65 protein-coding genes are annotated in these 40,523 nt (G+C 63.4%); 46 read left to right on the top strand and 19 right to left on the bottom strand.

Going from position 1 to position 40,523, the window contains the following annotated elements; all coding sequences use genetic code 11:
- Positions 1–30: 30 nt before the first annotated feature.
- The 17 genes from ACSFBL_RS33645 to ACSFBL_RS33565 all read right to left on the bottom strand — a co-directional run bounded on the left by ACSFBL_RS33645 (position 31) and on the right by ACSFBL_RS33565 (position 8,764).
- The gene (locus tag ACSFBL_RS33645) at positions 31–249 is read right to left on the bottom strand and encodes a hypothetical protein (protein ID WP_435520158.1); all 219 of its coding nucleotides are present in this window, start codon (positions 247–249) and stop codon (positions 31–33) included.
- The gene (locus ACSFBL_RS33640; protein WP_435520157.1) at positions 246–902 is read right to left on the bottom strand and encodes a GIY-YIG nuclease family protein; all 657 of its coding nucleotides are present in this window, start codon (positions 900–902) and stop codon (positions 246–248) included. The genes ACSFBL_RS33645 and ACSFBL_RS33640 overlap by 4 nt, the downstream gene beginning before the upstream one ends.
- Before the next feature lie 28 nt (positions 903–930).
- Entirely contained in the window at positions 931–2,262 is a 1,332-nt protein-coding gene (locus ACSFBL_RS33635; RefSeq protein ID WP_435520156.1) for a DNA cytosine methyltransferase, read from the bottom strand.
- Complete coding sequence (locus ACSFBL_RS33630; protein ID WP_435520155.1) at positions 2,259–2,687, bottom strand: DUF551 domain-containing protein; 429 nt, start codon at positions 2,685–2,687, stop codon at positions 2,259–2,261. The genes ACSFBL_RS33635 and ACSFBL_RS33630 overlap by 4 nt, the downstream gene beginning before the upstream one ends.
- Entirely contained in the window at positions 2,684–2,830 is a 147-nt protein-coding gene (locus ACSFBL_RS33625) for a hypothetical protein (RefSeq protein WP_435516549.1), read from the bottom strand. The genes ACSFBL_RS33630 and ACSFBL_RS33625 overlap by 4 nt, the downstream gene beginning before the upstream one ends.
- 53 nt (positions 2,831–2,883) lie before the next feature.
- A complete protein-coding gene (locus ACSFBL_RS33620; protein WP_435520154.1) occupies positions 2,884–3,906 on the bottom strand; it encodes a hypothetical protein in 1,023 nt (340 codons plus the stop codon).
- A 10-nt stretch (positions 3,907–3,916) separates the two neighbouring features.
- Positions 3,917–4,144, bottom strand: a complete 228-nt coding sequence (locus ACSFBL_RS33615; RefSeq protein ID WP_435520153.1) for a hypothetical protein — start codon at positions 4,142–4,144, stop codon at positions 3,917–3,919.
- A gap of 43 nt (positions 4,145–4,187) precedes the next feature.
- On the bottom strand, positions 4,188–4,691 hold the full coding sequence (locus tag ACSFBL_RS33610; RefSeq protein ID WP_435520152.1) for a siphovirus Gp157 family protein: 504 nt from the start codon (positions 4,689–4,691) through the stop codon (positions 4,188–4,190).
- The gene (locus ACSFBL_RS33605; RefSeq protein ID WP_435520151.1) at positions 4,688–5,365 is read right to left on the bottom strand and encodes a hypothetical protein; all 678 of its coding nucleotides are present in this window, start codon (positions 5,363–5,365) and stop codon (positions 4,688–4,690) included. The genes ACSFBL_RS33610 and ACSFBL_RS33605 overlap by 4 nt, the downstream gene beginning before the upstream one ends.
- Positions 5,362–5,565 (bottom strand): hypothetical protein, encoded by a 204-nt coding sequence (locus ACSFBL_RS33600; protein WP_435520150.1) that lies wholly within the window; start codon positions 5,563–5,565, stop codon positions 5,362–5,364. Before ACSFBL_RS33600 ends, ACSFBL_RS33605 begins: the two co-directional genes overlap by 4 nt.
- Before the next feature lie 9 nt (positions 5,566–5,574).
- Positions 5,575–5,874, bottom strand: a complete 300-nt coding sequence (locus tag ACSFBL_RS33595; protein WP_435520149.1) for a hypothetical protein — start codon at positions 5,872–5,874, stop codon at positions 5,575–5,577.
- A 397-nt stretch (positions 5,875–6,271) separates the two neighbouring features.
- Positions 6,272–6,472 (bottom strand): hypothetical protein, encoded by a 201-nt coding sequence (locus ACSFBL_RS33590; protein ID WP_435520148.1) that lies wholly within the window; start codon positions 6,470–6,472, stop codon positions 6,272–6,274.
- The gene (locus ACSFBL_RS33585; protein ID WP_435520147.1) at positions 6,472–6,675 is read right to left on the bottom strand and encodes a hypothetical protein; all 204 of its coding nucleotides are present in this window, start codon (positions 6,673–6,675) and stop codon (positions 6,472–6,474) included. Before ACSFBL_RS33585 ends, ACSFBL_RS33590 begins: the two co-directional genes overlap by 1 nt.
- A 147-nt stretch (positions 6,676–6,822) precedes the next feature.
- Positions 6,823–7,125 (bottom strand): hypothetical protein, encoded by a 303-nt coding sequence (locus ACSFBL_RS33580; RefSeq protein WP_435520146.1) that lies wholly within the window; start codon positions 7,123–7,125, stop codon positions 6,823–6,825.
- Positions 7,126–7,185: 60 nt separating this feature from the next.
- Positions 7,186–7,683, bottom strand: coding sequence for a pilin (locus ACSFBL_RS33575; protein ID WP_435520145.1), 498 nt, complete (start codon positions 7,681–7,683; stop codon positions 7,186–7,188).
- A 170-nt stretch (positions 7,684–7,853) separates the two neighbouring features.
- A complete protein-coding gene (locus tag ACSFBL_RS33570) occupies positions 7,854–8,057 on the bottom strand; it encodes a helix-turn-helix transcriptional regulator (protein WP_435520144.1) in 204 nt (67 codons plus the stop codon).
- Complete coding sequence (locus ACSFBL_RS33565) at positions 8,054–8,764, bottom strand: S24 family peptidase (RefSeq protein WP_435520143.1); 711 nt, start codon at positions 8,762–8,764, stop codon at positions 8,054–8,056. Before ACSFBL_RS33565 ends, ACSFBL_RS33570 begins: the two co-directional genes overlap by 4 nt.
- Before the next feature lie 100 nt (positions 8,765–8,864).
- Between ACSFBL_RS33565 and ACSFBL_RS33560 the strand changes: the two genes are divergently transcribed.
- From ACSFBL_RS33560 to ACSFBL_RS33335, 46 genes are all read left to right on the top strand, one after another.
- Positions 8,865–9,125 (top strand): transcriptional regulator, encoded by a 261-nt coding sequence (locus ACSFBL_RS33560; protein WP_435520142.1) that lies wholly within the window; start codon positions 8,865–8,867, stop codon positions 9,123–9,125.
- A gap of 43 nt (positions 9,126–9,168) precedes the next feature.
- Positions 9,169–9,387: a hypothetical protein gene (locus ACSFBL_RS33555; protein ID WP_435520141.1), complete on the top strand. Its 219-nt coding sequence runs from the start codon at positions 9,169–9,171 to the stop codon at positions 9,385–9,387.
- A 29-nt stretch (positions 9,388–9,416) separates the two neighbouring features.
- Entirely contained in the window at positions 9,417–9,608 is a 192-nt protein-coding gene (locus ACSFBL_RS33550) for a hypothetical protein (RefSeq protein ID WP_435520140.1), read from the top strand.
- Positions 9,608–9,907: a hypothetical protein gene (locus ACSFBL_RS33545; RefSeq protein ID WP_435520139.1), complete on the top strand. Its 300-nt coding sequence runs from the start codon at positions 9,608–9,610 to the stop codon at positions 9,905–9,907. Before ACSFBL_RS33550 ends, ACSFBL_RS33545 begins: the two co-directional genes overlap by 1 nt.
- Positions 9,904–10,797, top strand: coding sequence for a hypothetical protein (locus ACSFBL_RS33540; RefSeq protein WP_435520138.1), 894 nt, complete (start codon positions 9,904–9,906; stop codon positions 10,795–10,797). Before ACSFBL_RS33545 ends, ACSFBL_RS33540 begins: the two co-directional genes overlap by 4 nt.
- On the top strand, positions 10,794–12,149 hold the full coding sequence (locus ACSFBL_RS33535) for a replicative DNA helicase (protein WP_435520137.1): 1,356 nt from the start codon (positions 10,794–10,796) through the stop codon (positions 12,147–12,149). Before ACSFBL_RS33540 ends, ACSFBL_RS33535 begins: the two co-directional genes overlap by 4 nt.
- Entirely contained in the window at positions 12,146–12,469 is a 324-nt protein-coding gene (locus tag ACSFBL_RS33530) for a hypothetical protein (RefSeq protein WP_435520136.1), read from the top strand. The genes ACSFBL_RS33535 and ACSFBL_RS33530 overlap by 4 nt, the downstream gene beginning before the upstream one ends.
- A 3-nt stretch (positions 12,470–12,472) precedes the next feature.
- Entirely contained in the window at positions 12,473–12,904 is a 432-nt protein-coding gene (gene ssb / locus ACSFBL_RS33525) for a single-stranded DNA-binding protein (RefSeq protein WP_435520135.1), read from the top strand.
- Between the two features lie 3 nt (positions 12,905–12,907).
- On the top strand, positions 12,908–13,132 hold the full coding sequence (locus ACSFBL_RS33520; RefSeq protein WP_435520134.1) for a LexA family protein: 225 nt from the start codon (positions 12,908–12,910) through the stop codon (positions 13,130–13,132).
- Positions 13,129–13,317 (top strand): hypothetical protein, encoded by a 189-nt coding sequence (locus ACSFBL_RS33515; RefSeq protein ID WP_435520133.1) that lies wholly within the window; start codon positions 13,129–13,131, stop codon positions 13,315–13,317. The genes ACSFBL_RS33520 and ACSFBL_RS33515 overlap by 4 nt, the downstream gene beginning before the upstream one ends.
- Entirely contained in the window at positions 13,314–13,457 is a 144-nt protein-coding gene (locus ACSFBL_RS33510) for a hypothetical protein (protein WP_435520132.1), read from the top strand. Before ACSFBL_RS33515 ends, ACSFBL_RS33510 begins: the two co-directional genes overlap by 4 nt.
- Positions 13,454–13,870: a recombination protein NinB gene (locus ACSFBL_RS33505; RefSeq protein WP_435520131.1), complete on the top strand. Its 417-nt coding sequence runs from the start codon at positions 13,454–13,456 to the stop codon at positions 13,868–13,870. The genes ACSFBL_RS33510 and ACSFBL_RS33505 overlap by 4 nt, the downstream gene beginning before the upstream one ends.
- Positions 13,857–14,576, top strand: a complete 720-nt coding sequence (locus tag ACSFBL_RS33500) for a recombination protein NinG (RefSeq protein ID WP_435520130.1) — start codon at positions 13,857–13,859, stop codon at positions 14,574–14,576. Before ACSFBL_RS33505 ends, ACSFBL_RS33500 begins: the two co-directional genes overlap by 14 nt.
- Entirely contained in the window at positions 14,573–14,893 is a 321-nt protein-coding gene (locus ACSFBL_RS33495; protein ID WP_435520129.1) for a hypothetical protein, read from the top strand. The genes ACSFBL_RS33500 and ACSFBL_RS33495 overlap by 4 nt, the downstream gene beginning before the upstream one ends.
- Positions 14,890–15,213: a hypothetical protein gene (locus ACSFBL_RS33490; RefSeq protein WP_435520128.1), complete on the top strand. Its 324-nt coding sequence runs from the start codon at positions 14,890–14,892 to the stop codon at positions 15,211–15,213. The genes ACSFBL_RS33495 and ACSFBL_RS33490 overlap by 4 nt, the downstream gene beginning before the upstream one ends.
- Complete coding sequence (locus tag ACSFBL_RS33485; protein ID WP_435520127.1) at positions 15,210–15,467, top strand: hypothetical protein; 258 nt, start codon at positions 15,210–15,212, stop codon at positions 15,465–15,467. The genes ACSFBL_RS33490 and ACSFBL_RS33485 overlap by 4 nt, the downstream gene beginning before the upstream one ends.
- Positions 15,464–15,865 carry a hypothetical protein gene (locus ACSFBL_RS33480; protein ID WP_435520126.1) on the top strand — a complete coding sequence of 134 codons (402 nt, stop codon included), beginning with the start codon at positions 15,464–15,466 and terminating at the stop codon, positions 15,863–15,865. The genes ACSFBL_RS33485 and ACSFBL_RS33480 overlap by 4 nt, the downstream gene beginning before the upstream one ends.
- Positions 15,849–16,172: a hypothetical protein gene (locus ACSFBL_RS33475; RefSeq protein WP_435520125.1), complete on the top strand. Its 324-nt coding sequence runs from the start codon at positions 15,849–15,851 to the stop codon at positions 16,170–16,172. The genes ACSFBL_RS33480 and ACSFBL_RS33475 overlap by 17 nt, the downstream gene beginning before the upstream one ends.
- A gap of 242 nt (positions 16,173–16,414) precedes the next feature.
- Positions 16,415–16,603 (top strand): hypothetical protein, encoded by a 189-nt coding sequence (locus ACSFBL_RS33470; protein ID WP_435520124.1) that lies wholly within the window; start codon positions 16,415–16,417, stop codon positions 16,601–16,603.
- 110 nt (positions 16,604–16,713) lie between these two features.
- The gene (locus ACSFBL_RS33465; RefSeq protein WP_435520123.1) at positions 16,714–16,917 is read left to right on the top strand and encodes an HNH endonuclease; all 204 of its coding nucleotides are present in this window, start codon (positions 16,714–16,716) and stop codon (positions 16,915–16,917) included.
- 92 nt (positions 16,918–17,009) lie between these two features.
- Positions 17,010–17,465: a TerS protein gene (locus ACSFBL_RS33460; protein WP_435520122.1), complete on the top strand. Its 456-nt coding sequence runs from the start codon at positions 17,010–17,012 to the stop codon at positions 17,463–17,465.
- Positions 17,462–18,979: a terminase large subunit gene (locus ACSFBL_RS33455; RefSeq protein WP_435520121.1), complete on the top strand. Its 1,518-nt coding sequence runs from the start codon at positions 17,462–17,464 to the stop codon at positions 18,977–18,979. The genes ACSFBL_RS33460 and ACSFBL_RS33455 overlap by 4 nt, the downstream gene beginning before the upstream one ends.
- Entirely contained in the window at positions 18,976–20,298 is a 1,323-nt protein-coding gene (locus ACSFBL_RS33450) for a phage portal protein (protein WP_435520120.1), read from the top strand. Before ACSFBL_RS33455 ends, ACSFBL_RS33450 begins: the two co-directional genes overlap by 4 nt.
- The gene (locus ACSFBL_RS33445) at positions 20,295–21,038 is read left to right on the top strand and encodes a head maturation protease, ClpP-related (protein WP_435520119.1); all 744 of its coding nucleotides are present in this window, start codon (positions 20,295–20,297) and stop codon (positions 21,036–21,038) included. The genes ACSFBL_RS33450 and ACSFBL_RS33445 overlap by 4 nt, the downstream gene beginning before the upstream one ends.
- A gap of 78 nt (positions 21,039–21,116) precedes the next feature.
- A complete protein-coding gene (locus ACSFBL_RS33440) occupies positions 21,117–22,352 on the top strand; it encodes a phage major capsid protein (protein ID WP_435520118.1) in 1,236 nt (411 codons plus the stop codon).
- A gap of 49 nt (positions 22,353–22,401) precedes the next feature.
- Positions 22,402–22,602, top strand: coding sequence for a hypothetical protein (locus ACSFBL_RS33435; RefSeq protein WP_435520117.1), 201 nt, complete (start codon positions 22,402–22,404; stop codon positions 22,600–22,602).
- Positions 22,603–22,605: 3 nt separating this feature from the next.
- Entirely contained in the window at positions 22,606–23,199 is a 594-nt protein-coding gene (locus ACSFBL_RS33430) for a head-tail connector protein (protein WP_435520116.1), read from the top strand.
- Positions 23,196–23,522: a phage head closure protein gene (locus ACSFBL_RS33425; RefSeq protein ID WP_435520115.1), complete on the top strand. Its 327-nt coding sequence runs from the start codon at positions 23,196–23,198 to the stop codon at positions 23,520–23,522. The genes ACSFBL_RS33430 and ACSFBL_RS33425 overlap by 4 nt, the downstream gene beginning before the upstream one ends.
- Before the next feature lie 10 nt (positions 23,523–23,532).
- A complete protein-coding gene (locus ACSFBL_RS33420) occupies positions 23,533–23,982 on the top strand; it encodes an HK97-gp10 family putative phage morphogenesis protein (RefSeq protein WP_435520114.1) in 450 nt (149 codons plus the stop codon).
- Positions 23,979–24,353 carry a DUF3168 domain-containing protein gene (locus tag ACSFBL_RS33415; protein WP_435520113.1) on the top strand — a complete coding sequence of 125 codons (375 nt, stop codon included), beginning with the start codon at positions 23,979–23,981 and terminating at the stop codon, positions 24,351–24,353. The genes ACSFBL_RS33420 and ACSFBL_RS33415 overlap by 4 nt, the downstream gene beginning before the upstream one ends.
- 109 nt (positions 24,354–24,462) lie before the next feature.
- Complete coding sequence (locus ACSFBL_RS33410) at positions 24,463–25,104, top strand: phage tail protein (RefSeq protein ID WP_435520112.1); 642 nt, start codon at positions 24,463–24,465, stop codon at positions 25,102–25,104.
- Position 25,105: 1 nt separating this feature from the next.
- Positions 25,106–25,414 carry a phage tail assembly chaperone gene (locus ACSFBL_RS33405; protein WP_435520111.1) on the top strand — a complete coding sequence of 103 codons (309 nt, stop codon included), beginning with the start codon at positions 25,106–25,108 and terminating at the stop codon, positions 25,412–25,414.
- A gap of 8 nt (positions 25,415–25,422) precedes the next feature.
- Positions 25,423–25,761, top strand: a complete 339-nt coding sequence (locus ACSFBL_RS33400; RefSeq protein ID WP_435520110.1) for a DUF1799 domain-containing protein — start codon at positions 25,423–25,425, stop codon at positions 25,759–25,761.
- A gap of 57 nt (positions 25,762–25,818) precedes the next feature.
- Complete coding sequence (locus ACSFBL_RS33395; RefSeq protein WP_435520109.1) at positions 25,819–29,007, top strand: phage tail tape measure protein; 3,189 nt, start codon at positions 25,819–25,821, stop codon at positions 29,005–29,007.
- Positions 29,004–29,597, top strand: a complete 594-nt coding sequence (locus tag ACSFBL_RS33390) for a DUF2460 domain-containing protein (RefSeq protein ID WP_435520108.1) — start codon at positions 29,004–29,006, stop codon at positions 29,595–29,597. The genes ACSFBL_RS33395 and ACSFBL_RS33390 overlap by 4 nt, the downstream gene beginning before the upstream one ends.
- Positions 29,594–30,574, top strand: coding sequence for a baseplate hub domain-containing protein (locus ACSFBL_RS33385; RefSeq protein ID WP_435520107.1), 981 nt, complete (start codon positions 29,594–29,596; stop codon positions 30,572–30,574). The genes ACSFBL_RS33390 and ACSFBL_RS33385 overlap by 4 nt, the downstream gene beginning before the upstream one ends.
- Entirely contained in the window at positions 30,571–31,011 is a 441-nt protein-coding gene (locus ACSFBL_RS33380) for a C40 family peptidase (protein ID WP_435520106.1), read from the top strand. The genes ACSFBL_RS33385 and ACSFBL_RS33380 overlap by 4 nt, the downstream gene beginning before the upstream one ends.
- On the top strand, positions 31,008–33,812 hold the full coding sequence (locus ACSFBL_RS33375) for a GTA baseplate fiber-binding domain-containing protein (protein ID WP_435520105.1): 2,805 nt from the start codon (positions 31,008–31,010) through the stop codon (positions 33,810–33,812). The genes ACSFBL_RS33380 and ACSFBL_RS33375 overlap by 4 nt, the downstream gene beginning before the upstream one ends.
- Positions 33,812–34,807, top strand: coding sequence for a DUF2793 domain-containing protein (locus ACSFBL_RS33370; RefSeq protein ID WP_435520104.1), 996 nt, complete (start codon positions 33,812–33,814; stop codon positions 34,805–34,807). Before ACSFBL_RS33375 ends, ACSFBL_RS33370 begins: the two co-directional genes overlap by 1 nt.
- Entirely contained in the window at positions 34,804–35,712 is a 909-nt protein-coding gene (locus ACSFBL_RS33365; protein ID WP_435520103.1) for an arabinofuranosidase catalytic domain-containing protein, read from the top strand. Before ACSFBL_RS33370 ends, ACSFBL_RS33365 begins: the two co-directional genes overlap by 4 nt.
- Before the next feature lie 32 nt (positions 35,713–35,744).
- Positions 35,745–35,963: a hypothetical protein gene (locus tag ACSFBL_RS33360; RefSeq protein WP_435520102.1), complete on the top strand. Its 219-nt coding sequence runs from the start codon at positions 35,745–35,747 to the stop codon at positions 35,961–35,963.
- Positions 35,960–36,181 carry a hypothetical protein gene (locus ACSFBL_RS33355; protein ID WP_435520101.1) on the top strand — a complete coding sequence of 74 codons (222 nt, stop codon included), beginning with the start codon at positions 35,960–35,962 and terminating at the stop codon, positions 36,179–36,181. Before ACSFBL_RS33360 ends, ACSFBL_RS33355 begins: the two co-directional genes overlap by 4 nt.
- Entirely contained in the window at positions 36,178–36,660 is a 483-nt protein-coding gene (locus tag ACSFBL_RS33350; protein WP_435520100.1) for a glycoside hydrolase family 108 protein, read from the top strand. The genes ACSFBL_RS33355 and ACSFBL_RS33350 overlap by 4 nt, the downstream gene beginning before the upstream one ends.
- Positions 36,661–36,662: 2 nt before the next feature.
- Entirely contained in the window at positions 36,663–37,052 is a 390-nt protein-coding gene (locus ACSFBL_RS33345; protein WP_435520099.1) for a holin family protein, read from the top strand.
- On the top strand, positions 37,049–37,474 hold the full coding sequence (locus tag ACSFBL_RS33340; protein ID WP_435520098.1) for a GNAT family N-acetyltransferase: 426 nt from the start codon (positions 37,049–37,051) through the stop codon (positions 37,472–37,474). The genes ACSFBL_RS33345 and ACSFBL_RS33340 overlap by 4 nt, the downstream gene beginning before the upstream one ends.
- The gene (locus tag ACSFBL_RS33335) at positions 37,471–38,628 is read left to right on the top strand and encodes a hypothetical protein (RefSeq protein WP_435520097.1); all 1,158 of its coding nucleotides are present in this window, start codon (positions 37,471–37,473) and stop codon (positions 38,626–38,628) included. Before ACSFBL_RS33340 ends, ACSFBL_RS33335 begins: the two co-directional genes overlap by 4 nt.
- Positions 38,629–39,171: 543 nt before the next feature.
- Here the strand turns inward: ACSFBL_RS33335 and ACSFBL_RS33330 are convergent.
- Both ACSFBL_RS33330 and ACSFBL_RS33325 read right to left on the bottom strand, forming a co-directional pair.
- Positions 39,172–39,429, bottom strand: a complete 258-nt coding sequence (locus ACSFBL_RS33330) for a hypothetical protein (protein ID WP_435520096.1) — start codon at positions 39,427–39,429, stop codon at positions 39,172–39,174.
- Between the two features lie 17 nt (positions 39,430–39,446).
- The gene (locus tag ACSFBL_RS33325; protein ID WP_435520095.1) at positions 39,447–40,391 is read right to left on the bottom strand and encodes a hypothetical protein; all 945 of its coding nucleotides are present in this window, start codon (positions 40,389–40,391) and stop codon (positions 39,447–39,449) included.
- Positions 40,392–40,523 lie beyond the last annotated feature (132 nt).

Genomic DNA, 40,523 nt, shown 5'->3' with positions numbered 1-40,523 from the left:
GTGCCCCACCACGGAAGCAGTTTCTAGCATTCATGCGGCTCGCAGCCCGATGTGCGGGATTCGTGCGAGTTTCGCCGGCTTACGGTGGATGTACGCCCGCACCTCCGCACGCAGCCAAAGCCGGTTCCGCGGGGTGCTGGTGGGGGCTTCCTGCGGGAACCCCGACAGCTTAACCAGAACGTCGCGCGCGTGGCGCATCGAGCAGTGGTGCATCTGGGCAATCTCGTCTAGGGTCATCAGGTCGTTCATGCTTCGGCCCTCATATGTTCCAAGCCTCTTACGTTGTCTCTCGGAGCGAACGCCTGAATCCAACGGTCTTCCAGCGGCGAAAGCGCGTTCATATCGGGTTCGTGGATCATCTTCACGGCGTCGAACCTTTTCCCGCGGTGTCCGGACATGCGAGCCAGCACGTTTTGCGACTGGCCTACATAGGTGACGACGCCCTCGGAAATCAGGAAGTAGACGCCCGGGAGCGGCTTCGCCTCTGTCGTTGTCAGCATGGACGTCAGCATGGGGATCGCGTTCGGGTTGCGAACCAAGCGCACTTCGGGCGGCCGGCTTTCCGCGGCGATCAACCGGCGCTGCAAGTCTGCGACTCGATTTTCAAGCTCAAGAATCCGCTCTCGATCCTCGCGAAATGGCGCTGCCGGCTTGATGGTGAGTCCGTGCGCCCTTGCGAACGCCCAAACCTGCTTTACCAGGTAGTACCGAGCCATGCTCTTCCCGTTCGTGGATTCCTTGCTCACGCAGCGAAGGCGAGGCTGGATCTCGTTCATCCAAGCTGAGAACGGTCGCCCTTCGACGATGAAGAGCGCGCCCAGCCCGATCCGGCTGCGCCACTCGTTCTTGTGGGGCGCAAGCCAGTCAGGGATTCGTCGTTCAAGAATTGCTGTGTCGCTCATCTCATACTCCGTAGTGCGATGGGGGTGGTCATGCGGCCTCCAGTTCTTTTGGTGCCGTGATCTGCTCCACGGCATTGATGCGCTCGCCGATCCACTTGGCGCACGGAACCGCCCACGAATTGCCAAGAGCCTTGTAGCGCGGGCCATCGGCTGCCATGCGGCGAATCTCGTCGTCCGTCACCGCTTGGCCGGTGCGCAGGTAGTAAGCGCGCATTTCTTCATGCTCTGCCGCGGCGTTTCTTTTGCTGGTAGGGATCGCTGTGTATCCGTCAGGAAATCCTTGAAGGCGCTCGCACTCCATGGGCGTGAGGCGTCGGACTTGCGAGCCTGCGATTGCCTGCGTCTGGTCCTTGACCAGCGTTCCCGCAACTCGAGAATCCGGGTCGTAGCCGAGCGTGGTCTGTGTCCCGCCGCCTTGCCAACTAAAGGCGATGGCCGGCGCATGAGCTCCAGCGGCCAGCGGATGGCACGGATCGCCGGCTTTGGGCTGGCTCCGATTCGCCGCGCTAGTCATCTGCGTAGTATCGAATGGCAGGACTGGCACCAGCGGCGTACCGCGCCCCGTGCCGTCCTCGCTGGCGTCGAAGCCCTCGCCGGTCAGTGCGTGAGCGACGCCAAAGTGACCCCCGTTGATAGGAATCAGCGTCTCCGATTCCGCATCCAGGCGTCCTGCCCCCCCCTTGGCGTTCAGGCACATGCTGACCAGGTTCACGTCATCTTCGCGGCGTCTGCCGGCGTAGCCTCCTTTGCCACTGCTTTCAGCGCCTCGCGTAAGGGTGGCGGCAATTCTTTGCCCCGCTTCGCGGCTCGGCGCAGGATGTCCCGACAGGCTGTGGCGCTCAAGAAGTACCGCTGCGGCAGCTCGCCAGTCTCCAAGACATCCGACAACGAACACGCGGCGGCGTCGCTGTGGAACTCCGAAGTGCTGAGCGTCAAGAACCCGGTAAGCGAACCCATACCCGAGTTGCCCCAGGAGCCCGAGGAAGGAGCCAAAATCCCGTCCTCCGTTTGATGACAGAACTCCGGGGACGTTCTCCCAAACCAGCCACCTGGGCCGATGCTTTGCAGCAATGGCACCGTAGGTAAGCATGAGGTTGCCACGAGGGTCATCCAATCCCTTTCGGAGTCCGGCGACGCTGAAAGATTGGCAGGGGGTTCCTCCGCAAAGAAGGTCAACTGAGTCATCGGGCCAGTCCTCGAACTTGGTCATGTCGCCCCGGTTCGGGACGGTGGGATAGTGGTGGGCGAGCACGGAGCAGGGGAAAGGCTCGATCTCGCTGAACATGGCTGCTTTCCAGCCGAGCGGGTTCCAGGCGACGGATGCGGCCTCAATGCCCGAGCAAACGGAGATGAACCTCACTTCGTCTCCCCCCTGCTACCAGCGTCCCCTGCGGGAGGCTTGGGGAGCGGTCGCCAGTGGGTGATTTCGTAGTCGTCGTCCCATTCAAGGCCGTCAGGATCGGCAAGGTTCCAGCACCATTTCTGCTGCGCCCATGCCCATCCGTCGCCGTCGTTTTGGAAGGCATAGACGCCGATGGTTCGCCCGTTCGTGGCGAGCACTGGAACATCTGGCTCTGGGAAGCGATCACCGCCAACCGTGATCCACGCATCCTCTGCCTCGCTGGCTCGCGCCTGGGCGGAGAGAGCAGCACCGGCTTCCAACTTGCGAACGTACTCAAACAAGCGACGGCGATGACCGCCATAGTCGGCACGCGCGGGCTCTTCCGCGTGGGCGGCAAACTCCATGCTGTTAAGCAGGTAGTCAAACTCTGTTGGTTGGTTCACGCTGCCCCCGATGCTGGAGACTGAGCCTCGACGTTTGGCTCGTCGGTTGGCACCTTGTCAATGAAGTACTGGCGCAGGCCGTCCTGTGCGTTCAGTATGTCCAGCATCTTCTTTGCGCCTTCCTCACTGTAGTGGACGCTCACGGCTCCGCCTCCGCTGCCGTCGCCATAGCGCCAGCAAACTACGTGTGCAACTCTCACGATGCATCCTCCTGCCCTGCTGCCGGGGACTGAGCGGCAAAAGCGACGATGGTCCTGATTCGCGAGAGAGGCGAGCCCGGCATTTCAACCTCGGGCCACTCGTCCACGATGGCGCGAACGTTGCGGATGATGCGCAGGTACTTCGCGGCTCGGCTATCAGGGGCGGCCATGACAGTTCCCGTCGCAACCCCGGTTCCGTTCGGCCCAATCAGAACAGCGGCTTGGCTATCAGGGGCAGCGGCGAGGGCTGCTTCCACCGCTTCGGCGAACTTCAGAATGTCTGAAGGGAGCACGACTTTCCCCACGCCGAACTCGCCTACAGCCTCAAACCAAAGCTTTCCGATTTGTGCTGGAGTAAGTTTTCCCGCGCCATCGGTGCTCGGCGGAGGGGATGAAAGGGCGCGTAGGCGAGCACCCATGGCACGAATGGCCTTTGGCGCGGATTCGATTGCAGCAACGTCTTTCTCCATCCAATCCGGGCACGCCTGATTGAGAGCTCCAACGACTGCAAACCATGCGTCCGACCGAGAGTGAAGCGCCGATTCATCATCGAACGGATCACGCTCGCTCACTGCTGCCGGTGCTGCCTTGGGGGTGGCGTCCTTGATTTCGACTTCAACGCCGAGCGCGTCGGCAAGCAGTTCGACGGCCTGTTGCTTGGTCAACTCGACGCCATGCGCGTCTGGTGCGCGCCAGTACGTTCCCCAGTCGGAGCATTTCTGCTGCAAGCGATCCCTCAGCGGCTCCCCCGTGCCGGCCTGCTGGGCGGAGAGGGCATGCCATGCGGCTTTTACCTTGTCCATGGCCGCAGTGTTGATGCAATGCTCGCCGCGCAGATCGGGATGCGTTACGGAATTGATGTAGACGGTCTTTACCGCATCCGTCAGCAATGCCGTCAGCGCCTCCCCCTGCTGGGTCTGCTCGGAAAGGGCGGCGCAATGGTCTTCGTAGCGGACATACAACCCGTTTGCCTCGGGGTTCATCAGGCCGGTCCGATTGTTGAATCGCTGAATGTTCATGTCTGCTTTCCTATTCCTGATGGGTGGCGACAGGCTCGGTTTCCTCGAATTGCGGCAGGTCGCTGTCGAGGACTTCGCTCCAGACGATTCCAGGGGCGTCCACCTTCTCGAACTGATGCCATGTGCGGCGGTCGCCCGGGTATCGCCGGACGCCCATGTACGCCAGTCGCTCAGGTTGGTCGCGCCAGTTGTATTTGCCGCCGATGCGCAAAACGACCGACCTATCGTGTTCGTTCATCACAAATTTCCTTTACTTCTGTTCTCCACCCATTTGGTGGGGGTCAAGAGATGGCGAGGCGTTGGCCCTGAGTCAGCTTTGCACCAGGCACGTCCTTGCCAGCCTTGAGCGCGGCGCCGATGGCCTTGCGGTCCGGCGCGGGCGGCGGCGTCTCGGGCTGAGTCATGTACTCAAGCGGCAAGAGGTCGGGCTCGTACAGATCGACGCTCGGCGGGTTGTTTTGGATCGCGAGCCGGAAGTACGGGCATTCGATCTTGGTGACGCCCGCAAGCTGCATCGCGGAGAACACGTAGCGGCGCAGGCCGTCAGCGCGGGTTTCCAGTGCCTTCCGGCGCGCAGCCATCTTGGCTTCCGCTTCTTTGATCGCGGCGGCTGTGGCCTCGAGATTGCGAGCGAAGAAGATGACGTTCTGCGCCTTTTCCTCCAGCTCGCCGCTCATGCCTTCCAGGGTGTCGGCCAGCGTCTCTTCGTCGAGATCGAGGTTTGCCAGCTTCTCGACATCGGCGCGATAGGCCGCGGAGATTTCGTAGAGGGTGGGGGTGTTCATGCTGGCTCCGATTCGGTCTTGGGGGTTTCGGGTTGCTTCTTCGCGGCGGCAACCTTCTCGTTGGCATGCTTCTTCACGAGTTCGATCGCCTCGAGGTCGTTCTCGCGAGTGGCGACGGCGGTCGCGGCGGCGATGACCTGGCGCAGCGCGCCGGAGTTGGTCGCGCCGTCGATGTTGGCGAACACGCCCTTGAGCCAGTCTTCGCGCGCTTCCTTGCGGGCCGCTGCGAGTTCCTCCTCGGTCGGTGCATGGAGGTCGCCCTTGTGCCAAAGCTCCAGCGCTACGCCGAAGCGCATGGCGGCATTGCGGAGGGCGTCGCCGATGCGCTCTTTCATGGCGTCGCCGCCAGTCTTGCCCTGTGCGTCGCCGTAGCCGAGGCGGGTGATGCCGCCGACGGTCAGCTTGATCCACAAGCCGCCATTGCTGTCGACCGTGGGCAGGCCCTGCTCGTTGAGCGACAGCGGCTCCCACGACCAAGCGGGGTCGGCGTCAAGCAGGCGGTGGGTGATCGCCGCGTGACCGACATAGTCCAAGTGCGCGGCGGGCAGCCCGTGCCAGCCGCCGCACTCGTCGCACTGGCCTTTCGCGGAATCCTTCTTGAACGGCTTCGGCAGCTTCCCGATCTGGTTGGCCGGGAACGGGGAGCGTAGGAGCTTCGATACTTCTTCAGTCATGCGGTCTCCGGCGCTTCCTCGATTGCACTGGCCGGCTCTTGGACGTCGACCGACAGAAGCTCGGGCGCGAAACCGCTGACGGTGACTTCGCCGCCGCCAATCAGTTCAAAAACAACGAGGTGAGAAACGAAGTCTCTGAAGACGGTCGGGACAACCCGGATCGACTTGACGCCGTGGATGTTGGTGGTGGTGTGTGCCATGTCGGCCTTTCAGGGGTGGATGAAGTAGCGGACCAGCGAGACGACGCTGATCAGCGCAAGGGGAAGCAGGACGACGCAGGTGGCGACGAACCCGGCAGCGGGTTGGCGCGGTGGCGCGGGCTTGCGCAGCTCGCGCAGTTCGGCGCGCAGCCTTTCGAGGTCGTGCTGCTGATAGGCGGCGGTCCTCGGGTTGGCTCGGCACAACTCCTCGATCTCGTGGAGTTGCGAGGAGACAATGCCGATGCGCTGGGCGCGGCTGTTGTTCTCCAGGCAGAGGAAGCGGCTGTCCGCGAAGTCGGCGACGTTCATAGCCAGTCCCCAACGAGAGCGGCAAACGCAGCGATTCCGAACACGCAGGACAGCGCCACCCAGACCAGTGCGCTCGCAATGTCTTGAAGAAGGAGGATCAGTTCGTCGGGCATCACTTGCCTTTCGGTTGCGGAAGTTGCTGTTCGGCCCTGACCCTTGCGAAAGTCGCCCTGATGTCGGTCTTGACGGCCGGCACGTACTGGGAGCGGCTGTCCAGAAGACCGCCGATTGGCTTTGGCGCCGGCACTGCCAGGCGAAATGTGAGTTGTTGCTTGTTCATGTGGTCACCAGATGGCAGGGATGCCGTCGAAGAAAAACCAGCGGTCGAGACACCAAACCAAGCCGGCAGAGATGGCGATGGCGAGGAGGCCCGCCTGAATCGCTTCGAAGGCGGCTTTCATCGCGCACCCCCGTTCAGTTCCTGCCGCAGAGCGCGGGCCGATGCTTGCGCGTCGTAGGCCGGCGAGTTCTTCGCTGCGTTGTGGGCGCGGTCGTAGGCCAGCAGTTGCGCTTCGGTGAGCGGATACAACTCGCGGGCCGCCTTGAAGTCGGCAAGCTCGTTGCCTTGCGCGAGGATGAGGATGTCCAGCGTGTTCATCAAAGGATCTCCCACTCAGCCGGGGGAAGGCCGGTCGGCTTGATGACCAGCTCGCCGCGAACGTTGATGCGGGCAGCGGGGAACGTCGGGACGGGCGCATCGAGTTCAGTGACTTCGACGCCTGCGAGGAACTCTTCGCGCATCTCCGCTTCTTCGTGCGGGAGGAACGCCGGGGTGCGGCGAATGCTGCTGACCTTGTTCACTTCCATCTCCTGCGCCGAACCACTCAGCGCTTGGACGAAGTATAGAATTTCTAGAATGGCAATGTCAAGATATTCGGGACTAATATTTTTGGAGGCGAAAAAAAGCCCGCGCGCGGCGGGCTGCTCCTACTCTTATGGAAAGGTCCGTTACTTTTTGGCTACAAAGTAGGCAGACATCAGCATGTCGTCGCACTTTTCGCGCCTCAGATCGGCGGCGCATAGCCTGGTGTACGTGGCTTCCATCTCCATGGCGGTCTTGGCGGCGCGCCTGACGTCCTGGGCTGGCGACTCTGCGCAGGAGGGTAGATCCTCGAAGCCCGCCGCAGCGCAGGCCCGCTCAGCCGCGACAGCGGCGCGCGCAAGCTGGGCCGCGCCGAAGTCGGCAACGGCCTTTGGCTTGTCGCCACACCCCACAAGCGCGAGGGCGGCAATGATGAGCAGGGTTCGCATGGGCGTGATCCTAAAACGAAAAAGCCGCCCGAAGGCGGCCTGTGTGGGACAGCGTGAAGATTAGCGGCAGTTCGACGGGGCGAACTTGGCTTCCAGCGAACCGGCGACTGCGGGGGCGGCTGCACCGAGCGCGCCGCAAGCCCACGAGATCGAACCATCCGGGGGAGCGTAGCCGGCCGTAACCGAGGTCGGCAAAGCAACGGGGGTGCTGACCGGTCCGGTGTACGGGCGCAGGATCAGGGTGCCGCCAGCTTGGACAGGGGCTGCATAAGTGATCGTGATCTGGCCGTTCGCATCGTCAATCGCAACCGAGGTCACGTTCGCGGTTGCGGTGGGGGCGGTCCAGCCAGCGCTGTACAGCTTGCCGTTGGCGGCGTTCTCGGCGATCGTCGTCTTGGCGGCCGATGCCAGAGCCAGACCTTCAGTGACCTTGGCGCGCTTCACGTAGTCTTGGTAGGCCGGCAGGGCGACGGCAGCCAGGATGCCGATGATCGCCACGACGATCATCAACTCGATCAGGGTGAAGCCCTTCTGGGCGGAGCGGATTGCACGGTTCATAGAAACTCCAGTTTGGTGAAGCCGGGAAAGCCCCGGACGGGTGATGTAACGCAGCCAGCGTGCCAGCCGCGCGAGCGGAACTAAAGTGCGCAATGTTTCACGGACGCCACACAATCTGTGACAAACCGTGTTGCCCGGGTGACGTGAATGGACGGGGGTGACAGGAATTGTCACTTCGACGCCTCTCCGACCAGGTACGCCACGGTCACGCCGTAGTGCGCGGCCAGCTTGCGCAGGTCGGACAGGTTAGGGTCTTGGTCGCCAGCCTCCCAGCGCAAGATAGTGCGGGAGGCGACATCGAGCACCGCAGCGAGTTGCTTCTGGCTCTCGCCATGAAACTCGCGCAGTTCCCGAAGCCTGGGAATGTTGGTCACATCGGCTGCCATTGGCTTGGAGGGATGACCGCCGCAATCGCGTGGATGCTCTCCACCTCTTCGGTCGGGATCGTCTGTCGAACCTGGCCGTTCACTTCCATGACAGCGATCGAGTCCGCGCGCTGAAACAGCAGCTCTCGGACCATCTTCTGCCCATCGCGTAGCGTCACCGCCACATACTCACCCACAGCCGGCGTCGAGTTTGGCGACACAACAACATACCAGCCGTCACGAATTGCGGGGGCCATCTGGTCACCGCGGACACGGAGCGCATGCGCCGTGCGATCAGGGGTTTGCAAGACGACAAACCCATCCATTCCACCCATTGCCTCTATCTCCTCGTATGTGCCGTCGGCCCGCAAGCGCGCGGTTCCAGTCACAGGCACCCGACGAATGTAGGACAACGCCCCACCGGGCTCCACCTGAGCTACGACTGACTGAGTCAAGCTTCCGATCTGTGTGCCCTTTGTCACGGAATGCTCAGGCACGTGAGTAAACACTAAGTTCGCGTCGTTGCTTTTAAGGCCATCAGGGAGCGGCGCGTGCAGAGCATCGGCAATCCGTGCTAGTTGCTTGATGCTCGGACTGTGCCGGCCATGCTCCCACGCTGACCAATTCCCCTTGGTCACATCCACCAGGGCGCCCGCGTTTTCTTGCGTGAGGCCCGCGCGCTGCCTCGATTCCTTGAGCCACTTTGGTATGTCCATGGCTAGATTATCTAAACATAGGCTCAGTTGGTCGTGTTGAATTTGTTGACTCCGAAGTGCAGAAGTTATAGACTTGCGCAAACCCTGAGGACCGCAAGTCATGAACACACCGGAAAAGCACCCACTTTCCCTAGCCGCAGACATCGTCGGCACCCAGCAACGACTGTGCGACCTGATCGGCGTCAAGAAGGGCGCCCTCAGTCAATGGAAGCTGCCAGGACGCAACGTCCCGGCTGACAAGTGTGGGCCCATCGAGCGCGCTACGGGCGGCCGAGTGGACTGCGAAACCCTCCGCCCCGACATCGACTGGGGCATCTACCGCACCCCAAAGTCCGCGCGCCGCATCCGCAGGGCCGCCTGACGCCTTACCGCCTGCCCATCCAACAGAGGAAACCGAGAGACACATGACGACCGCACGCAACATGCCGCAGGGCAAGAAGACCGAGGCCATCACCCTTCGCCTCTCCGAGCGCGACGAGCAGCGCCTGAAGCTCATCGCCAGCTCGGCGGGCATTCCTACTGCGATCTGGGTCCGGGTTGCTGTGTTGAAGGCCATTGCTGAATCTTCGCTTGACGAGGCCTCCTTTGACAACCTTAGTTCTAGCGACTTTGCGGCGCTTTGAGCATCTCAAAGAAACGCTCAGGCACATTGATGACATCGCCCTTCAACTGGCGCTCGCTGCCCAGCCAAACAGTCAAGGCCCTGCAGCCCCACAAGGGCAACAAGAAGCCTGGCGCACCCATCACCCTCAACGGCTCGAATCCGCACGGTGGCGCGTACTCAAAGGCCATCCCGAGCGATGAGCAGGTCCGCGGTATGGACTCAACCTTCGGAGGTCTGTGATGGAACTCGCAATCGAGATGTACGACCTGCCGCGCGCACGTCGCACCGACCCCGATACATCGCACCAGGCCGCAGCACGCGCCGAGAAATTCGCCAAGTCGCATGCCGGCCGCATCCTCGGCGACCTCAAGCGCGTCGGCACCGGCACCGCTGCGTCCATCTCCGCAAACACCGGCTTGACCGTCGTTCAGATCGATCGCCGGCTGCACGAGATGGAGAAGGAAGGTTTGATCCGCCTTGTGATGGTATGTGGCGTCGTGCTTGAGATCGGCGGCTACCGCTGCTGGGAGCCTGTGTGAGCCGCTATCGCAAGATCGAAGTGCGCACATGGTCGGACGAGAAGTTCCGCAACCTGTCGCCCCTCCCGGCCTCTGGACAAGGGCTTTGGTTCTTCCTGCTGACCGGGCCTCACACCGGGCCGATCCCAGGCTTGTTCCGCGCTGGCCGGGCAGCCATGGCCGAGGAGCTCGGATGGGAAATGGAAGCCTTCGATGAAGCCTTCGTCGAAGTCTCTACGCAAGGCATGGCAAAAGCCGACTTCAAAGCCAAGCTCGTATGGCTCCCCAATGCCCTCCGTCACAACAAGCCGGAGTCGCCGAACGTGGTCCGTTCATGGCGCGTTGAGCTCGATCTTCTGCCCGAATGTGCACTCAAGCGCGAGGCCATCTCATCGATGCGTGAGTGCCTGGAAGAGGCTGGAGAGTCCTATGTAGCAGCGTTCGACGAGCTCTTCGTTTCGAAGGACTCCGCAGGTTCTGCGAAGGCTTCCGCAAAGCCTTCCGCGAAGGCTATGCCTAATCAGGAACAGGAACAGGAACAGGATAAGAACTCTGTCGCCAAGGGCGACCTGCCGACATGCAAGGCACAGGCAATGGTCGACCTGTACCACGAGGTTCTTCCTGAACTGCCGGCTGTTCGGTTGATGAGCGAGGCCCGCAAGAAGGCGCTGTCCAAGTTCTGGCGTTGGGTGCTGACCTCTGCCAAGTCTGACGGCGCCCGCCGCGCCACGACCGCCGACGAGGCGCTTGTCTGGCTGCGCGAGTACTTCGACCGTGCCCGCGACAACGACTTCCTGATGGGCCGCACCGGCCGCGTCGGCGAGCACGCCAACTGGCAATGCGACCTGGACTTCCTGCTGACCGAAAAGGGCATGAAGCACGTCATCGAGAAAACAAGGGAAACCGCGTGAACCACGACCTGAACGCCATCGACGCCATTGCTGCGGTCGATGCCGAGAACAGCCTGATCGGCGCTCTGCTGCTGGACAACGGCGCATGGGATCGCATCGGCGCGCTCATGAAGGCCGAGTACTTCTACGGCGATCAGAACCGGATGATCTTTGCGGAGCTCTCCGCGCAACTGAACGCCGGCAAGCGTGCCGACGTGGTGACCGTGTCGATTGCGCTGGGCGACCGTTGCACCATGGCTGAGGTTCACGCGCTGGCGCAATATGTGCCGAGCTCGGCGAACATCCGCCGCTATGCCGATCTGGTAATTGAGCGGTTCAAGAGTCGGCAACTGCTGGCGGTGAGCTCCGAGATTTCCGAGCTCGCCACCGCGCATACCGTCAGCATCTCCGATCGCGTCGATCGCGCCCAAAGCCAACTTGCAAAGCTGATCGAGGATGCGCCTCGGGACGAGTGGCTTGGCGCGCATGAGGCGATGGTCCTTCACACGCAGGTACTCGAGGACCGCGCCGCAGGGAACCTCCGCGTGATGGGGACCGGCCTATCGGATCTGGACGAATACCTTGAAGGCGGCCTGCGTCCCGGTGAGCTCGTCATCGTCGGCGCCCGGCCAAGCATGGGCAAGACGGCCCTCGGCCTGTCCATCGGCGTCCACATGGCCGCGAAGTACGGAATTGGCTTGCTGTCGATGGAGATGTCGCACAGTGAGGTGAACGACCGCCTGACGGCCATGCTCGGCTCGGTCAGCCTGTCGTCTGTGAAGCGCCCAAGCAAGGGAGGCGGTCTGCAGTGGGATCGTGTCATTGAGGGCGTCGACCGCGCCAAGACCCTGAACCTGCATACCAGCGACCAAGGCGGCTTGAACATCAACCAGGTCCGCTCCAAGGCGCGCAACCTAAAGCGCCTCCACGGGCTTGACGTGCTGATCGTGGACTACATCGGCCTGATGAGCGGGCTTGATTCGAAGGCGAACCGCAATACGCAGCTCGAGGAGATCAGCCGCGGCCTGAAGGGGTTGGCGAAAGAGCTCGGGATCTGCGTGCTGTGTCTGGCGCAGTTGAACCGCAAGAGCGAAGAGCGCCCCGACCAGATGCCCATGATGAGCGATCTCCGTGATTCCGGGGCGATCGAGCAAGACGCCGACTTGATCATCTTCATCAAGCGCCCGATCATGGCGAACCCCGAACTCGGCGACGAGTGGAAGCACTACGCCAAGTTGAGCGTCGCCAAGAACCGCCAAGGCCGCTGCGGCTACCTCAACCTGAGCTACATCGGAGATCAGACCAAGTTCAGTGGTTGGGCCGGCGAGCCTCCGCGCAAGCAGGCGACGGCGCACCGCGGGGGTGGACTGTGAGCCTCGACTTCTGGCCCGGCACCAACATTCGCCGCTCGACGCACAACGGTTTCACGATGGGCCTGTCTGCCGATCGCTCGGACATCGCCGACCTGCTGAGGAGCCGTCCGGAGGATGCGCGGGAATACCCCGGGCGCCCCGGCGTGCCAATGCCCGTCGATCAACTGACCAAGGACGGCGAGTTCGTCCACCACTTCTCGTCGATCACTGCAGGCGCCATGGCGACAGGCGCGACCGACGCAAACATCGCCCGCGTAGCGCGCGGCATCCGTAAGACCGCTGGCGGCTTCCGCTGGCGCTATGCAACCCCGTCGAACTGAACCATGTCATCTCTGAACCAAGTCACCATCATCGGCAACCTCGGCCGAGATCCTGAGAGCCGCACCTTCCCAAGCGGCGACCAGATTTGCAACGTCACGATTGCCACCACCGACAAGTGGAAGGACAAGCAGTCCGGCGAACTGCGCGAGGCGACGGAATGGCACCGCGTCGTCTTCAATGGCCGCACGGCAGAAGTCGCCGCGAAGTACCTGTGCAAGGGCGCTCAGGTCTGCGTGCAGGGCTCCATCCGCACCCGCAAGTACACCGACAAGGATGGGGTCGAGAAGTACGCGACCGAGATTCGGGCCGACAACCTGGTGATGCTGGGCGCCGGTGAGCGCACCCAGGCGCCGGCCGCGGCCCCGCGCGCGCCCGCAGCGGCGCCCAAGCCGTCGTCGGGCTTCGATGACATGTCGGACGACATTCCTTTCTAGGCCATGGGTCGGCGCATCTCCCCCGTTCAAAAGATGATCTTCGGCTACATGCAGGAGTTCTTCGCCGAGAACGACCAACTGCCGCCACTGAAGGCCATCGCGAGCAACTTCCGCTACGCCGGGCCGCAGTGTGTCACCGGCCCATTGAAGGCCTTGGAGCGTCTGGGCTACATCGAGCGCAACGCCGTCGGCAAGTACCGATTCAAGCGTGAGGCCGCGAATGCATGACGCTGGAGCCCAACCAGAAGGCGGAGCTGGATCATCTCGTCCGGATCTGCTCGACACATCCGAATTGGGCGGAGTACGCCAGGTGGAAGGCCAAGTATCGAGCGGCCAAGGAGCCGCAGTACTGGGGCTGGCTACCGGAAGCGCTCGCCAAGGCCACCGCTACCTCTGGCGCGGAAACGACGTGATCGCCCTGGAGTCCGGGGAGTTCGTTCGCGCCATGTACATCGACCCGCAGATGATGTTCTACGCCCCGCCGTTCTTCGTGAAGGCTGAAGACCTGGTGCCGCAGGCGATGGCGTACTACCACGGCGAGGTGCCGCTATGAGCGCCGTCACCGTCTACAACCCGGTGCAGGCCGCGACCGCCTGGAACGCGATCTACGAGCGCGAGGTCAAGCCTCTCCTGATGGCTGGGCATCGTGGCGTCCTGTCGTTCAAGCGCGAGACCCGCAGCACGCAGCAGAACGCGCGCATGTGGGCGATGCTGCAGGACGTGGCCGACCAGGTCGAATGGCACGGCCGCAAGCTGTCGAAGGAAGATTGGAAGCACATCTTCTCGGCCAGCCTGAAGAAGCAGGACGCCGTACCCGGCATCGACGGCGGTTTCGTGGTGTTGGGCCAGTCCACATCCAAGATGACCGTTGGCGAGATGGCCGACCTGATGACGCTGATGGAAGCCTTCGGCGCTGAGCGGGATGTGCGCTTCACGGCGCCGAAGTCGTGGGGTGACGGCCGATGAAGCCCAGATTGGTCAAGGTCCACGGCATCTGGCACTGTGGATTCGCCAACGCTCTCAACGTCAGGATTGGCCTGGGCTATACGCCTTCGGACGCCTATGCCGATTGGACGTATTGGAGGGATGGCCCTTGATCCAAGCCACCCTCAAGCCCAAGACCTGCGCGCACTGCGAAGCGTCCTTCATGCCGGCTCGCCTGATGCAGAAGGTGTGCTCGCCAATCTGCGCGCGCCGTAAGGTCGAAGCGGACAAGAAGGCGGAGAAGGCGCAGTTCAAGGCCCGCAAGGAGGCGATCAAGCCGATTCGCGAGCTCGTGGCCGCCGCGCAGGACGCCTTCAACGACTACATCCGCGCCCGCGATGCCGCGCTGCCGTGCATCTCCTGCGACGAGACGAACCCACCCATGACATCGGGCGGCCAGTGGGATGCCGGCCACTACAAGGGCCGCGGCGCGTTCCCTGAACTGCGCTTCGACGAGGACAACTGCCACAAGCAGTGCAAGGGCTGCAACGGCGGCAGCAAGCACCCGGGCAAAGCCCGCACCGTCGCGGCGAACTACGAAGAGCGGCTGATCAAGCGCATCGGCGCCGAGCGCGTTGCGCGCCTCAATGGCCCGCACGAACTGCTCAAGCTGGACCGCGACACCCTGCGGCAAATCAAGGTCATCTATCGGGCGAAGGCTCGGGAACTCAAGAAAGGGCAAGCATGAACTGCAAACCGGGTGATCTGGCGATCATGACGGTGAGTGTCGGCGGCAACGAGGGGAAGATCGTCCGCTGCCTTCACCTGAGGGCGCCTGCCCAGGTCATGGTGCCTGGCGGGGAAATCAAGGACTTCGGCCCTTTGTGGGTCATCGACCGGGAACTCACTACATGGCAGGGCGGCAAGTCACGCTGCGTCGCTGATCAGTTCCTCCGCCCCATCCGCGACCCCGGCGACGACGCCCGCGACGAAACCCTCGCATGGAAGCCCGTGCCGCTTCCCGAAATCCTCCCGTCCCTACTGCCTATCAAGGAAGAAGCATGACCCTCGAAGTCCTTTGCCAACGGTCGGCGTGGTCCGATTCCATCGAAATTCTGTTTTGCGACAAGAGCGGCCGCAAGCCAGCGCTAGCGCGGCCGCTGGTGTTCGAGGTTCCTGAGGATCTGGGGCTGATCACGGAGCCCACCGTGAGGCTGGAGAACCAGTCGGCTCAAAGGCTCATAGATGAACTGTGGCGCGCCGGCCTGCGTCCGACGGAAGGCTCGGGGAGCGCCGGCTCACTGCGCGCCACGGAGCGACACCTTGAGGACATGCGCAAGCTGGCGCTGGATTTGGTCGCGCACAAGCTCGGGAGCGCCGCATGAAAGGCATCACCACCATAGCCGCGATGCCCTCCGGCGCAGGTTGCGCTGCTGCTCTGCCGGCTGAAGTGGGGGAGGCGAAGGCGCGGCAACCCCGAGGGCTGATGACCATCACGCTCGCCGGAATCTTTGACATCCGCCCTGGGGAGCGATTCTCGGTGAACGGAAGCGTCTACGTCGCCCTGCGGGGTGAGGAGGCTGGAGAGTTCGCAACGGAGATCACCTGCTATCGCGACGATCGCTTCAAGGGGAATTGATGTACCGGGTGCCAAACGCCATGCATGAGGAGATGCTGAATTGGGCGCGCTGGGCGAACCAAGGCGCTTGGCCGCACCCGTTGCCGCGGACGCAATGCGGCTCCGCAGAGGGCGACTACCGCGCGCCTCCTGAGTGGGATTTGGATCTGGACGAGCTCAACCGCACATCCAAGATCCGGCCGAACGAGCGCAACGCGCGCAAGGTGCAAGCGGCATGGGAGTCGCTGTCCGAAGGCAGCATCCCACGCCTCGCACTGCAGGCCGAATACCCGGGCAACGATCACCAGGGATTCAGGTCCGACCGCGCCAAGGCGCTCAACATCACCGTGTCGCAGTACGAAGACGGCCTCCGGGACGCAGTAAACCGAGTGGAGCAAGCCTTTGAAGTTCGCAAGTGACGTGATCGACCTGATGGCCGCCTTTCCGGGCCGAGACTTCCGCATCGGGGATGTGATCTCCTACGTGCGGAATGGCCGCGAACTCACCGACAAGCAAGAGCGCGCCATGCGTGAGGCTGTGGTGCGTGTGCTCAAGGCGCTGGAGGAATCGGGTAGCGTCATCGTGGTCCGCCCTTTCACCAATCAGCGAGGCTGGGCCTACTACCGCTGGCAAATGACACATGCACAAGCGGCGCAGGCATTGCCAGATGCAACGAAATCGAACACATTAACGCCCGGGACATTGCCTCTGCAGTGTGCCCACTGAACACAAGCCGCCCTGACGCAAGTCTCGGCGGCTTTCCTTTTGCTCCGGCCGGGCTCGCGTGGTTTCCTACTCGGAGCTAAACAGTCACGGTTCGTCCCGCGCCGGGCAATTCATCGCACCCCGAGCACATCGCCCAACTTGAGGGCGAGCCACCCGGGCAAAGGTGGCGGTTTCTCCGCGTCCAGCTCCGGGCGTGATCAAGCAAGGAAGAACGGCAGGCAGCCACCCACAAGGGAAGTCCGATGGCGAATGCGCAATCCTTCATCGCAGACATGAACGCCCTGCAGCGTGAGTTGGCAGTCATGCCACCACAGGCAGCGGATGCCATATGCAGGCTGATGCAACTGGTTGACCTGCAGAACGAGAACATCGCCACGCTGCTTTCCGTGAATCGGAAGCTGCTGGATGAGATCGACAGGCTCAAGGGATGAGCCCCAGGCTCCCAAGCTGGCGCACAGACAAGCGCAAGACAGCAGAGCGCGGATATGGGGCAGCGTGGCAGAGAGCCAGGCTCCTATACCTGCAGGCGCACCCACTGTGTGTGATGTGCACTGAGCAGGGCAGGGTCACGGCGGCCAAGGTGGTCGACCACATCACCAAGCACGAGGGCAACCAGGTGTTGTTCTGGGATGAGGCCAATTGGCAATCCCTGTGCAAGCCGCATCACGACAGCGACAAGCAGATGGCCGAGAAGTCAGGGCATGAGCGAACGAGGTTCGATGCCGAGGGCCGAGTGGTCTGGTGACGCTGGCCACCCCGGGGGGTGGTCCATTGGATTCGAAAAACCAGCCCTGACCCGCCGGTTCCGTTTGATTTAACGCTATCACACAACTCGCCATGAAACGAACCAGGGCCGACTCCGCTGCCAGCGCCGTCAAGGCTATGGTGGATGCGGCAAAAGGCGACCTCCAGCCTCCCGCACATGTTCGTTTGAGGGATGGCGACGGCCCATTTTGGGCAGGCGTTGTGCGCGCGCGCGCGAGGGACGAGTGGACGGAGGCCGATTTGGTCGTCGCCGCCCAACTCGCCCGGTGCCTGCATGACATCGAGAAAGAACAGATCGCCTTGGACGTTGAGGGCACCGTGATCGAGAACGACCGGAAGACGATGGTCGTGAACCCTCGCGTCTCGGTGCTCGAGCAGTTCGCCCGCCGCGAGATGGCCCTGATGCGGACCCTTCGGATGGGCGGCCGTGTTGCTGGCGACACCCGCAACGAGGCCGGGCGCCGGAAGGTCGAGCAGCAGTCCCGCAAGCTCCGTGAGGAACTAGAGGACGACGAGCTACTGGCGTGAAGAAGCGGAAGTTGACGCGCGGCCAGAAGGTCGTGGCGTTCATCGAGAAGTACTGCCTGGCGCCTGAGGGCAAGAACATCGGGCAGCCGATGAAGCTGGAGCCCTTCCAGCGCAAGTTCGTGCTGGAGATTTACGACAACCCGTATGGGACGCATAGCGCGTACCTGTCGATTGCTCGGAAGAACGGTAAGACGGCGCTGATCGCGGCGATCCTGCTGGCCCACCTGGTCGGGCCGGAGGCTGTGCAGAACTCGCAGATTGTGAGCGGCGCGCAGTCGAAGGAGCAGGCCGCGGTCATCTTCGAACTCGCCCGCAAGATGGTCGAGTTGAGCGAAGTCTTGACGCCGCTGGTTCGGATCCAGCCGAGCGGCAAGCGACTGGTCGGCCTGCGCAAGAACGTTCTGTTCCGCGCCCTGGCCGCAGAGGGTAAGACGGCACACGGCCTCTCGCCCATTCTGGCGATCTTGGATGAGGTGGGGCAGGTCGTCGGGCCAACCGATAAATTTGTGACGGCGGTGACGTCTGCGCAGGGCGCCTACGACAACCCGCTGCTGATTGCGATCAGCACCCAGGCGCCGACGGACGCCGACCTGTTCTCGACATGGATCGATGGGCAGAAGGCGGCGAATGACCCGCGCGTCGTGTGCCACGTGTACGCGGCGCCGGAAGACTGCAGGCTTGACGACAAGAAGGCGTGGGCCGCGGCAAACCCGGCGCTCGGCAAGTTCCGATCGCTTGCCGACGTCGAGAAGCAGTGCAAGAAGGCGATGCTGATGCCGGCCGAGGAGCCGGAGTTTCGAAACCTGATCCTGAATCAGCGTGTAGAGGCGGTTTCTCCGTTCGTCGCGGCCTCGGTGTGGAAGGACAACGGCGCGCAGTGTGGGCCGATCGAGGGCAAGAAGGTTTGGGCGGGTCTGGATCTGTCCAGCGTCCACGACTTGACCAGCCTGGAGGCGGTCACGGAAGACGGCGGAGTTCACTCGGAATTCTGGCTTCCGGCCGAAGGTTTGGCCGAGAAGTCGCGAAAAGACAAGGTGCCATACGACCTTTGGGCGAAGCAGGGGCACCTGAACACCACGCCGGGCCGGGCCATCGAATATGAGTTCGTAGCCGAGTTCCTGAGGGGCTTCTTCGATCGGTGCAACGTTCAGAAGGTCGCGTTTGACCGCGCGCTGTTCGTGCACCTGAAGCCGTGGCTGGTGAAGGCGAACTTCTCGGAAGAGGAGTTGGAGAAATTCGAGCCATACGGGCAGGGAACGCTGTCGATGACGCCAGCGCTGCGCGAACTCGAAGTGAAGTTGCTGGGGAAGCAGTTGCGCCACGGCAATCACCCAATTTTGGAGATGTGCGCGAAGAACGCCAAGGTCGTTGGCGACTCTGGCGCGCGCAAGTTTGACAAGAAAAAGGCGCGGGGCCGCATCGACGGGATGGTGGCGCTCGCAATGGCAGTCGGCGTGATGCCGATCGCATCTGAAGACACCTCACAGACATTCGTGGACCTGAACAAGCTATGACGCAAACACTCAACCTCTCGGAGAAGGCGCACACCTCGCGCGTCTTGACCGAGTGGGCCGCGTCGCGTCCGGGCGCTGCGAAGCGGATGGGCGTGCAAAACGCGACCGTTGTCAGTTCGAATCTCGACGGCATGCGCGACCTTTTCCAATACTCGCCGCCGGCCTCGGGCTTCGCGGTGACGGACAAGACGGCGATGCAGGTCAGCACGGTCTTTGCGTGCCTGTCGAAGCTCTCCGGCGCAATCCTTCAGTTGCCCCTGAACAAGTACCGCTTCGACAAGGATGACAACCGCTCGAAGGCAGAGCGCGATGATCTCTGGTGGAAGTTGAACGAATCGCCGGCTCCGGCCTGGACCGCGGCGAGCTGGAAGGAATGGATCGTCCGTTGCGTTGCGCTGCGCGGCGACCAGCACACCGAGATCCTGCGCAGCCGCAAGGGCGCCACGTTTGGTGAGGTGTCGGGCTTCAAGGTGCATCACCCCGACTATGTGGTCCCGCGCCGCGTCGGCGACCGCTTGGTCTACGACGTGCAGGACATCAACACGAGCAAGGCATACACCGTCGATCAGGACGACATGCTGCATTTCTCGGGCTTCGGATTCGATGGCCTGCGGGCGTTGAGCATGATCCAGACCGCGGCGAAGTCCGGTGTCGGGAACGCGCTTGCGGCGGCCGACTACACCGGCCGATCGATCGGCGAGGGCGCCATGCCTCAGATTGCGCTGTCGTGGCCGAACGCCGTTGGCCCGGAGCAAGCCAAGCAGACGCGTGACAGCTTCGTCGACATCTACGGCGGGACCGGAGCGCGGAAGATGCCGCTGGTCCTCGCGAACGGCGGCACCGTGCACGAACTCAGCATGAGCCCGGTCGATATGGATCTGCTGTCGTCCCGCCGCTTCGAGCGCGAGGACATCTGCCAGGCGCTCGGCGTCCCTCCGATCCTGATCGGCGACAACGACAAGTCCTCGAATTCCTACACGGGCATCGAGCAAATCACGCTCGGTTTCGTCAAGTACACGGTCAAACCGCACCTGACGCGCTGGGAAGAGGAGATGAATCGGAAGTTGTTCCGGAATGCCGGCCCCTTCCTTGAATTCGACCTCGACGAGTTGCTGCGCGGCGATTCCAAGGCCCAGGCCGAAGCCGATCGCGCGGCGCTGGGCGGCGCGCAGGGCCCTGGCACCAAGAGCGTCAACGAAGTTCGCCGGTCGCACAACCTGCCGCCGCTGAAGGGCGACGAGTACGAAAAGCCGTTCGTCGTCGCAAAACCCGCCGCAGCGCCGGCCTCCGAACCCGCACCCAAAGAGGGCACCCAATGAAAATCAACAAGCTGATGCAGCTTCTGAAGGACAACGCCCGCGCGGATGCCGCGCCGGCCGCGCTCCGTTGCGAGGCTGCCGACGACGGCGCCCACGTGTACGTCTACGACGTCATCGACAGCTACTGGGGCGCCTCTGCGGCTGCTCTGGTGTCTGCGCTGGCCTCTGCCGACGGCAAGGACGTGCATATGCACATCAACAGCCCGGGCGGCGACGTCTTCGAGGCTCGCGCCATGGCCGCGGCGATCGTCGGCTATTCCGGCAAGGTCGTCGCACACATCGACGGCGTGGCCGCATCGGCTGCGACCTACCTCGCGCTCGCCGCGTCCGAAGTCCGCATGACGGACGGCGGCCTGTTCATGATCCACAACTCGTGGACCATGGCGATGGGCGACCGCACCGAACTGCGCTCCACCGCCGACCTGCTCGAGAAGATCGACGGCACGATCGCCGCCGACTACATGCGCAAGACCGGCAAGTCTGCCGAAGACATCGGCGCGCTGATGGACGCCGAAACGTGGATGAACGCTCAGGAAGCGCTCGACGCCGGTTTCATCGATGCCATCGACGCCAACACCAAGGGCGAGAAGAAGGCGCAGTGGAACCTGTCGGCCTACGCCAACGCGCCGAAGGTCGAAGAGCCTGCGCCGGAACCCGAGCCCGACCTGGCCGAGAAGGTCGCCGCAAAGCTCGCCCACAACCGCAACCGCATGCGCCTCCTGGCGCAGTCCCAGATCTAGCGCGACTCCCGCGTCAGAGCAGAGCCCCTTTCGAGGGGCTTTTTTTATGTCCGTCTCATTCCTATTGAAAGGCCAAAAATGAGCATTCAAGCCCTCCGGGAGCGCCTCCAAGCCTCCAGCAAAGCCGCCAACCACATCCTCGCCGAAATGGGCGACAAGACGTGGACCAAGGAAAAGCAAGCCGAATTCGACGCCCACGGCGACGACATCGAGCGCACCCGTGCCCAGATCGCCGCGCACGAGAAGATGATCTCCGAGGACCGCGAAGCGAACTTCAAGGATCTCGACAAGAAGGAAAAGCCGGGCAAGTTCAAGAGCGAGCAGCACGAAGGCTTCGACCTGTTCCTGCGCAAGAAGCAGACCGACATGTCGGCCGAGGAAATCGCGAAGTTCCGCAACACGATGTCGACCACGACCGGCTCGCAAGGCGGTTTCACGGTCCAAACGCTGGTCGCGACCGAACTCGTCGACATCCTGAAGAGCTACGGCTACATGCGCAAGGTCGCGGGCAACATCACGACCGCCAACGGCGCCGACCTGAGCTACCCGACGTCGGACGGCACTTCGGAAATCGGTGAAATCGTGGCGCAAAACGCCGCAGCGGCTTCGGCCGACCCGGTGTTCGCGAGCCGTTCGCTCAACACGGTCAAGTTCGGCTCCAAGGTGGTCGCGGTGCCGATCGAACTCGTGCAGGATGCCCAGTTCGACATCCAAGCCATGGTGGTCAAGCGCCTCCGTGATCGCATCGGCCGCATCCAGAACCAAAAGTTCACGATCGGCACCGGCACCGCCGAGCCCTTCGGCTTGACCGTGGCGGCCAGCATCGGCAAGACCGGCCAGACCGGCCAGACCCTGACGATCATCTATGACGACTTGGTCGACATGATCGACTCGCTGGACGCGGCCTACCTGGACCAGCCGACGACCGATCCGCAACTGGCTGGCGCCGAGCCGGGCTGGATGTTCTCGCAGACCCTGCGCCGCGTGATCCGCAAGATCAAGGACACCGCGGGCCGTCCGATCTGGACGCCGAGCTATGACGAAGGTCTGACCTCCTCGACGCCGGACCGCCTGTTGGGCTACCCGGTGTACCTGAACAACGACATGCCGGTCCCGGCCGCCAATGCGATCTCCCTCGCCTTCGGCAACCTGGCTCGCTACATGATCCGCGACGCCATGGAAGTGACCATGTTCCGCTTCGACGACAGCGCGTACATGAAGAACGGCCAAGTCGGCTATCTGGCCTGGGCTCGCGCTGGCGGCAACCTGCTGGACGTGAACTCGGTCAAGACCTACGCCCACTCGGCGACCTGATCGCGGGGCCCGGCTTCGGCCGGGCCTTGCGTTCCACCAAGGAACCACCATGGCAAAACCCAAAGCGGCCGACGAAGGCCAAGTCAAGGCGCGCGTGCTGTGCGCCGGCCAGTTCGGCGCCGTCAATGACGTCGTGGTCGTCGACAAGGCTGTTGCCGAAGCCAATGGCGACCTCGACCCGCATCCCGATGCCGTCGCCTACGCCGAGTCGATCGCGGCACCTGCGGCCGACGACAAGGTCATCGAGTAAAGCATGACGCTCCGCCTCCAAACCGCAGCCACGTTGCTGCCGGTCACCGTCCCAGAAGCGAAGCTGCACTGCCGGACGATCTCCGACATTGCGGACGTGAGCAACACGTCGGAAGACGCGCTGTTCACTTCGCTGATCGGTGCGGCGACTCTGGAGGCCGAGCATCTGATGGGTCGCGCTGTCATGCCGCAGAAGTGGCAGGTCATGCTCGACGCATTCTGCAATTCCATCGCACTGCAGCGCCCCACGGTGTCTGCGGTCGATTCCGTCAAGTACGTGGACGCCACGACTGGCACGCTGACGACCGTCAACCCGACCGTCTATCAGTTCGTCGCCGGCAGCGACTACACGGCGCGCGTTGTGCCAGCCTACGGTCAAGTGTGGCCGAGCGCCCGCTCGCAGCCCGAGGCGGTGCAGGTGATTTTCTCGACCGGCTACGCCGACGCTGCGAGCGTCCCGGAGCCGATCAAGTCGTGGATCAAGCTGCGCGTCGGTGCGCTGTACGAAAACCGCGAGGCTTGGACTGTTGGCCAGGCCATCGAGCGCAACGAGCATGTTGACTTCCTGCTCGACCGTTACCGGACGTGGCTGCTATGAGGGCTGGACAGCTTCGGCACAAGGTCAAGCTGCAGGCGCTGGCCGTCGGCCAGGATGCGATCGGCCAGCCGGTGCAGACGTGGACCGATGTCGCAACGGTTTGGGCTGACGTGCGTTTCATCAATGGCCTTGAAGCCGTGAAAGCTGACGCCCCGGTGTCGATCGCCAAGGGCAGTATCCGCATCCGCTACCGGGTCGGCGTGACAGCCGGGATGCGCGTCTTGGAAGGCTCAATCGTCTACAGCATTCAGGCGATCCTGCCCGACACGACCGGCAAGCGCTTCCTCGACCTCGCCTTCGAGCAGGGGGCCAACAATGGCTAGCGCGTTCGCAATGAACCTCGACTTGGCTGCCATGACCGGCCAAGTGGATGCGATGGGCGATGCCGCGTTGCTTCAGGTGCGCCCGGCCGCTCAAGCCGCGGCGCAGATCCTGTACGACGAGGTGCTGCTGCGCGTGCCGTCTTCCTTGAAGGGCCACTGGTTTCACGGATCCTCGTTCAAGAAGACGGGCCAGAAGTACTACTTCGATGCCGGCTCTCTGCGCGCCGCGATCTACCAGGCGTTCAGCGCAAACAACAGCGGCGCCGACAAGGCGACCTATCACGTCTCGTGGAACGCCAAGAAGGCGCCATACGGCCACATGGTGAACAACGGAACGAGCCGCGCGGCGGCCAATCCGTTCCTGAGCAACGCATGGGATGCGCGCATCGCCGACGCCACCAAGGCCGCCGAAGCGCGATTCGCGCAAGGGCTGCAGGAATCGATCGGAGCGAAGGCATGACCGTCGAAGCCGACCTGTTCAACACGCTCAAGGGCTTGGTGCCGACGAACACAGATGGAACGCGCCGCGTCTATGCCGACGTGGCTCCTGACGGCGTCGTGGCTCCGTACATCGTCTATCAGCAGATCGGCGGCCGGGCTGTGGCGTTCATCGAGCGCTCCATGACGTCAAAGAAAAACGGCCGATTCCAGATTGCAGTGTGGTCGACGACCCGCGCGGAAGCGGCGGCGATCGGCCTGCAGATTGAAAGCGCGATGTTGACGTCGGCCTTGTTCCAAACCGAGGCGATCGGCGCGCAAGAGGCTGACTACGACGCAGAGACGAAGCTGCGCGGCTCGCGCCAGCACTTCGGAATCTGGTCCGACCGATAGACCGAAGAGTTTCAACCCCGGCCCGCCTCGAGCGGGCTTTTTTCTGCCCGCTCCGGGCTTGCAACCAACCCGCTTCGGCGGGTTTTTTCATTTCTGAAAGGCCATCATCATGTCTGTCCGCCTCGCAAACGGCGCAACCATCGCCATCGAAAACGGCACTGGCGCCAACATCGCCGTCACCGCCATCACCAATGCCTTGCCGGCTGCGGTCACCAGTGCGACTCACGGCCTCGCAACAGGCGACTTCGTCGAGATCGTCTCGGGCTGGTCCAAGTTGAACAACAAGATCGTTCGCGTGACTGTGACCGACACGACGCACTTCACGCTGGACGGCATCGACACCACGCTGACCAGCCTGTATCCCGCAGGCTCCGGCACCGGCACGGTCGCCAAGGTCTCGGGCTTCACGCAGTTGTCGCAGATCCTCTCGATCGCGACCAGCGGCGGCGAACAGCAGTTCCTGACTTACCAGTTGCTCGAGGGCGATGCCCAAAAGCAGATCCCGACCTTCAAGACGCCGTTCCAGGTGACCATGTCGGTTGCCGATGACCCGTCGCTCGCCGGCTTCATCTTGGCCGGCGTCGCCAATGACGACCGCCTGCCGCGCGCGATCAAGGTCACGCTGGCCGATGGCTCGCTGATCATGTACAACGGCTTCCTGTCGATCAACCGTACCCCGTCTCTGACGGTGAACGAGTTGATGGCCTGCCAAGCGACCATCGCGCTGCTCAACGAGCCGGTTCGCTACTGAGATGGCGATCAAGCTGCAGCCGAACCCCACCTTCAAAGCGAAGGTGATGGTGCACATCCCTGGCAACGAGCCCGAGCCTGTCGAGTTCACGTTCAAGCACCGCAGTCGCAAGGCGCTGAAAGACTACGCCGAGTCGATGGAAGGCAAGAGCGATGCCGAACTGATCATGGATCTGGCTTCGGGCTGGGACCTGGCGGACGCATTCAATGCGGAGAACGTCGGCATCCTCGCCGACAACTACTTCGCAGCGCCCGGCGCGGTCTGGAACACCTACCTCGCTGAGTTGACGAAGGCCAAAGAAAAAAACTGAAGGAGGTGGTGATCGACCTGCTCGATCCGCCAACGCCGCCGACTGAGCAAGAGGCTCGGTTCTACGGCTTGACGATTGAGCAGGCGACGCCACCGCCTCAGGAACTCTGGCCCGACAACGAGGACGCCTTGAAGGTGTTCTCGTCGATGAATACCCAGTGGCACATCGGCATGGCCGGCGCCACCGGGCTCATGTATGGCGCGATGTCCTTCCTCTTCGACATCCACGGCTTAGACCGCAAGGACTGGCCGGAGGTGTTCGACGACGTACAGGTCATGGAGCGCACGGCGCTCGCCTTCTGGCGACAGAAAGCCGAAGAGGCCGAGCAGGCCGCAAAAACCACATAGCCGCCTCCGGGCGGCTTCTCTATTTCTGAGGCACGAATGGCCGGCACAAAAGCACAGTTGGAGTTCACCGCCGACGCATCCGGGGTAAAGGCCGGCGTCGATCAGGCGAAGCGCTCCCTGGCTGACCTCGGGGCGGCTGCCGTCTCTGAGGGCAAGAAGGCGGCCGACGGGCTCGCCGGCATCGGTAAGGGTGGGGAGGTCGCGGCGTCCAAGGTGGAGGCCACCACCAAGAATCTGCAGGCTTCGCTGCAGCGCTACATCGCATCCTTGGAGACGGGGAAAAAGACGGGCGCTGACTTCATTGAAAGCGTTGCCCGCCAGCGCGGGGCCAACGTCGACGCGCTGAAGCCGCTGATCGACCAAGCCCGTCAACTTGAAGCGCAGATCAAGAAGACCACTGCGGCGACGATCGATTTCTCCAAGGTCACGACTTCGCTCGGCGCAAGCAACACGCTTGCTGGCGCGACCACGTCGCTGGGCGCGACCAATTTTGAGAAGCCGTCCGCCAGCGTTCCGATTCCCGCCATCCCTGTGCCGGTGATTCCGCCTGCGGCAATCGCTGGCGTTGAAACCTACACAAAGAGCGTCAAGCAATTGGCGATGCAGCACCAGATCGCCGCGGTGCAGGTCAAGGACTTCTTCGAGCAGGTCGTTTCGGGCGGCTCGCCGCTGCGCGCGTTCGCCCTGCAGGGCGCCGCGGTCGTTTCGAACTACGGCGGTGTCGGCAACACATTCCGCGCGCTCACCAGCCTGATCACGCCCATGCGTGTTGCGATTGGTGGCGCTGTGGCCGTCGTCAGCGCTCTCGCGGTGGCGATGCATGAAGGGGCGCAAGAGTCGACCGCCTACGCCAAGGCTCTGATCCTGACCGGCAACAGCATCGGCAAGACGACCGACCAGTTGCGCGAGCAGGCGGCCATCATTGCGAAGACCACCGGCACCCAGGGCGACGCAGCCGAAGCGCTCGCGGCGCTGGCTCAGAGCGGGAAGATTGCAGCCGGCTCCATGGGTGATGTCGGCGCCGCCGTCGTCTCCATGAATCGCGTGCTCGGAACGTCGGTGGACAAGGCCGTCGACGTCTTCGAGAAGTTGGCCGATGAGCCAGCGAAGGCGTCTGCAAAGCTCAACGAGCAGATGCACTACCTGAACCTGACGACCTACGAGCGCATCCGCGCGCTCGAGGAGCAGGGAGATAAGGAGGCCGCTGCGGCTCTGGCGCAAACCACCTACGCCAACGCAACCACGACCCGGCTTGGCCAGGTCGAACAGCAGGCCGGTGTTCTCGTCAAGGCCTGGCGCGCGCTCGCCCACGACGCCAAGGATGCGTGGGACATGATGATGGGCCTCGGCCGGCCCCAGACGCCGGGCGAAGCGCTCGCGGCTGCACAAAAGTCGCTCGACGAGAAGCGCTCGCGCGGCCCGCTCAACAGCCTCACCTCCGACTCCTACGAAAAGGGACTCGCCGCTGCACAGCAGAAGGTCACGGACCTGTCGCGCAAGGCCCTCCGGGAACAGGAAAACGCCGACGCCGAAGGCCAGCGCGCGCGGGATCAGTCCGCCAAGATCTCCGCCTCCGACCGGATCAAGACCCTGTCCGACGAGGTGCGCACGAATGCCGACAAGCGCAAGAAGGCGCTCGCCGATCTCGACCGTGACTTCAAGACGCTCGGCAAGTCCACGAGCGGCCCGGAATACGACAAGCTCGTTGCCAACATCAACGACAAGTTCAAGGACCCGAAGGGGGCTCAGGGTAAGGCGTTCACCGACGACGCCGGCACGAAGATGCTCGAGAACCTGCGTCAGCAGCAGGCGTCGCTCAAGGAGCAACTAGAGACCGACGACAAGCTCACCGACTCCGAAAAGGAGCGCGCGAAGTTCGCCCAGTTGATCGCGGACCTCAAGACCAAGGGCACGCTGACGGCGGATCAGAAGAGCCTGCTTGCCTCTCAGGCGTCGATCAAGGCGCAACTTGACATCAACGTCGAGATTGCCAAACAGGTCGAATTGAAGAAGGCTGCGGCCAAGCTCGACGAGAAGGCCAAGAGGGATGCCGAGGAGTTCGCTCGCCAGGTCGAAGGCATCAACATTTCGATTGCGTCGTCCAACGACAGCCGCAAGGATCAGCAGGACCGCGCACTCGGAGCCTTCGGCCTCGGGGACCGCGCGCGCCAGGAAGTCGAAGCGCAGCGCTCGATCCGCAAGGAATACGAGAACTACAAAAAGCAACTCACCAAGGATGCGGCCGAGAAGAACCAACTCGGTTCCGACGCCTACAAGGATGAGGTCGCAAAGATTCAGGCCGCGCTCGACGATGCGCTCAAGAGCCAGCAGGAATACTTCGATGCCCTGAAGCAGAAGCGCGAGGACTGGACGAACGGTGCGACCACCGCGCTCGCGAACTACATCGACTACGTCAACGACGCGGCGAATCGCGCCCAGCAACTCACCGGCAGCTTGCTCAGCGGCGTGACGGATGGCGTCACCGGCCTTCTGATGGGCGACAAGGGGTCGTCGTGGAAGGACATGGGCAAGAAGATCTATGAACAGATCGCCCGCGGCATCGTTGAGCAGCAGATCACCAAGCCGTTCGCTCAACTTCTGCAAGGCCAACTCGGGGACAAGGATTCCATTCTTTCCAAGGTGTTCGGCGGTCTGACGAGCAACAAGGAAACCGGCGAAAGCTGGCTCGGCGCCCTCGGCCTCGGTGGTAAGAGTGGCGGCGATGGTGCTGCTGCTGCATCCACCGCCTCACTGGCTACCAGCGCCGCAGGGGCCACGGCTTCCATCTCCGCTCTCGCTGCTGCGGCGGCTGCTGCTGCGGCGGCCATGGGTGGCGCGTCCATCAGTAGCGCCCTGACCGTCGCCAACGGCGTCGGCGCATCTGGCGGCGACGCCCTCGGCTCGCTGATCAAGGGGATGGGCTGGTCTGAAGGCGGCTACACGGGCGAAGGCTCAAAGATGCAGCCGGCCGGCATCGTCCACGCTGGCGAGTACGTCATCAATGCCGAGAACACAAAGAAGCTCGGGACCGGCTTCCTTGATCGCTTGAACCGGCGCGGCTACGCGAATGGCGGCTATGTCGGCGCCATCGCTGGCGGCAACCTTCAAGCGACGAACGCCCCGGCGCAGGGCGGAGGGAACACCTACATCACCGTTCCGGTGACTGGGCAAGTAGACCGCCGCACTCGCGAACAGATCGCCTCTGACATCTCCATTCAACAGCGCAACGCGAGGCGGTTCGCATGACGTTCATCAATCAGCGTCTCACCTCTCAAGTGGAGCGGGGGTTTAAGGGCGGCCCTCAGTGGAACACCCTCATCACACCGATGGCTGGCGATACCGAGGCCCGGAACGCCGAATGGTCGATGCCGCACATGAAGTTTGAGGCCGACTACACCGTCATGAATCCGACGCAGCAGAACGAGGTTCGAACTGCGTTCATGAGTCTGCGCGGGCGCCGGGACTCCATGCGCTTCAAGGACTGGTCGGACTACCTCTGCGCCGATGAGGCGCTCGGCACGGGGGATGGCACGACCACGCCGCGCCAACTTCGAAAGTACTACACGTTCGGCTCGGCCACGCTCGCGCGCGACATCCTGCTTCCGATCGCTGCGACCGTGGTCGTCAAAGCCAACGGAGTGCCAATCACGGTCACCGCCAACGACCAGACCGGCATGCTGACGCCTTCGTCTGCGTGGCCGTCTGGTCAGGCCCTGACCGTCTCTTGTCAATTTGACGTGCGGGTGCGGTTCGGCCAGGACTACTACCCATTCACGCTGCCTGATCAGCGCATCGCAACCGTCTCCATTGACCTGGTGGAGGCCATCACGCCATGAGCGGCAGTCGCACCATTCCCTCTGCTCTGCTGACGCACCTGCAGAGCAATACCACGTCCCTGACGGTCCTGATCAAGATCCAGCCGCGCTCGCCCCAGTACGCCGCCTTCGGCATCACGAAGCTCGACCGCGACGTGACCTACAACGACGGCACGGGCTCGCTGACCTACTCGGCGGCCATCGGCATGGTGCCGGCCGAGTTGCGCTCTCAGTCGTCCATGGAGGTCGGAAACAGCGAGTTCAAGCACCTGCTTCCGCAGTTCTCGGTGCTCGTGAATGAAGACCTGATCCGCGCGGGCGTCTATGACTATGCCTGGTACACGGTCTACGTCGTCAATTACGAAGACCTGACGTCCGGCCGCCATTGGATTCCACCGGCCGGCTTCGGCCAGGTCGGGCGCCTGAGCGTCGATGACCGCGGCCTGTCGTTCATGATGGAACTGACCGACCTCGCGAAGCTGCTGAAGCAATCGGTCGTCGAGAACTACAGCCTGACCTGCCGCGCCATCTTCGGCAGCCAGCCGATCGGCACGGGCGGCGGGGTTGTCGAGCAGAAGTATTCCTGCGGGTTCGACGCCTCGACGCTGTGGACGGCCACGAAGACCGTCACGGGCGTGGGCGCCGAGTCGAATCGCACGTTCACCGCGTCCGCTCTCGGGCTCGCGGCAAACATCTGCGTGCCCGGCATGGTCAAGTGGCTGACCGGCAACAACGCCGGCCGGCAGGAGATGGTCGAGTCGCAGGACGCGAGCGGCAACATCTCGACGAAGTTCGAACTGCCTTTCCCGGTGCAGGTCGGCGACACGTTCACCATCCGCTCGGACTGCACGAAGTGGAAGGACGGCGCCAACGGGTGCAAGGCGCATTTCGGCGGCACCGAGTGGAAGCGCCATTACCGCGGCGAGCCACTGATCAAGATTGGCGACGCCGACTCCAACGCCACGCCAGGCGCAACCATCGGGACGGGCTCGGCGTGAGCGCGCTCGTTCAAGCAGCGCGCCGATACAAGGGCGTGCCGTGGCGCCACTGTGGGCGCTCGGTCACTGGCATGGACTGCGCGGGCCTTCCGTGGCTTGCCTATGCCGACTGCGGCGTCTCGCTCCCTGATCGCCGCCGCTACGGGCGCGACCCCTTCAATAACGGCCTCATGGATGCGGTCGTCGAAGCGCTCGGCGATCCGGTCTGGTCGGGCGAGAAGGGCGCTTGCGTGCGCTCGATGCTCCAGCCGGGCGACGTCCTCGTCATGTCGCCGGCCAGCCGCCCCCGTCACCTGGGCATCGTCGGCGACGACGAGATGCACGGGCTCTCTCTGATCCACGCCGACAGCACCCCGGGCGTGATGTGTGTTGCGGAAATCGGCATGGATGACTTCTTCGTGCGCCAGATCGTTTGCGTCTTCCGGAGGCCCGTATGAGCACGAGGTCACTGGTTACCGTCGCTGGCGGCCTGATCGGCGCGTATTTCGGCTATCCGCAGCTCGGTCTTGTGCTGGGTGGGCTGATCGGCAGCGCCGTCGACCCGGCAACGGTGCAGGGCCCGGCCATCAACGAAGTGGCCGTCCAGACGCAGGCCGAGGGCGTGCCGCGGATCATCCCCTACGGCACGGTCATGTGCATCGGGAACGTGATCCAGAACGGCCCGCTGATCAAGACCACGGAATCGAGCACGCAGGGCAAGGGCGGCACGTCGGTTGAGACGCCTACCGCTTACCGCACCTTCGCCATCGGCATCTGTGAGGGTCCGATCGCCGGCATGCTGCGCGTGTGGGAGGACAACAAGCTCGTCTACGACATGCGGCCGGGCTCCCTCATGGTGGCCGAGTCCACCAAGTGGATGTCGAACAAGTTCTTGCGCACGGGTGGCGAGGATCAGGAGCCCGATCCCTTCCTCGCATTCATCGACCCCGAGACGCCGGCCTACCGCGGTACGGCCTTGCTCACGTTCGTGCTGGAGGATCAGACCGACCGCGGCGGCAGCTTCAAGCAGTACCGATTCGAGGTCGCCAAGGCGCTGAGTTCCCTTCCGCTGACGGTTGTTCCGGCTTCCGGCTCCGGCCGTCTCGGCACCGGCAATGGAGCCATCAACGGCCCGACCACGCCAGGCCAAGGCGGCGGCGCGACACTCGCCACTGGCGTTTCTCAGAGCGTTTCGTGTGCGCTTGGCAGCCCGACGCAACTCCAAAACGGCGCTGCGTATCTGGCGCAGTGGCGCTTTCAGGCACGCGGCGTTGGCATGAATTTGACGGCTTGGCTGAAGATCGGAGGCGTCCAAGTGTGGAGCACCCCGGTTCTGCTGACCGATGGGCAGTTTGTTCTGCATCGCGTACAGATCAACCATGCAGCCGACGGCGTGACAATGGTCGAGATCGGATTCACGGCCAACGGGGCCTCGAACAGTCAGGGCTATTTCAGCTTCGGCGTCGATCAACTGAGCGTCAGCGGCTACGCCGCCTATGCCGTGTCGGGAACGCCCCCGCTTTACTACGAGTCGGCCAACGTACTGTTCGGCGTTCTCACGGATGGCAGCACGCTCTATTCGGCGGGCGCGGTGCCGAGCGGATTGGGCTATACCACCGACTGGGGGCCAGCCACCTTCGCGCAGAACGTAGGCGCGCCGACCACGCTTGGCGCCATCGTGGGCGACATCCACCAGCGCTGCGGGGTCGCCGCTTCGCTCTACGACGTCCTCGAACTGACGGACCAGGTTGCCGGCTTCAGCATCGCGGGCGCGTACACCGGGGCCGATGCGATCAATGCCCTGCGCGCCATCTACATGTTCGACAAGTCGGACCATGACGGCAAGCTCTGGTATCCGAAGCGGGGCAAGGCTGTCGCCAAGACGCTGACTATCGCCGACCTGACCGAAGTCCCGGACACGACGCAGCGCGAGCAGGCGGGCGAGATCCCGTACAAGATCAACCTCAAGTACCAGCACGCAGCCAGCGGCTACGCGCAACCGAAGGCCACGGCGCCGAACACGCCAAGCCCGGACCGCCGCACCACGGGCGAGGTCACCATGGCGACTGCCGTCGTTCTCGACGAGAACCAGGCGGCGCAGGCTGTGGACAAGATCTACAAGATCACGCTGGCCGAAGCGAACGGGACGACGGAGTTGTCCGTGCCGATCGCGGTCGCTGCGGACCTGGCGGACGCGGATTGCGTCGGGCTCTACCTGCGTGGCCGGACTTCCCGCCTGCGCATCGAGCAGAGCGCTTTCAGCGACTGGACGGTCAAGTTCACGCTGAGGGCTGACCGGCAGAGCGCCTACACGTCCGCCGTCACCGGCATCCCGATTCCGCTGCCAACGCTGCCGCCTTCCACCATCGTGGGCGCTACGCAACTGGCCGTCATGGACATCCCGGCGCGCACCGACAGCGAGGACGACTTGAGTGTCATGGTGGGCGTGTCGAGCGCCAATGCCGCATGGTATGGCGCGCAGCTTCAGCGCAGCACCGATGGCGGCGCTTCGTACTCCAACCTGCTGCAGATCGACTCCGCTACGGTCATGGGCACGTTGCTTGCCGATGTGCCGGCCGCTTCGACCCACTACACCGACCGCACGAATTCGGTGAAGGTGAAGCTGACGCGCGCCGGGCAGACGCTGGACACCCTCACGGACGCGCAGTTCCTGTCGGGGCAGGGCGGCTTCGCGTTGCAAAAGGCTGACGGCACCTGGGAGGTGATGCAGTACCGCGACGCGCACCTTGAGCTGGATGGCTCGTTCACGCTCACCATGCTGCACCGAGGCCGTCTGCATTCGGTCGGCGCCGCGCACACGACCGGCGCGACGTTCGTGCTGCTGGCAACGGCGACGCATACGACCGTTCCGGCGTCCGCGCTGGGCATCGGGCTGACGCACCAGGCCGTGAGCCTCGGGGATTCGGCCGACAACACCACCAACGACACCACGATCACGTATGCCGGCAAGTCGCAGACCGAGTGGCCCGTTGCGTCCTTCGTGCTCTCGCGCAGCGGCAACATCGTCACGGCATCGTGGGCGCCGCGTCACCGCTTTGGCTCGGATGACTGGCCTGTGGCCTCTGTCAACTTCCAGGGCTTCCGCGTGACGATCGTTGGCACCTCGACAGTGACCTTCGACCAGGCCGCAAGCACCTTCACCTACGACGTTTCTGCCATCGGCGGAAGCGTGACCGTCTCCGTCAGCGCCATCAACCGCATCACGGGCGCCGGCCCGTCCACGTCCGGGACCATCTAATGAGCACTCCAATCCTTCCCTTTGCCGTGTGGCTCTCTGGAACGAACCAGAACAGCATTCCGGCCAACGACAACAGCCTGCGCAATCAGATCCTGAACGGCAACGTCATCAGCCAGGCCGTCACTGCGCAGCCTGCGAGTCCGACCGACGGCGACATCTACATCATCGCCGCGACGCATACCGGCGCGCAGTGGGCCGGCTTCACGCCGAAAGACCTCGCCATCTACAGCGGCGGCACCTGGTACGCCTTCGCGCCAGTGGCCGGCGTGACGGTCAACGTCGCCGGGTCGCTCTACTCCTACCAGTCGGGAGCATGGACTGCGGCAGGCGGAACGTTCACGGGCGGCACGCTGAGCAGCGCATTGAACGAGGCGCCGACCGTCACCATTGCATCGTCGGCCACGCCGGCCATCGGCGCGGCAGCGGGCAACAGCATCTCGCTTACCGGCACAACCACGGTGACAGGCTTTGACACGATCGCCGCGGGGGCGTTCCGGCGCGTGATCTTCGCGGGCGTGCTCACCCTCACGCACAACGCAACGAGCCTGATCCTGCCGACCGGCGCGAACATCACCACCGCAGCCGGCGACGTGGCCGAATTCCTGTCGCTCGGCTCGGGAAACTGGCGTTGTGTTGCCTACACGCGGGCCGATGGCTCGTCGCTGTCGGGCCTCTCGCGCTCGCCAAACGTCCAGGCTGTCACGTCCTCGGCGACGGTCACGCCGACGTTCTCCAATGACGCCGTGAAGATCACCGCGCAGGCGGCCGGCCTGACCTTGGCGAACCCCACCGGCACGGCCATCGACATGCTCGGCATGGTGATCCGCATCAAGGACAACGGCACGGCGCGCGCCATCAGCTACGGCACGCAGTACCGCGCGCTTGGCATCACGTTGCCGACGACCACGGTCATCAGCAAGACCACCTACATCGCCATGGTCTACAACAGCGACGACACGAAATGGGACTGCGTGGCGACGGGGACTGAGCCATGATGCCGTTCGCCGTGATGCGCCTGAAGGCGTCCGGGGGTGGCGGCGGCGGGACGCTCGGGATCGACTCTTATGCGACCGGCGTCACCGGCCTGCATGCGCTCAAGCGGAAGTGGACGGGCTACGCTGGCTCGTGCATCCGCATCCGCCGATCCTCCGACAACACCGAGCAAGACATCGGTTTCGTTTCCGGAGCGATCGATGCGGCGGTTGATTCGTCGGCCGCCCAAACCTTCTGCGGAGCCGGCGACGGCTTCGTCACGAAGATCTACGACCAGAGCGGAAACGGCAACAACTGGGCTCAAGCGACGAACGCCAAGCAGGCGCGATGCGTCGCCTCGGGCGTCTGGGATGGGTTCGTGCGCTTCGACGGAAGCGACGACACGATGCAATCGGTCAACAACAGCGGCACGGTTGCTGTCTACAACCTTTGTCTGATGGCAGTACCGCGCAATGTTGCAAGCGGTTCCGCGAAGGTGATGGTTGCGCGCGGCACCATCGGTGCTTCTGGACAGAATGCGTGCGCATGGGCGTTTGACACCGCTGCCGGCTTTGGCTGGAACTTGCAGAACTATTTGAGCCAAGGCACGAACTACTTCCGCAACGGCTACAGCACGACCAAGGGACCAACTGTCAGCAGTTCTCGCTGGATGGCTTGGGACTACACGCAAACGACGGTAGCCAATCAGGCCAAGCTGTATCAGGGCTCCACCGTCCAAACGATCGATACCAATTTTACTAGCGGGACGATCTCGACCTCCACCATCGGCACGGTCCAAAAATGGGATCTGGCGTCCGGTGCGGGCACCTCCGGTTGGTGTGACCTCAATTGGTTTGCCGACATCCTCATCGAAGGCTCTGTCTCGGACGCAAACAAGGCGGCCATGCAGACGATTCTCGAACGCTGACCCCCCATGACATCCACCACAAAGGCCCGCCCATGAAGCCCTACCTCTGGAACGTGCTCGTCGCGTTCGATCAACTCTTTAACGCGCTGCTCGCGGGCGACCCCGACATGACGATCTCGGGGCGCATGGGTCGCGCCGTCGCCGAGGGCCGCTGCATGGCGTGCCGCGCCGTGTGCTGGCTGCTCGATCGGGTCGACGCCGGGCACTGTGCCAGGGCGAACGCCAATGAGGCGGACGAGGGGCGCGCATGAGCGAGGACGTCAACATGCCGGCCGCCAAGGTAATCAGCCTGTGGGCGGTGATCGGCATCACCTCTTGGACCGAGGCCGCGGCCTTCGCCGGCTTCCTGTACTCCATGTTGCTGATCGGCGAGTGGCTGTGGAAAAAGATCGGCCGGCCCTTCGCCGAGCGGCGCGGGTGGGTAAAGCCACGCAACCGGCCAGATACCGACTTCGGGAGCCTGCGATGAACTTCGATCAAGCCTTTGACCGCCTACTCGGACACGAGGGCGGATATTCGTTCAGCCCGTCCGACCCGGGCGGGGAGACGATGTGGGGCGTGACTGCGGTTGTCGCGCGCGCCAACGGCTACGCGGGCGCGATGAAGCAACTGCCGCGCGACACCGCGAAGGCGATCTACCAGCGCAAGTATTGGGACGCCATCCAGGCCGACAAACTGCCCGAGGCGCTGCGCTTCGACGTCTTCGATGCCGCGGTGAACTCCGGTGTGTCGCAGGCCGTGAAGTGGCTGCAGCGCATCGCGGGCGTCGGCGACGACGGGGTGATCGGCCCGATGACCCTGAATGCAGCCTCGAAGCTCGACGGCAACGCAGCGGCAGCGGCCTACAGCGGCGTCCGGCTCGACTTCATGACCAGCCTGCCGACCTGGGGCGCCTACGGGCGCGGCTGGGCCCGGCGCATCGCCTCCAATCTACAAGCGAAGGTGTGACCATGGCACTCGACGTAACGGGAATCGGCGCGGTCGCAGACCTCGCCACCACGGTCGTCAACAAGATTTGGCCCGACAAGTCCGAGGAGGAGCGCGCGCAACTCGCGGCGGCCGTCCAACTCGTTCAGGGCCAACTCGAAATCAACAAGGTGGAGGCGGCGAGCGCCAGCACCTTCGTGGCTGGCTGGCGCCCGTTCATTGGCTGGACGTGCGGCGTCGCCTTTGCGTACAAGTTCGTGCTGGCGCCGGTTGCCGCGCTGGCGCTGACCGTTGCCGGCCACCCGATCACGCTGCCGGCGCTGGACTTCGGCGAGATGATGCCGATCCTGTTCGGCATGCTCGGCTTGGGTGCCATGCGCTCATTCGAGAAGGTCAAGGGCGTAGCCAAATGATCTCCGTCCAGGCCGTCAACGCCACAGACCCCAAGGTCGCGGCGCTGCTGACGTTCCTGCAACTGTCCACGCTCACGGGCGACGAGCCCTACGACGTCGCCGACGGCCATTGGTGGATCGCCTACGAGGGCGAGTTGCCGATCGGGTTCGCCGGCCTCGTCCAGTCCTCGCGCTGGTGCGACGCGGGCTACCTGTGCCGTTCCGGCGTCCTTCGATCCCACCGCGGCAAGGGCTTGCAGAAGCGGCTCCTCCGCGTCCGTGAAGCCAAGGCCAAGCGCCTCGGCTGGAACTGGCTCATCTCCGACACCTACAAGAACCCGCCGAGCGCGAACAGCCTCATCGCATGCGGGTTCAAGACCTTCACCCCGTCCCGTCCTTGGGGCTTCGATGGCGCCATTTACTGGCGAAAGAAACTCTCATGACCGACCCCAATCTCCGCAGCTACGCGACCGTCCGGCAACTTGAGGTGCTGGATGCCGTCGATGCATACGGCAGCCATCGCAAGGCGGCGGAGGCGCTGGGCATCTCGCGCGGGACGGTCGCCAACACCTTCGAGAACCTGAAGAAGCGGGCGGCGCGGCAAGGGTACGCGCCCGCCAACGACATGACCCGCACCGTGCCTGATGGGTTCATGGTCAAGGGCGTGTCCACCTACTACGACAAGGAGGGCAAGCCATCGGCGCAGTGGGTGAAGTCAGCCGTTGACGCCGACCGGCAGCGCGCCATCTTCCAGGCCGCGGCTGATGCCATGGCCGAAGAACTGCCGCGCGTCGCTCCAGTGAAGGCGCCGAAGCAGGCCCGGGCGGATCTCGCCACGGTCTACACCCTGACCGATAGCCACGTAGGGGCCTTGGCGTGGCGCGACGAGGGAGGCCATGACTGGGACTTGAAGATCGCCGAGGCAACGCTTGTCGGTTGTTTCGAGCGCATGGTGATGGCCTCGCCGGACTCGCGCGTCGGCGTGGTGGCGCAACTGGGCGACTTCCTCCACCAAGACGGCGTGATGCCGGTGACGCCTACCAGCGGGCACATCCTCGATGCCGACGGCCGGTTTACAAAGGTGGTGCAGGTCGCCATCCGAGTGCTGCGTAAGGTTGTTGATCTGGCCCTCGCGAAGCACGATAAGGTTGTCGTTTTGATGGCCGAGGGAAATCACGACATCAGCTCGTCGATCTGGCTGCGGACCATGTTCGCCGCGCTCTACGAGAACGAGCCGCGCATCGAGGTCATTGACTCGCCGCTGCCGTACTACGCGATCCAGCACGGCGAAACGATGCTCTGCTGGCACCACGGCCACTTGAAGAAGAACGACCAGTTGCCGCTGCTGTTCGCCTCGCAGTTCCCGCAGATGTGGGGGCAGACGACCAAGCGGTACGCCCAGTGCGGCCACCGGCACCACGCCGAAGAGAAGGAGCATTCCGGCATGCTGGTCATCCAGCACCCCACGCTCGCGGCCCGTGACGCCTACGCGGCTCGCGGCGGCTGGATCGCGGAGCGCCAGGCGCAGGCCATCACGTTCCATACGAAGCACGGGCTGATTGAGCGCAACATCGTCACGCCTGAGATGGTGGAGTGAGCCGCAATTCAAGCAAATCGGCTCACGGAATGCAGCCTGACCCGGCTATCTTGCACTTCCCCGGGACCTGGGGCAGAGGGCTCCATTCAAGGAGATGCAGGCATGCATGCGTGAAGGGTTGATGGTGGCCGCGGAATCGAACCGCGTCAGGAATATTCGTGCACGTCACCAGTCCCGGCACCAGCGCGGACCGCCATCAAGGCTGCAACCTGAGTCGGCTCACGTCCCTTTCGAGACCCCTTGACCGCTTGGGTGGCACGAGTTGCAGCCTTGATAGCCCCCTCTCGGGGAGCCCTCATTTTCTCACGTCTCCTCAGATAGCGCCAGAGCGGCGGACAGCTTCGGAAACTGCCTTTGCGGCGTTCTCCAGATTGAAGGTCGGGTTGCCGTGGATGAACTTGACGATGGCGTCCATCTCAGGCGTGCGAGGCCGCAGCCTGCTTGTGTGTTGAGCGCAAACCATCTGCGGCTCCGTCCTGAACATGTAGCAGTGGCCGCCGTCCGGGTGCTTCTTGTGGTCGCATGTTGCGCAGTTGTTCGGGCTCATCCCTTCTCCCCCGTGGCGGAAGACCGAGAGCGAATGGCTGCGGCAGCATCGCAAAGCGCGTTCCTGCTGATGGTGGAGATGCCTCGCCAAGAATCCTCGCACACCTTCGCACAAGCAGCGCGCTCCTGCCGTGCTGCCTCTTGCCACGCATGGCGCGCAGCCTTTTCCACTGCCTCGGGGTCGTAGCTGCCGTTGAACGCATTGGCTCCAAGGCCGCGCTCCTCATCATCGTTCCACCATTCATCGAAGGTCATCGGTCATCCTTTGCTTGTCAGATACGGTCGGCGATGGATTCCGCCGACTCCCGGTAGTACGTGTCCATGAGGATCTTCATGTTCTTGTGGCGGCTGATCCGGGCCAGCGTCATCACGTCCTCGCGCCGTGACAGCCAGGTCAGAGCGCTCGCCCGGGCATCGTGGAACGTCAGGCCGTCGATCAGAAGCTCGTCCGTCATGTCCGAAAAGGTCGCGCTCGCGATGTCGGCTCGGATCGTGAATGGCCCGTACTTGGCGAACAGCGCAGCACCCTTGCGGGCAAGTGGCACCTTCACCGGTGGCGATGCCTTGCCGCTGTTCTTGTCGCGCTCCAGCACGGCCACCTTGCCAACGACCGTCGCCCCGACAATCTCACTCATGCGCATGGCTGTGTGCAGGGCGATGTGGAAAGCCCGGATGCACTGAACCTCCCGCTCGTTCCTGTTCTCCGCGCGCAAGACCCGCTTGATCAGCTGCCAAGTCCATAGCTGGTGCCTGGGCGGGTTGTGCTTGGGCATCTCCACACCCTTGTACGGGTTCACATCGATCACTTTCCAGCCGTCCACGGCCACCTGAAAGAGGTTGCGGAAGAGGTTGGATTCGCGGATGACGGTAGAGCCTGAAACCGTCTTGAGCCGGTTTTCGCAGAGGTCCGAGATCCGGTCAGAGCCGATGTCGGCAAGTTTGGTGTTCTCGCCCATGAAGGCCATGAGCTCCCCAAAGCGTCGTTCCTCCCAAGCGGCAGCGGTAGGGGCCTTCTGCTTGCTGATGGTCGTCACGTACTTGGCGGTCGCCTGCTCCAGCGTCAGCCCCTTGGACTTCTTCATGCCGTCCAACTTGGCTTCTTCCTTCAAAGCCCATTGCTGGACCTCGCGCTTGGTCGGGGCCACGAAGGATGAGCGGATGCCGTGCTTTTGGACCTCGGCTCTCCATGAGTCGCGGTACTTGCGGATGTAGGCCATTGTGCGGGATTCCTGTGCGAACGTTGTGCGGGGAACTATGTTATCCCGCACACGGTTCAACAGGGATCTACAGAGTGGACGCCGACACTGTTTCCTCGGGTTTCCCTGCATAGGTGCCCCACCACGGAAGCA

This window comes from Variovorax glacialis (assembly GCF_051216375.1).
Taxonomy (GTDB): Bacteria; Pseudomonadota; Gammaproteobacteria; order Burkholderiales; family Burkholderiaceae_C; genus Variovorax.
The sequence above is the reverse complement of the archived record's forward strand: the minus strand, read 5'-3'. Positions and strand labels throughout refer to the sequence as shown.

Excerpts from the sequence above, each read along its gene's own strand:
- ACSFBL_RS33405 (WP_435520111.1), top strand. The coding sequence starts at position 25,106 with ATGGCGATCAAGCTGCAGCCGAACCCCACCTTCAAAGCGAAGGTGATG.
- ACSFBL_RS33505 (WP_435520131.1), top strand. The coding sequence starts at position 13,454 with ATGAGCGCCGTCACCGTCTACAACCCGGTGCAGGCCGCGACCGCCTGG.
- ACSFBL_RS33385 (WP_435520107.1), top strand. The coding sequence starts at position 29,594 with ATGAGCGGCAGTCGCACCATTCCCTCTGCTCTGCTGACGCACCTGCAG.
- ACSFBL_RS33410 (WP_435520112.1), top strand. The coding sequence starts at position 24,463 with ATGTCTGTCCGCCTCGCAAACGGCGCAACCATCGCCATCGAAAACGGC.
- ACSFBL_RS33545 (WP_435520139.1), top strand. The coding sequence starts at position 9,608 with ATGGAACTCGCAATCGAGATGTACGACCTGCCGCGCGCACGTCGCACC.
- ACSFBL_RS33515 (WP_435520133.1), top strand. The coding sequence starts at position 13,129 with ATGACGCTGGAGCCCAACCAGAAGGCGGAGCTGGATCATCTCGTCCGG.
- ACSFBL_RS33435 (WP_435520117.1), top strand. The coding sequence starts at position 22,402 with ATGGCAAAACCCAAAGCGGCCGACGAAGGCCAAGTCAAGGCGCGCGTG.
- ACSFBL_RS33390 (WP_435520108.1), top strand. The coding sequence starts at position 29,004 with ATGACGTTCATCAATCAGCGTCTCACCTCTCAAGTGGAGCGGGGGTTT.
- ACSFBL_RS33360 (WP_435520102.1), top strand. The coding sequence starts at position 35,745 with ATGAAGCCCTACCTCTGGAACGTGCTCGTCGCGTTCGATCAACTCTTT.
- ACSFBL_RS33340 (WP_435520098.1), top strand. The coding sequence starts at position 37,049 with ATGATCTCCGTCCAGGCCGTCAACGCCACAGACCCCAAGGTCGCGGCG.
- ACSFBL_RS33445 (WP_435520119.1), top strand. The coding sequence starts at position 20,295 with ATGAAAATCAACAAGCTGATGCAGCTTCTGAAGGACAACGCCCGCGCG.
- ACSFBL_RS33575 (WP_435520145.1), bottom strand. The coding sequence starts at position 7,683 with ATGAACCGTGCAATCCGCTCCGCCCAGAAGGGCTTCACCCTGATCGAG.
- ACSFBL_RS33490 (WP_435520128.1), top strand. The coding sequence starts at position 14,890 with ATGACCCTCGAAGTCCTTTGCCAACGGTCGGCGTGGTCCGATTCCATC.
- ACSFBL_RS33550 (WP_435520140.1), top strand. The coding sequence starts at position 9,417 with ATGACATCGCCCTTCAACTGGCGCTCGCTGCCCAGCCAAACAGTCAAG.
- ACSFBL_RS33520 (WP_435520134.1), top strand. The coding sequence starts at position 12,908 with ATGGGTCGGCGCATCTCCCCCGTTCAAAAGATGATCTTCGGCTACATG.
- ACSFBL_RS33330 (WP_435520096.1), bottom strand. The coding sequence starts at position 39,429 with ATGACCTTCGATGAATGGTGGAACGATGATGAGGAGCGCGGCCTTGGA.
- ACSFBL_RS33335 (WP_435520097.1), top strand. The coding sequence starts at position 37,471 with ATGACCGACCCCAATCTCCGCAGCTACGCGACCGTCCGGCAACTTGAG.
- ACSFBL_RS33595 (WP_435520149.1), bottom strand. The coding sequence starts at position 5,874 with ATGAACGTCGCCGACTTCGCGGACAGCCGCTTCCTCTGCCTGGAGAAC.
- ACSFBL_RS33460 (WP_435520122.1), top strand. The coding sequence starts at position 17,010 with ATGAAACGAACCAGGGCCGACTCCGCTGCCAGCGCCGTCAAGGCTATG.
- ACSFBL_RS33415 (WP_435520113.1), top strand. The coding sequence starts at position 23,979 with ATGACCGTCGAAGCCGACCTGTTCAACACGCTCAAGGGCTTGGTGCCG.
- ACSFBL_RS33555 (WP_435520141.1), top strand. The coding sequence starts at position 9,169 with ATGACGACCGCACGCAACATGCCGCAGGGCAAGAAGACCGAGGCCATC.
- ACSFBL_RS33470 (WP_435520124.1), top strand. The coding sequence starts at position 16,415 with ATGGCGAATGCGCAATCCTTCATCGCAGACATGAACGCCCTGCAGCGT.
- ACSFBL_RS33605 (WP_435520151.1), bottom strand. The coding sequence starts at position 5,365 with ATGACTGAAGAAGTATCGAAGCTCCTACGCTCCCCGTTCCCGGCCAAC.
- ACSFBL_RS33580 (WP_435520146.1), bottom strand. The coding sequence starts at position 7,125 with ATGCGAACCCTGCTCATCATTGCCGCCCTCGCGCTTGTGGGGTGTGGC.
- ACSFBL_RS33495 (WP_435520129.1), top strand. The coding sequence starts at position 14,573 with ATGAACTGCAAACCGGGTGATCTGGCGATCATGACGGTGAGTGTCGGC.
- ACSFBL_RS33615 (WP_435520153.1), bottom strand. The coding sequence starts at position 4,144 with ATGAACGAACACGATAGGTCGGTCGTTTTGCGCATCGGCGGCAAATAC.
- ACSFBL_RS33645 (WP_435520158.1), bottom strand. The coding sequence starts at position 249 with ATGAACGACCTGATGACCCTAGACGAGATTGCCCAGATGCACCACTGC.
- ACSFBL_RS33345 (WP_435520099.1), top strand. The coding sequence starts at position 36,663 with ATGGCACTCGACGTAACGGGAATCGGCGCGGTCGCAGACCTCGCCACC.
- ACSFBL_RS33430 (WP_435520116.1), top strand. The coding sequence starts at position 22,606 with ATGACGCTCCGCCTCCAAACCGCAGCCACGTTGCTGCCGGTCACCGTC.
- ACSFBL_RS33355 (WP_435520101.1), top strand. The coding sequence starts at position 35,960 with ATGAGCGAGGACGTCAACATGCCGGCCGCCAAGGTAATCAGCCTGTGG.
- ACSFBL_RS33420 (WP_435520114.1), top strand. The coding sequence starts at position 23,533 with ATGAACCTCGACTTGGCTGCCATGACCGGCCAAGTGGATGCGATGGGC.
- ACSFBL_RS33565 (WP_435520143.1), bottom strand. The coding sequence starts at position 8,764 with ATGGACATACCAAAGTGGCTCAAGGAATCGAGGCAGCGCGCGGGCCTC.
- ACSFBL_RS33620 (WP_435520154.1), bottom strand. The coding sequence starts at position 3,906 with ATGAACATTCAGCGATTCAACAATCGGACCGGCCTGATGAACCCCGAG.
- ACSFBL_RS33560 (WP_435520142.1), top strand. The coding sequence starts at position 8,865 with ATGAACACACCGGAAAAGCACCCACTTTCCCTAGCCGCAGACATCGTC.
- ACSFBL_RS33590 (WP_435520148.1), bottom strand. The coding sequence starts at position 6,472 with ATGAACACGCTGGACATCCTCATCCTCGCGCAAGGCAACGAGCTTGCC.
- ACSFBL_RS33425 (WP_435520115.1), top strand. The coding sequence starts at position 23,196 with ATGAGGGCTGGACAGCTTCGGCACAAGGTCAAGCTGCAGGCGCTGGCC.
- ACSFBL_RS33375 (WP_435520105.1), top strand. The coding sequence starts at position 31,008 with ATGAGCACGAGGTCACTGGTTACCGTCGCTGGCGGCCTGATCGGCGCG.
- ACSFBL_RS33325 (WP_435520095.1), bottom strand. The coding sequence starts at position 40,391 with ATGGCCTACATCCGCAAGTACCGCGACTCATGGAGAGCCGAGGTCCAA.
- ACSFBL_RS33450 (WP_435520120.1), top strand. The coding sequence starts at position 18,976 with ATGACGCAAACACTCAACCTCTCGGAGAAGGCGCACACCTCGCGCGTC.
- ACSFBL_RS33485 (WP_435520127.1), top strand. The coding sequence starts at position 15,210 with ATGAAAGGCATCACCACCATAGCCGCGATGCCCTCCGGCGCAGGTTGC.
- ssb (WP_435520135.1), top strand. The coding sequence starts at position 12,473 with ATGTCATCTCTGAACCAAGTCACCATCATCGGCAACCTCGGCCGAGAT.
- ACSFBL_RS33350 (WP_435520100.1), top strand. The coding sequence starts at position 36,178 with ATGAACTTCGATCAAGCCTTTGACCGCCTACTCGGACACGAGGGCGGA.
- ACSFBL_RS33365 (WP_435520103.1), top strand. The coding sequence starts at position 34,804 with ATGATGCCGTTCGCCGTGATGCGCCTGAAGGCGTCCGGGGGTGGCGGC.
- ACSFBL_RS33640 (WP_435520157.1), bottom strand. The coding sequence starts at position 902 with ATGAGCGACACAGCAATTCTTGAACGACGAATCCCTGACTGGCTTGCG.
- ACSFBL_RS33600 (WP_435520150.1), bottom strand. The coding sequence starts at position 5,565 with ATGGCACACACCACCACCAACATCCACGGCGTCAAGTCGATCCGGGTT.
- ACSFBL_RS33440 (WP_435520118.1), top strand. The coding sequence starts at position 21,117 with ATGAGCATTCAAGCCCTCCGGGAGCGCCTCCAAGCCTCCAGCAAAGCC.
- ACSFBL_RS33610 (WP_435520152.1), bottom strand. The coding sequence starts at position 4,691 with ATGAACACCCCCACCCTCTACGAAATCTCCGCGGCCTATCGCGCCGAT.
- ACSFBL_RS33370 (WP_435520104.1), top strand. The coding sequence starts at position 33,812 with ATGAGCACTCCAATCCTTCCCTTTGCCGTGTGGCTCTCTGGAACGAAC.